The organism is Klebsiella planticola ATCC 33531, from assembly GCF_000735435.1.
Classification (GTDB): Bacteria; Pseudomonadota; Gammaproteobacteria; order Enterobacterales; family Enterobacteriaceae; genus Klebsiella; species Klebsiella planticola.
Map to the genome: position 1 here is coordinate 282185 of NZ_JMPP01000018.1, position 57085 is coordinate 339269.

At 55.3% G+C, this 57085-nt stretch carries 53 protein-coding genes and 1 pseudogene (1 of these 54 only partly in view); 31 read left to right on the forward strand and 23 right to left on the reverse strand.

Annotated elements, in window-relative coordinates; translation table 11 throughout:
* Nucleotides 1–13 precede the first annotated feature (13 nt).
* Nucleotides 14–886: an EamA family transporter gene (locus tag GRPL_RS16855; RefSeq protein ID WP_032690855.1), complete on the forward strand. Its 873-nt coding sequence runs from the start codon at nucleotides 14–16 to the stop codon at nucleotides 884–886.
* Nucleotides 887–981: 95 nt separating this feature from the next.
* On the opposite strand, the gene GRPL_RS16850 is transcribed toward GRPL_RS16855, so the two are convergent.
* Nucleotides 982–1194, reverse strand: a complete 213-nt coding sequence (locus GRPL_RS16850) for a YdgH/BhsA/McbA-like domain containing protein (RefSeq protein ID WP_015585822.1) — start codon at nucleotides 1192–1194, stop codon at nucleotides 982–984.
* Between the two features lie 384 nt (nucleotides 1195–1578).
* On the opposite strand from GRPL_RS16850, the gene GRPL_RS16845 reads away from it, so the two are divergent.
* The 8 genes from GRPL_RS16845 to GRPL_RS16810 all read left to right on the forward strand — a co-directional run bounded on the left by GRPL_RS16845 (nucleotide 1579) and on the right by GRPL_RS16810 (nucleotide 9025).
* Nucleotides 1579–1905 (forward strand): antibiotic biosynthesis monooxygenase family protein, encoded by a 327-nt coding sequence (locus GRPL_RS16845; RefSeq protein ID WP_032690856.1) that lies wholly within the window; start codon nucleotides 1579–1581, stop codon nucleotides 1903–1905.
* On the forward strand, nucleotides 1898–2287 hold the full coding sequence (locus tag GRPL_RS16840; protein ID WP_032698846.1) for an amino acid-binding protein: 390 nt from the start codon (nucleotides 1898–1900) through the stop codon (nucleotides 2285–2287). The genes GRPL_RS16845 and GRPL_RS16840 overlap by 8 nt, the downstream gene beginning before the upstream one ends.
* 6 nt (nucleotides 2288–2293) lie before the next feature.
* Entirely contained in the window at nucleotides 2294–2995 is a 702-nt protein-coding gene (locus GRPL_RS16835; RefSeq protein ID WP_032690858.1) for an ArsR/SmtB family transcription factor, read from the forward strand.
* 480 nt (nucleotides 2996–3475) lie between these two features.
* Nucleotides 3476–4084, forward strand: coding sequence for a fimbrial protein (locus GRPL_RS16830; RefSeq protein WP_004867230.1), 609 nt, complete (start codon nucleotides 3476–3478; stop codon nucleotides 4082–4084).
* A 93-nt stretch (nucleotides 4085–4177) separates the two neighbouring features.
* The gene (locus GRPL_RS16825) at nucleotides 4178–4879 is read left to right on the forward strand and encodes a fimbrial biogenesis chaperone (protein WP_032690859.1); all 702 of its coding nucleotides are present in this window, start codon (nucleotides 4178–4180) and stop codon (nucleotides 4877–4879) included.
* Nucleotides 4880–4890: 11 nt separating this feature from the next.
* Nucleotides 4891–7377, forward strand: a complete 2487-nt coding sequence (locus GRPL_RS16820) for a fimbria/pilus outer membrane usher protein (protein ID WP_032696713.1) — start codon at nucleotides 4891–4893, stop codon at nucleotides 7375–7377.
* A complete protein-coding gene (locus GRPL_RS16815; RefSeq protein ID WP_032698848.1) occupies nucleotides 7368–8360 on the forward strand; it encodes a fimbrial protein in 993 nt (330 codons plus the stop codon). The genes GRPL_RS16820 and GRPL_RS16815 overlap by 10 nt, the downstream gene beginning before the upstream one ends.
* A 77-nt stretch (nucleotides 8361–8437) precedes the next feature.
* Nucleotides 8438–9025, forward strand: a complete 588-nt coding sequence (locus GRPL_RS16810) for a fimbrial protein (protein ID WP_077267060.1) — start codon at nucleotides 8438–8440, stop codon at nucleotides 9023–9025.
* Between the two features lie 46 nt (nucleotides 9026–9071).
* On the opposite strand, the gene mrkJ is transcribed toward GRPL_RS16810, so the two are convergent.
* The 6 genes from mrkJ to GRPL_RS16780 form a co-directional block, all read right to left on the reverse strand.
* The gene (gene mrkJ / locus GRPL_RS16805) at nucleotides 9072–9788 is read right to left on the reverse strand and encodes a cyclic-di-GMP phosphodiesterase MrkJ (RefSeq protein ID WP_032698850.1); all 717 of its coding nucleotides are present in this window, start codon (nucleotides 9786–9788) and stop codon (nucleotides 9072–9074) included.
* Between the two features lie 135 nt (nucleotides 9789–9923).
* The gene (locus GRPL_RS16800) at nucleotides 9924–10499 is read right to left on the reverse strand and encodes a helix-turn-helix transcriptional regulator (RefSeq protein WP_032690862.1); all 576 of its coding nucleotides are present in this window, start codon (nucleotides 10497–10499) and stop codon (nucleotides 9924–9926) included.
* Nucleotides 10500–10503: 4 nt separating this feature from the next.
* Complete coding sequence (locus GRPL_RS16795; protein WP_032698851.1) at nucleotides 10504–11199, reverse strand: flagellar brake protein; 696 nt, start codon at nucleotides 11197–11199, stop codon at nucleotides 10504–10506.
* Between the two features lie 415 nt (nucleotides 11200–11614).
* Complete coding sequence (locus GRPL_RS16790) at nucleotides 11615–12481, reverse strand: aldo/keto reductase family oxidoreductase (RefSeq protein WP_032698852.1); 867 nt, start codon at nucleotides 12479–12481, stop codon at nucleotides 11615–11617.
* A gap of 116 nt (nucleotides 12482–12597) precedes the next feature.
* A complete protein-coding gene (locus GRPL_RS16785; protein WP_032690865.1) occupies nucleotides 12598–13827 on the reverse strand; it encodes an amino acid permease in 1230 nt (409 codons plus the stop codon).
* A 134-nt stretch (nucleotides 13828–13961) separates the two neighbouring features.
* A complete protein-coding gene (locus GRPL_RS16780; protein ID WP_032690866.1) occupies nucleotides 13962–14423 on the reverse strand; it encodes a multidrug/biocide efflux PACE transporter in 462 nt (153 codons plus the stop codon).
* Between the two features lie 140 nt (nucleotides 14424–14563).
* On the opposite strand from GRPL_RS16780, the gene GRPL_RS16775 reads away from it, so the two are divergent.
* The 3 genes from GRPL_RS16775 to GRPL_RS16765 all read left to right on the forward strand — a co-directional run bounded on the left by GRPL_RS16775 (nucleotide 14564) and on the right by GRPL_RS16765 (nucleotide 17678).
* Complete coding sequence (locus GRPL_RS16775; protein WP_032690867.1) at nucleotides 14564–15445, forward strand: LysR family transcriptional regulator; 882 nt, start codon at nucleotides 14564–14566, stop codon at nucleotides 15443–15445.
* Between the two features lie 105 nt (nucleotides 15446–15550).
* Nucleotides 15551–16729, forward strand: a complete 1179-nt coding sequence (locus tag GRPL_RS16770; RefSeq protein ID WP_004867193.1) for an acetyl-CoA C-acetyltransferase — start codon at nucleotides 15551–15553, stop codon at nucleotides 16727–16729.
* Nucleotides 16730–16982: 253 nt separating this feature from the next.
* Nucleotides 16983–17678 carry an oligogalacturonate-specific porin KdgM family protein gene (locus GRPL_RS16765; protein ID WP_032690868.1) on the forward strand — a complete coding sequence of 232 codons (696 nt, stop codon included), beginning with the start codon at nucleotides 16983–16985 and terminating at the stop codon, nucleotides 17676–17678.
* Between the two features lie 283 nt (nucleotides 17679–17961).
* On the opposite strand, the gene GRPL_RS16760 is transcribed toward GRPL_RS16765, so the two are convergent.
* A complete protein-coding gene (locus tag GRPL_RS16760; RefSeq protein WP_032698853.1) occupies nucleotides 17962–19137 on the reverse strand; it encodes an oligogalacturonate lyase family protein in 1176 nt (391 codons plus the stop codon).
* A gap of 537 nt (nucleotides 19138–19674) precedes the next feature.
* On the opposite strand from GRPL_RS16760, the gene kduD reads away from it, so the two are divergent.
* Both kduD and araE read left to right on the forward strand, forming a co-directional pair.
* Nucleotides 19675–20436, forward strand: coding sequence for a 2-dehydro-3-deoxy-D-gluconate 5-dehydrogenase KduD (kduD, locus tag GRPL_RS16755; RefSeq protein WP_004867185.1), 762 nt, complete (start codon nucleotides 19675–19677; stop codon nucleotides 20434–20436).
* Nucleotides 20437–20814: 378 nt separating this feature from the next.
* Nucleotides 20815–22233: an arabinose-proton symporter AraE gene (araE, locus tag GRPL_RS16750; RefSeq protein ID WP_032698854.1), complete on the forward strand. Its 1419-nt coding sequence runs from the start codon at nucleotides 20815–20817 to the stop codon at nucleotides 22231–22233.
* Here the strand turns inward: araE and GRPL_RS16745 are convergent, their stop codons facing one another.
* Complete coding sequence (locus tag GRPL_RS16745) at nucleotides 22234–23229, reverse strand: LacI family DNA-binding transcriptional regulator (protein ID WP_032698856.1); 996 nt, start codon at nucleotides 23227–23229, stop codon at nucleotides 22234–22236. It abuts the gene before it with no gap.
* Between the two features lie 244 nt (nucleotides 23230–23473).
* On the opposite strand from GRPL_RS16745, the gene GRPL_RS16740 reads away from it, so the two are divergent.
* The 3 genes from GRPL_RS16740 (at nucleotide 23474) to GRPL_RS16730 (ending at nucleotide 27635) form a co-directional block, all read left to right on the forward strand.
* The gene (locus tag GRPL_RS16740) at nucleotides 23474–24715 is read left to right on the forward strand and encodes an MFS transporter (protein ID WP_004867177.1); all 1242 of its coding nucleotides are present in this window, start codon (nucleotides 23474–23476) and stop codon (nucleotides 24713–24715) included.
* Nucleotides 24716–24733: 18 nt separating this feature from the next.
* Nucleotides 24734–26167, forward strand: coding sequence for a glycoside hydrolase family 32 protein (locus GRPL_RS16735; RefSeq protein WP_032698857.1), 1434 nt, complete (start codon nucleotides 24734–24736; stop codon nucleotides 26165–26167).
* A 124-nt stretch (nucleotides 26168–26291) separates the two neighbouring features.
* Complete coding sequence (locus tag GRPL_RS16730; RefSeq protein ID WP_032698858.1) at nucleotides 26292–27635, forward strand: carbohydrate porin; 1344 nt, start codon at nucleotides 26292–26294, stop codon at nucleotides 27633–27635.
* 273 nt (nucleotides 27636–27908) lie between these two features.
* Here GRPL_RS16730 and GRPL_RS16725 read toward each other — a convergent pair whose 3' ends face one another.
* The 6 genes from GRPL_RS16725 to GRPL_RS16700 form a co-directional block, all read right to left on the reverse strand.
* A complete protein-coding gene (locus GRPL_RS16725) occupies nucleotides 27909–29036 on the reverse strand; it encodes an oligogalacturonate lyase family protein (RefSeq protein ID WP_032690875.1) in 1128 nt (375 codons plus the stop codon).
* Between the two features lie 63 nt (nucleotides 29037–29099).
* On the reverse strand, nucleotides 29100–30386 hold the full coding sequence (locus GRPL_RS16720) for an ABC transporter substrate-binding protein (RefSeq protein ID WP_032690876.1): 1287 nt from the start codon (nucleotides 30384–30386) through the stop codon (nucleotides 29100–29102).
* Between the two features lie 16 nt (nucleotides 30387–30402).
* Complete coding sequence (locus GRPL_RS16715) at nucleotides 30403–31530, reverse strand: ABC transporter ATP-binding protein (protein WP_032698860.1); 1128 nt, start codon at nucleotides 31528–31530, stop codon at nucleotides 30403–30405.
* 12 nt (nucleotides 31531–31542) lie between these two features.
* A complete protein-coding gene (locus GRPL_RS16710) occupies nucleotides 31543–32445 on the reverse strand; it encodes a carbohydrate ABC transporter permease (protein WP_032690878.1) in 903 nt (300 codons plus the stop codon).
* A complete protein-coding gene (locus tag GRPL_RS16705) occupies nucleotides 32438–33328 on the reverse strand; it encodes a carbohydrate ABC transporter permease (RefSeq protein WP_004115132.1) in 891 nt (296 codons plus the stop codon). The genes GRPL_RS16710 and GRPL_RS16705 overlap by 8 nt, the downstream gene beginning before the upstream one ends.
* A 495-nt stretch (nucleotides 33329–33823) precedes the next feature.
* Entirely contained in the window at nucleotides 33824–34144 is a 321-nt protein-coding gene (locus GRPL_RS16700; RefSeq protein WP_032690879.1) for a cupin domain-containing protein, read from the reverse strand.
* A gap of 139 nt (nucleotides 34145–34283) precedes the next feature.
* Between GRPL_RS16700 and GRPL_RS16695 the strand changes: the two genes are divergently transcribed.
* Complete coding sequence (locus GRPL_RS16695; RefSeq protein ID WP_032690880.1) at nucleotides 34284–34976, forward strand: aspartate/glutamate racemase; 693 nt, start codon at nucleotides 34284–34286, stop codon at nucleotides 34974–34976.
* Here GRPL_RS16695 and GRPL_RS16690 read toward each other — a convergent pair.
* A complete protein-coding gene (locus GRPL_RS16690) occupies nucleotides 34963–35889 on the reverse strand; it encodes a LysR family transcriptional regulator (protein WP_032690881.1) in 927 nt (308 codons plus the stop codon). The two genes, GRPL_RS16695 and GRPL_RS16690, sit on opposite strands and share 14 nt — an antisense overlap.
* Before the next feature lie 135 nt (nucleotides 35890–36024).
* Here GRPL_RS16690 and lysA point away from each other — a divergent pair, with 135 nt between their 5' ends.
* Nucleotides 36025–37287, forward strand: a complete 1263-nt coding sequence (gene lysA / locus GRPL_RS16685; RefSeq protein WP_032690882.1) for a diaminopimelate decarboxylase — start codon at nucleotides 36025–36027, stop codon at nucleotides 37285–37287.
* Here lysA and GRPL_RS16680 read toward each other — a convergent pair.
* Nucleotides 37284–38282 (reverse strand): LacI family DNA-binding transcriptional regulator, encoded by a 999-nt coding sequence (locus GRPL_RS16680; protein ID WP_162180069.1) that lies wholly within the window; start codon nucleotides 38280–38282, stop codon nucleotides 37284–37286. The genes lysA and GRPL_RS16680 overlap by 4 nt on opposite strands.
* 218 nt (nucleotides 38283–38500) lie before the next feature.
* Here GRPL_RS16680 and GRPL_RS16675 point away from each other — a divergent pair, with 218 nt between their 5' ends.
* Complete coding sequence (locus GRPL_RS16675; RefSeq protein WP_032698861.1) at nucleotides 38501–38980, forward strand: GNAT family N-acetyltransferase; 480 nt, start codon at nucleotides 38501–38503, stop codon at nucleotides 38978–38980.
* On the opposite strand, the gene galR is transcribed toward GRPL_RS16675, so the two are convergent.
* Entirely contained in the window at nucleotides 38941–39957 is a 1017-nt protein-coding gene (gene galR / locus GRPL_RS16670) for an HTH-type transcriptional regulator GalR (protein ID WP_004867133.1), read from the reverse strand. The two genes, GRPL_RS16675 and galR, sit on opposite strands and share 40 nt — an antisense overlap.
* 705 nt (nucleotides 39958–40662) lie before the next feature.
* Between galR and aas the strand changes: the two genes are divergently transcribed.
* Both aas and lplT read left to right on the forward strand, forming a co-directional pair.
* Nucleotides 40663–42822: a bifunctional acyl-ACP--phospholipid O-acyltransferase/long-chain-fatty-acid--ACP ligase gene (gene aas, locus GRPL_RS16665; RefSeq protein WP_032690885.1), complete on the forward strand. Its 2160-nt coding sequence runs from the start codon at nucleotides 40663–40665 to the stop codon at nucleotides 42820–42822.
* Nucleotides 42815–44011, forward strand: coding sequence for a lysophospholipid transporter LplT (gene lplT, locus GRPL_RS16660; protein ID WP_032696725.1), 1197 nt, complete (start codon nucleotides 42815–42817; stop codon nucleotides 44009–44011). Before aas ends, lplT begins: the two co-directional genes overlap by 8 nt.
* A 124-nt stretch (nucleotides 44012–44135) precedes the next feature.
* On the opposite strand, the gene GRPL_RS16655 is transcribed toward lplT, so the two are convergent.
* The 5 genes and pseudogenes from GRPL_RS16655 to GRPL_RS28645 all read right to left on the reverse strand — a co-directional run.
* Nucleotides 44136–45176, reverse strand: a complete 1041-nt coding sequence (locus tag GRPL_RS16655) for an NADP(H)-dependent aldo-keto reductase (RefSeq protein WP_032690887.1) — start codon at nucleotides 45174–45176, stop codon at nucleotides 44136–44138.
* A 235-nt stretch (nucleotides 45177–45411) separates the two neighbouring features.
* The gene (locus GRPL_RS16650) at nucleotides 45412–45630 is read right to left on the reverse strand and encodes a YgdI/YgdR family lipoprotein (RefSeq protein ID WP_004867116.1); all 219 of its coding nucleotides are present in this window, start codon (nucleotides 45628–45630) and stop codon (nucleotides 45412–45414) included.
* Between the two features lie 123 nt (nucleotides 45631–45753).
* Nucleotides 45754–46467: a TerC family protein gene (locus GRPL_RS16645; protein ID WP_032690888.1), complete on the reverse strand. Its 714-nt coding sequence runs from the start codon at nucleotides 46465–46467 to the stop codon at nucleotides 45754–45756.
* A 63-nt stretch (nucleotides 46468–46530) separates the two neighbouring features.
* Complete coding sequence (mutH, locus tag GRPL_RS0125590; protein ID WP_032698877.1) at nucleotides 46531–47226, reverse strand: DNA mismatch repair endonuclease MutH; 696 nt, start codon at nucleotides 47224–47226, stop codon at nucleotides 46531–46533.
* A gap of 88 nt (nucleotides 47227–47314) precedes the next feature.
* Nucleotides 47315–47454 (reverse strand): annotated as a pseudogene (locus tag GRPL_RS28645) (hypothetical protein); the annotation flags it as partial.
* 453 nt (nucleotides 47455–47907) lie between these two features.
* On the opposite strand from GRPL_RS28645, the gene rppH reads away from it, so the two are divergent.
* From rppH to recC, 9 genes are all read left to right on the forward strand, one after another.
* On the forward strand, nucleotides 47908–48438 hold the full coding sequence (gene rppH, locus GRPL_RS16640; RefSeq protein ID WP_004867097.1) for an RNA pyrophosphohydrolase: 531 nt from the start codon (nucleotides 47908–47910) through the stop codon (nucleotides 48436–48438).
* Nucleotides 48439–48450: 12 nt separating this feature from the next.
* Nucleotides 48451–50697, forward strand: a complete 2247-nt coding sequence (gene ptsP / locus GRPL_RS16635; protein WP_004867094.1) for a phosphoenolpyruvate--protein phosphotransferase — start codon at nucleotides 48451–48453, stop codon at nucleotides 50695–50697.
* Between the two features lie 265 nt (nucleotides 50698–50962).
* Nucleotides 50963–51838, forward strand: a complete 876-nt coding sequence (gene lgt, locus GRPL_RS16630) for a prolipoprotein diacylglyceryl transferase (RefSeq protein WP_032696727.1) — start codon at nucleotides 50963–50965, stop codon at nucleotides 51836–51838.
* A 6-nt stretch (nucleotides 51839–51844) separates the two neighbouring features.
* A complete protein-coding gene (gene thyA, locus GRPL_RS16625; RefSeq protein ID WP_032690892.1) occupies nucleotides 51845–52639 on the forward strand; it encodes a thymidylate synthase in 795 nt (264 codons plus the stop codon).
* 186 nt (nucleotides 52640–52825) lie between these two features.
* The gene (locus GRPL_RS16620) at nucleotides 52826–53293 is read left to right on the forward strand and encodes a prepilin peptidase-dependent protein (protein WP_032690895.1); all 468 of its coding nucleotides are present in this window, start codon (nucleotides 52826–52828) and stop codon (nucleotides 53291–53293) included.
* Entirely contained in the window at nucleotides 53290–53847 is a 558-nt protein-coding gene (locus GRPL_RS16615; RefSeq protein WP_228304925.1) for a prepilin peptidase-dependent protein, read from the forward strand. The genes GRPL_RS16620 and GRPL_RS16615 overlap by 4 nt, the downstream gene beginning before the upstream one ends.
* Nucleotides 53844–54251, forward strand: coding sequence for a DUF2509 family protein (locus GRPL_RS16610; protein WP_032690897.1), 408 nt, complete (start codon nucleotides 53844–53846; stop codon nucleotides 54249–54251). The genes GRPL_RS16615 and GRPL_RS16610 overlap by 4 nt, the downstream gene beginning before the upstream one ends.
* Before the next feature lie 41 nt (nucleotides 54252–54292).
* Nucleotides 54293–54559, forward strand: coding sequence for a prepilin-type N-terminal cleavage/methylation domain-containing protein (locus GRPL_RS16605; RefSeq protein WP_249807876.1), 267 nt, complete (start codon nucleotides 54293–54295; stop codon nucleotides 54557–54559).
* 12 nt (nucleotides 54560–54571) lie between these two features.
* Nucleotides 54572–57085, forward strand: partial view of an exodeoxyribonuclease V subunit gamma gene (gene recC / locus GRPL_RS16600; protein ID WP_032698862.1) — the 5' portion only. 858 nt of this gene lie beyond the right edge of the window; 2514 of the gene's 3372 nt are visible here — the first part of the coding sequence; the start codon lies at nucleotides 54572–54574; the stop codon falls past the right edge of the window.

A 57085-nucleotide genomic window follows, 5' to 3' on the forward strand; every position in this document is an offset into this window, starting at 1 on the left:
TGAAGATAAAATCATGACCTTTTTCTCACGCTCTCCCGTTATTGATTTGCTGTTGACCGCCCTGGCTCCGGCCATCTGGGGGACGACCTACATTGTCACCTCCCAGTTTTTACCCCCGGACAGACCTTTTATTGCCGCGCTGCTACGGGTGCTGCCCGCAGGGATTGCGCTGCTTATCTGGTGCCGCCGTTTTCCTCTGCGCAATGAGTGGTGGAAGCTTATTGCTACCGGGATCCTCAATATTGGCGCTTTTCAGGCGCTGCTGTTTATTGCCGCTTACCGGTTACCTGGGGGGCTGGCGGCAGTGATTGGGGCAATTCAGCCGCTGCTGGTCATGATGCTGGCGTGGTGTGTCGACAGGCAGCGCTCGCCGTGGGTGGCGGTGCTCTCGGCAGTCACTGGCATTATCGGCATGGCGCTGCTGCTGCTGTCGCCGCATACGGTGTTGGATCCGCTGGGGATCATGGCGGCGTTTGCAGGCGCGGTCAGCATGGCGCTGGGGACCTGGCTGTCTCGCCGCTGGGCGATTTCGCTACCGGTGGTGGCGCTGACCGGCTGGCAATTGCTGATTGGCGGCGTGGTACTGGCTCCCGTTGCATGGCTGGTGGATCCGCCGCTACAGGGGGTGACGTTGACCCAGGCGGTTGGCTATCTGTGGCTCTGCGTGGCCGGTGCGATGCTGGCCTATGGGCTGTGGTTCCGCGGGATTAGCCGTCTCCCATCGGTCGCTGTCTCAGCACTCAGCCTGCTGAGTCCGGTGACGGCAGTGCTTCTGGGCTGGATCTTTCTTGGACAGAAGATAGAAGGGGGGGCGCTGGTGGGGTTAATCGTGGTGTTGCTGAGCGTACTGTCAATACAGCGCGCATTAACAAAAAAAGCCCCATAAAGGGGCCCGACATTGCAGCATGGTTATCGTGAAGCGGGAGCGAAACGAGCCGCCGTAAGGCGGCCTGTCCGGCAGCTCCCTCTGCAACCATTCTCTTATTTGGACAGCTCAGCGGTCATATGAACCTGGTTACCGGTATAGGCTTCGGTAATGTGGTAAGACGCGCCTTGATCTTTAGCGATGGTCGCAATTTTAGCTTCTGCGCTATCCAGGGTATCAGCCGTTACGCTGACCGGGTGCTGAGCGAAGCTGGCGAAAGAAACCAGAGAGAGCATACCGGCAGCGGCAAGTAATTTTACGTTTTTCATGGTGTTTTTCCTTTTAACTTTTTAGGTGGAAAGCGTTGTGCTTTCGATGGGTTTATAATAAGCCTGCTAACTATAACCAGCGTTGCAAAAAGTGCGATTTAGATCACACTTTTATGGCAGTAAGATGACGGATCTTTAAGGGTGTCTTTATTTTTTAATTAAAAAACAATGCGTTGATCGTTTTCTTGCGACCCTCATGAATTAAAAAAATATGGCTATTGCCATGCGTTTTTTTGAAAACCGTCGCAACGGACTGCCTGAGTGAAGGCGTGGGCGGGCCTTTTGCCCTGTTTTTGCGCAGGGCATACTTCGTTTAGCGGCGAAGTATCGGGCTTTATGGATACGATAAAGTGGCGTCACTGTTGATTGAGGAAGGACGACACGATGATTGCGGTACTCTTTGAAGCCGATGTCACCCCGGCAAAACAGGCCCGTTACCTGGCGCTGGCGGCGGAGCTGAAGCCGTTGCTTGCTACGCTCGACGGCTTTATTAGCATTGAACGTTTTCAAAGCCTGACCACGCCGGGCAAGATCCTGTCCCTGTCCTGGTGGCGCGATGAAGAGGCGGTGCGGGCCTGGAAAAACAATCTCTGCCATCAGGCGGCCCAGGAGGAGGGCAAGGCGACTATTTTTGCCTCTTACCAGATTCGCATTGTGCAGGTCATTCGCGCCTGGGGTTCAGAAATGCAGGAGGGGCACGGCGATGTATGATATTCATGTCATTCTGCCAAATCGTCCTGGCCAGTTGTCGCGATTAGGCCAAACGCTGGGGAAACATGGCGTGGGGCTTGAAGGAGGCGGGATTTTCACCGTCGGCAATCAATGCCACGCCCATTTTCTGGTCGCTGAAGGGGAGCGGGCCAGAACGGTGCTGGAGCAGGCGGGGATCCCGGTAGCGGGCGTCTACCTGCCGCTTATTCGCAGATTAAAACAGGAACAGCCCGGCGAGCTGGGCGCAATAGCTCACGCGCTGGCCGAACGCGGGGTGAATATCCTGACCCAGTACAGCGATCATGCTAACCGCCTGATTCTGGTGACCGATAACTTTCCACTGGCGCAGGAAGCCACGCGTTCCTGGGCCACCACCTTGTGAGGCGTTATGCTAAAACCCGCTCATGTTATTGAGGATGATGAGTCGTTGGCCGTGGCCATCACCGCGCTGGCGTCCGCCATGGCCGATGCTTCACGGGTGAAAATGCTCTGTGCATTAATGGACGGGCGCGCGTGGACCGCGACCGAGCTGGCGACGGTGGCCGAGGTCTCGGCCTCAACTGCCAGCGCCCATCTCAGCCGTCTGGTCAGCTCCCATTTGCTGGTTTGTCTGGCGCAGGGACGGCATCGCTATTACCGGCTGGCGAGTGCCGATGTTGCCGGACTGCTGGAAAATATGATGGCGATGGCCGGAAAAAGCGCCATCGTGCTGACCACCCGGACCCCGGTGGGTCTGCGTACGGCGCGAACCTGCTACGATCACCTTGCCGGTGAAGTGGCGGTGGCGATTTATGCTTTTCTCTTGCGTGAGGCGTGGATTGTACCGGACGGTAGCGCGCTGACGGCGAGCGGCGAGGCGCAGTTTGCCCGTTTGGGCATTACCTTGCCGGCCGGGAACCGGCGCAGGGTATGCTGCGCCTGTCTGGACTGGAGCGAGCGGCGTTTCCATCCCGGCGGTGCCGTCGGGGCCGCATTGTTAGAGCATGGTCAGCGCAAAGGCTGGTTCACTCTGACGCCGGGATTTCGTGAAGTGAGTATCACCCGAACAGGCAGGCTCGCGCTGCGCCAGCACTTTCATCTGCAGCTGTAGCAGGCAGCTACACGTCAGATAGCAGGGGGAAATTTTTTAACCGGTTTATGTTATTTCAGCAACCCGCCTCTCAGTATTATTCAGAATGTTCGCTATAGTCATGGAATCGTATTGTTTGCCATGATAATCCCTCTGCAAAATATATTGCCTGCGCCTTGTCCCTTCTGATGTAAATAACTTAATGTTTGTTTTTGTCTATTGTTTATTTGTTATCAATAGCTGAAATCTATCGTAAGCCCGATGTAACAAGTTATAAGCAAATGTATATTTGTTGGCGAAAAATAGCATTCTTTGACGCCGACAGCATTAACGAATTCTTTAAACAGAGTTCGCGTCCTGACGCCTTAAATATTGCGGCTTCCGGTCAGTCGAAGTTTCTATTCACAGTTGCACAAGTGAGCATCGCATAACGCTTCTGACTTTTGTGCAGGTTTACTGTTGGTTTATTGATATAAAACTCACTCTGACAAGGAAATGGCAATGAAAAAGGTTCTTCTCTCTGCAGCTATGGCAACAGCATTTTTCGGTATGACTGCAGCGAACGCAGCTGATACGAATGTTGGCGGTGGCCAGGTTAATTTCTTCGGTAAAGTTACCGATGTATCCTGTACTGTTTCCGTTAACGGCCAGGGCAGCGATGCTAACGTTTACCTGTCACCGGTTACCCTGACCGAAGTTAAAGCAGCGGCGGCTAATACCTACCTGAAGCCTAAATCTTTCACCATTGACGTCTCTGATTGCCAGGCTGCTAACGGCGACAAACAAGACGACGTGAGCAAACTGGGTGTGAACTGGACCGGTGGTAACCTGCTGGCTGGCGCAACGACTGAGCAGCAGGGCTACCTGGCAAACACCGAAGCTTCTGGCGCGAAAGATATTCAGCTGGTTCTGTCCACCGATAGCGCGACTGCGCTGACCAACAAAATCATCCCAGGCGTGAGCACTCAGCCGAAAGCGAAAGGCGACGCAACCGCAGTTCAGGATGGCGCACGCTTCACTTACTACGTTGGCTATGCAACCAACACCCCGGCTTCTGTTACCACCGGTGTGGTTAACAGCTACGCGACCTACGAAATTACTTACCAGTAATTATCGCCAGAAAATAAAACCGCCGCGAACGGCGGTTTAAAACAACGATAAAGCGGCAGTTGCTGCCGCTTATTTTTTTCTTCTGAGGTCAGCATGAAGCATATTGTCCTTTTTTTCTGTTTCATTTTTAGTGTTGCCGCCAACGCCAACAATATTATCGTCAACGGCACCCGCTTTATTTATCCTGGAAATGAAAAAGAAATAACGGTACAGCTTTCTAATACCGCAGACCGTCCGGCGCTGGCACAAGCCTGGCTGGATAACGGCAATGCCGATGCGACGCCGGATACCATTACCACGCCGTTTATTATTACGCCCCCGATTTCACGTGTCGATGCAAAGAGCGGCCAGACTTTACGTATTAAACTGGGTAGCGCCGCCGGACTGGCACAAAATAAAGAGACGCTGTGGTGGCTGAATCTTCTGGAAATCCCGCCGGTGGTGGCCAACCAGAAAAATGAAGGGCAGAACGTCCTCCAGCTGGCGATCCGTTCGCGCTTTAAGTTTATCTACCGTCCTGCCGGACTGGGTAACCGCGACGCGGCGCCGGAGAAATTAGCGCTTTCAGCCAGCGGTAGCAGCCTGTCAATCAGCAACCCTACGCCATTTTATCTCACCGTCAGCCGTATTTCCCGCGATGGCGGTAAAGCCCTGAACAGCAAAACGGTGATGCTGGCTCCGCAGTCCAGTCAGACCGTGTCCCTCTCTTCCTCCGTGAGCCGAGGCGAGACCCTGACCATCAATAATATCAATGACTATGGCGCAGATGTGGCAGTGAAAGTAGCCGTTAAATAAGGGACACGATCATGAAGCAGAGGTCTATCTGCCCGGGAAGATTAAGTACAGCGGTAGCGATGGCGCTGTTCTGCTTTCCGCCAGTTTCCAGCGGACAGGAAAGCCCGGGAACGGTATACCAGTTTAATGATGGTTTTATCGTTGGTAGCCGGGAAAAGGTCGATCTGTCTCGCTTCTCCGCCAGTGCTATCACGGAAGGGACCTATTCGCTTGATGTGTATACCAACAATGAGTGGAAAGGGCGCTATGAACTGAACGTCACCCGCGATAAAGACGGCAACATGGGGATCTGCTACACCCGTGAAATGCTTGAGCGCTATGGTATTGCGGCGGAAAAACTCAATCCTCAGCTGAGTCAGCAGGCAGGTTACTGTGGACGTCTGAAGGAGTGGCGTAACGAAGAAAACGTTAAAGATAACCTGATACAGTCCTCGCTGCGGCTGGAAGTTTCTGTACCGCAAATCTACGAAGATCAGCGCCTGAAAAATTTTGTCAGCCCGGAGTTCTGGGATAAAGGCATTGCGGCGCTGAATCTTGGCTGGATGGCGAACACCTGGACCAGCCATACCTCTGCCGCCAACGGCTCCGACAACAGCAGCGCCTATCTCGGCGTTAACGCCGGCTTCTCCTGGGACGGCTGGCTCCTCAAGCACATCGGTAACCTCGACTGGCAGCAGCAGCAGGGGAAGGCGCACTGGAACAGTAACCAAACCTATCTTCAGCGTCCGATCCCGCAAATCAACTCGATTGTCAGCGGCGGGCAGATATTTACCAACGGCGAATTCTTCGACACCATCGGTCTGCGTGGGGTCAACCTGGCGACCGATGACAACATGTTCCCGGACGGAATGCGCTCCTATGCCCCGGAAATTCGCGGCGTGGCGCAGAGCAATGCCCTGGTGACGGTGCGTCAGGGCAACAATATTATTTATCAGACCTCGGTACCGCCGGGGCCGTTTACTTTGCAGGATGTTTACCCGTCCGGGTACGGTAACGACCTTGAGGTGTCGGTAAAAGAGGCCGATGGATCGGTGCAGGTCTTCAGCGTGCCGTATGCGTCGGTGGCACAGCTGCTGCGTCCTGGCATGACCCGCTATGCGCTGTCGGCCGGTAAAGTCGATGACAATTCGCTGCGCAATAAGCCCATGCTCTACCAGGCCACCTGGCAGCGTGGCCTGAGCAACATGTTTACCGGCTATACCGGCGTGACCGGTTTTGATGATTATCAGGCGTTTCTGCTGGGGGCCGGGATGAATACCGGTATTGGCGCCCTGTCATTTGACATTACCCAGTCGCGACTGAAGAGCGATACCCTGGATGAAAAGGGGCAGAGCTATCGCGCCACCTTTAACCGGATGTTTACCGATACCCAGACCAGCATCGTGCTGGCGGCATACCGCTACTCCACGAAAGGCTACTATAACCTGAACGACGCGCTGTACGCCGTCGATCAGGAGAAGAACCGCAATAACAACTATACCCTGTGGCGGCAGAAAAACGGCATGACCTTCACCGTTAACCAGAACCTGCCGGACGGCTGGGGCGGTTTTTATCTGAGTGGCCAGATTGCCGATTACTGGAACCGTTCGGGTACCGAGAAGCAGTACCAGCTTAGCTACAACAATATGTTCGGCCGCCTCTCATGGTCAGCCAGCGCGCAGCGCGTGTATACGCCGGATAACTCCGGCCATCGTCGTGACGATCGCATCTCGCTGAACTTCAGCTATCCGCTGTGGTTTGGCGAGAACCGCACCGCCAACCTGACGTCGAACACCACCTTCAACAATTCGCATTTCGGCAGCTCGCAGATTGGGGTTAACGGTTCGCTGGATAGCGAGAACAACCTCAACTACGGCATTTCAACGACCGCAGCGACCGGTGGTCAGCATGATGTCGCCTTAAACGGCAGCTACCGTACGCCATGGACCACGCTTAACGGCAGCTACAGCCAGGGCGAAGGCTACCGGCAGAGCGGGCTGGGCGCCAGCGGGACGCTGATCGCCCATCGTCATGGCGTGGTGTTCTCACCGGAGAGCGGCAATACCATGGCGCTGATTGAAGCCAAAGATGCGGCGGGCGCCATGTTGCCGGGTTCACCTGGGACCCGAGTCGACAGTAACGGCTACGCCATCCTGCCCTATCTGCGACCTTACCGGATCAACGCCGTCGAGATCGATCCGAAAGGCAGCCAGGAGGATATCGCCTTTGAGCGGACTGTGGCTCAGGTCGTTCCGTGGGAAGGCAGCGTGGTGAAAGTCTCGTTTGATACCACGGTACAGAACACCCTCACGCTTCAGGCGCGCCAGGCTAATGGCCAACCGCTGCCGTTTGCCGCTACCATTCTGGATCCGTCTGGTAAGGATATTGGGGTTGTTGGTCAGGGAAGCATGATGTTTATCAGCGATGCCGGGGTTAAGCAGGCGATCGTCAAGTGGAGCGGCGGACAATGTGCGGTGGATCTGGGCCAGGCAAAATTAAAGGAAACGGTATGTCGCTGAGTAAACGATTGATGATGGCGGTTGGCCTGCTGGCCCTTGGAACTTCGACGGTCTGGGCGGACTGTTCGCGTAGAGCGGCAAGCACGGTCAGGCTGGATATGGCCATGGGACGGGTAGTGGTATCACCGGATCTGCCGGTAGGTGCGGTTATCGCGAAGCAGGACTGGACCATGCCGGCGGGAAATGGCGTCAGCTATTACTGTACCAACAGCAACACTTTTAAGGCCGATATTATCGCCACTGGCGTTCGGGATCTGGGTAATAAGGTCTATTCCACTAGCGTTCCAGGGATTGGCATGCGTTTTAGCCGCGGCGGTGCCACGGTTAATATTATTTATCCAGGCACCTTTACATCGAACGGCGGCAGAGGGACCAACTACTCTCTGGAAGGCTCGCGCTTTACTCTTGAGCTGATCAAAACCGCGGCGGTGACCGGCAGCGGTACGCTGGCAACGGGGAAATATACCTCCTATGACTGGGAAAGGGGGAATAACCCAATTCTGGAAACCTACCTGAGCGCCAATGCGATCACCGTTGTCTCACCTTCCTGTACGGTACTGAGCGGGAAGAATATGAACGTTGATGTGGGCAGCATTAAGCGTAGCGATCTGAAGGGGGTCGGAACAACGGCAGGCGGTCGGGATTTTAATATTGAGCTGCAGTGCAGCGGCGGATTAAGCGAGTCGGGATATGCCAATATCCAGACCTCTTTTTCCGGAACTCTGGCAACCAGCACCACGCTTAAGCAAGGGGCATTGCTCAATGAAAAAGCCGGGAGTTCCGCCGCCAAAGGGGTCGGGATTCAGGTACTGAAGGATGGCGTACCGCTGGAATTTAACAAGAAGTACAGCGTAGGCACGTTGCGTTCTCAGGAGACGCGTTACTTTACGCAACCTTATCATGCGCGATTTTATCAATACCTGCCGACAACCAGTACCGGCGAGGTGGAATCGCACATGATCTTTAACCTGACGTACGATTAATTCAGGAGGCGGGCATGAAGCAATATGGATGTGGCACATATGGCCGGCAATGCATCAGACTGGCCGTTGCTGGCGCGATGCTGGCCGCCTCGTCGGCCTACGGTTTTATGACCAATTATGATAACGGACGCGTTGATTTTGTCGGCCGGGTGACGGATATCTCCTGCAGCGTTGCGCTTAACGGCGCGAATAATGCCGGGAGCGGCAATGTCTGGCTGGCGCCGGTGAGTCTGGCGGAAGTCCACGGCCGCGGGGCCGGCGCATTTATGAAGCCGCAGTCCTTCACTCTTGAGTTGTCGAATTGTCAGCTCCGCCATGATGGCGGCGCGGCGGATAAAAATGAGATTCGCGCGGTGAATGTGCGCTGGATTGATGGATTTATGATCGATGCTGTCGCGAACGAAAATGCGGGCTATCTGGCGAATACGCTACCGGATGGGGCGCGTAATATCTATCTGGCGCTGTCAACCAATGATAATAATACGCTGGATAAGAGTAATAAAATTGTCCCCGCCGATCCGCAACAAAATCGGGTACCGCTTGTTGAAAAATCGGTTAATGGCGGTGTATTTACTTATTATATCGGCTATGTCACGCCGTCCCCGGAAAAAGCGACAACCGGCCCGCTGACCAGCTGGGCAACCTGGGAACTCGTGTATAATTAAGCGCGTGTTATTTAGCGTATAAAAATACCGCATGATTGCGATATTTTTATGCGCTAACCCTTTCCTGCACCAGTTGTTCAATGCTGACTTCTTTCCAGTAATGACCCTGAATAGCAAACCACTCCATTCCCTTAAGCCAGTTTTTATGCGCTTCGCTCTCGACACCTTCAATAATGACATTGTGGTTATTACGTGACAGGAATGTCACCAGGGCATCCATCAGCGGCCGCCCGGATTCTTTCTGCATGAGATGCCAGAAAAAATCTTTGTCAATTTTGACATAATCAAAATGGTATCCACGAATAGCATTAATACCGGCATAACCAGAACCAAAGTCATCGAGCCACAGTGTCGACATCTGGGGAGTTTTCCAGCTGGCTAAGGCGTTATTAAGCAGGCTGTTGGCATTTTCCGTAACCTCAAAATGTACACACTTCAGATGGTTAATGTAGGTTTCGAGTTGCGGCTGGCGCAACATCCCGAGAATATGATCGTCAACATTGATTGTCGCGGAAATACCATTATCAATAAACCATGTCTGATGTTTTTCAATCAATGCCAGTTGTTCCATGAAAATACTTTCACGAAGTGCCGCATTGGCATGGCGAAAGAAAAATTCCGGCGCCACAGGAATAGAATCGAAGCGGCTTAAACACTCCACTGCCACGAGAGTGTCCCGCGGTGAGAACATTTTTTGAAAAACATAACGAACAGAGATATCGCCACGGGATAAGTTATAGTCAGAAAATAGGTTAGCGTTCATTTTCTCGTGTCAGGCACTTTACAGAACATCGCTGCAGGGTGAAATTATTATAAGTGACCTTTCTGCAGTTTGGAATGTTTATTAAAAGTAACTTTTCAATTAATTATCCGGTTTCGATTGGGGGCGGTTTTTTTTCTAGCATTGATACATATCGACTATTTTATTGTGCATTGCTCGCGAATTATGCATGCCAAGTTTTTGCATGATATGAATCCGGTGGCTGTGTACGGTTTTATGGTCAATATTCAGCAGGGTGGCAATTTTTTTGTTGTTGTGACAGGTCAGGGTCAGCTCCAGCACCTGGCGCTCTCTGGCGGAGAGCTTCTTCGGTAGTGAAAAATCGCCGTCGTCTGCCGGCGCGCTGACGGCGCGATAAAAATCGTGTAGTGGTGTTTTTTCTGTAAGAATCATTGTGTTATCTATGTTTATTAGTTCTCTGAACAGGCTGGCAATATCGCTCCTGACCACCAGAATTAGCCGGGCGCAGTGCAGAAGACGCCAGCGCATATCGTTGAGCAATAACATCGTGTCGGCAGCAGAAAAGTCCTTATGAATGGCGTTGAAAATAACGATCCCAGACAGGGGGGCGATCGCCCCCCGAGTGATATCCTGATAACGGAAGATGGTGATATTTTTATTGTTATCAACCAGATACCGATGAATTGATTGACCGATTAAATTATCATCGGTATACAGAAATATCCTGTCCAAGGGGTCAGACTCTCTTTTTTCGCTTAGCTTCCAGAATCAAATCGAGCAGCATTTTCTCTATTCTGGTCTTATCTTCGCGGTTGCGGAATTTAAACTGACAGGAAACCTGGTGATAGCTTTCACTGTCTTCATCAAATGTCACTTCAACAACATTTTTTATTGCTAAATCAATAGTGATTTCACCATGCTCAGCCAGAGACAGAACTGAATTTTTGAGGATTGAATTATGCGTGAGAAACTTCAGATTCGGGTTTTTCGCGATCAGCGCACAGCCGCCATCTGAAATGTCTTTAATATCGAAAAGATAGTTTTCGCCATTTCTGTGTCGACCACGACAAAAAAAGTCATAACGGTGATGCAAACGAAAGCGAGGGTCGCGACGTCGTTGTACCACATGAATGCATTCGGGTAAGGCAAAAGAGACTTTATTGCCATGTTCCGCGTCGGAGTTATAACTTTTCTTTAACGATGAACAGAACTCAATCTTTCCTGAATCACTATGCAGGATGAATTTATATTTATGCCCAGGGGGGATTTTGCTATGGGTGACGATATGGAACTCAGCAAAATCGACCCGGGTAAGTCGGGTCATGATGTTTTTGTTATTAAAGAAAATTTCTATCTCGGATTGCTTTCGAAGTTCCTCCCTGAAAATAGCAATGATTTCATACCTGCTGGTCTTTATTGTTCCCTCTGTCATGTAAAATCCTTGTTGATTATTTATTGTGTGTAGTTAATTTTTCTTATGGCAATGCCAACATTCTGATTGCATTAACCAGATGTTTTTATGAGCATTTGATGTTATTAGCTATCTTTGTCGCTAAATTGATTTGTATAAACGTCGAATCAGATGTTGTTTTTCCTGTAATCAAGAGTTGTAAAGAATTTTGGGGAAGGCAAAAACGACAGAAGTCCCCAATAAGGAGACTTGTCAAATTAGTATAAATCAATGCTGTATATAGGGTTGTTTCGTGCAGATTAGTGCAAGCATATACCCATTTGTAGGATATATAGTGCCAGCAGCGTTGGGCTAATTCCAGCCAAATAATAGGAGGGGAAAAGGGCGCCCGGCAAGGACCTGTGCGGAAGGAAACGCACAGGTGTACCGAAGACCGTCAGCTCTGCAATTTCGATAATGTAGCGATGGCTTCAGGAGGCAGGGTTAATGCGCCAGCGGCCAGGTTTTCCTGCAGATGCTGGAGCGAAGAGGTGCCCGGGATCAGCAGAATATTAGGCGAACGTTGCAGCAGCCAGGCGAGCGCAACCTGCATCGGTGTCGCCTCCAGCGCGGCGGCAACATCATTCAGTTCCTGTGCCTGCAGCGGAGTAAATCCCCCAAGCGGGAAGAAAGGGACGTAGGCAATATTTTGTGCGGCAAGCTCATCAATCAGCGCATCGTCTCCGCGATTGGCGACGTTATATTGGTTTTGCACGCAAACAACCGGCGTCAGTTTTTGCGCATCGGCCACCTGCTTCGCCGTGACGTTACTGAGGCCGATGTGGCGAATAAGCCCACGTTCTTTAAGTTCAAGCAGCGTGGTCAGCGGCGCTTCCAGTGAGCCTTCTACCGGACCGTGGGTGCCGAGCATGCTGCGCAGATTGACGATCTCCAGAACATCGAGCCCCAGATTACGCAGGTTGTCTTCCACCGCCTGGGTGAGCTCTTCCGGCGACATCGCCGGCAGCCAGTTGCCCTTTTCATCACGACGAGCGCTGACTTTCGTCACGATGCAGAGATCGTCTGCATAAGGGTAGAGCGCTTTGCGAATCAGCTGGTTAGTAATATGCGGACCGTAAAAATCGGAGGTATCAATATGATTGACCCCCGCCTCTACCGCTGCGCGCAGGACACGGATAGCGGCGTCCGGATCGGCAGGCGGACCAAATACGCCGGGGCCGGCTAACTGCATGGCCCCGTAACCCAGGCGATAGACCTGGCGATGACCTAATGTTCCGTTTCCGGATAGTTTTACGCTGGACATGGCGACTCCCCACTGGTGTGCAAACCCTAAGTGTAAACCTGGCGAGGAAGTCCGGATGGCAGGAATATTGGCAGAACGTGCGGCGGCGGTGATAACCGCCGCCGCAGAGGGGAAAATTAGCTAAAGAACATGACCGAAACGCACAGCAGGCCGACCACCAGGGTGATGAAATTACCCACTGAACGGTAGGGTTTGAGTGCGGGAATAATGTAGGTCGACAGCGTCGGCATGATGAACAGGATCATGGCGATCAGCGGACCGCTGATGGCATAGATCATGGAAATGGCGTTTGGATTGATGAAGCAAACTATGAACGTCAGCGTTGAGACCAGCAGAATCGACATCGCGCGGTTAAAGGCGCGGCTTTTACGAATGCCGACCTGATTCAGCGACGTTTTCACGATTTCGCTGGCGCCTTCAATCACGCCAAAATAGGTGCCGAGAAATGACTTCGACATGGCCACTACGGCGACCACGATACCTGTTATCGCCAGCCACGCCGGGGAGCCTGGCATCATCGACAGCGCGGAGAGAATGGTCACCCCTTCGTTGCGTGCGCTTTCAATATAGGAGACCGGTATCGCCAGCAGGCAGCTGAAGACAAAAAACAGCACGCTGGCGCAGATGATGGTATAGGCCACCTTCATGATTTTTTTGCATTTACCCATAGCCAGATCACCATATTTCTCCTGCTGATCGATAGCAAAAGTTGAAATGATTGGCGTATGGCTAAAAGCGAAAACCATCACAGGGATCGAGATCCAGACCTGGTGGAACGTATGTGAGGTCAGCTGCAACTGACTGGTGAGGTGCTCAGGTTGCCAGTCGCCGATTAAATAGATCGACAAGAACAGGAAGCAGGCAATCAGCGGGAACACCAAAAAACCCATCACCTTAATTGTGATATGGCGGCCCATCAAAAAGATCAGGTTCAACACCATGACCACGGCCAGACTTAGCATGGCGCGAACGGCGGGCGTAATCGGCATGTGCCTTGCCAGCTGCTCGGCGAGCGAGTTGGTGATTGCCACGGCGTAAATCAGAACTACCACGAAGAAGGCGAGGAAATAGAGCGCGGTGATCAGATTACCCACTTTCTTGCCGTAGTAATGGTTAACCGCCCCGGTGATCCCGACGCCGGGCGCAACTTTCGCGGAGAGAATGAACTGACTCAGTGCTTTATGCGGCCAGTAGGTTAACGGCCAGGCGACCAGCGCGGTGATGAACAGAACAATGGCGCCAGCAGACCCCAGCTGGATCGGCAAAAACAGAGTGCCAGCGCCTACGGCAGTGCCATATAAGGCAAAACTCCAAAGAGTTTCTTCTTTAGACCAAATTTTAGACATTGTGTGAATTTATCAACCGTAAGACCAAAAAAAGGAGTGTAATTTACCACAACAATGAATGCGCCGTTGCGATACTTTCGGATGACAAATAAGGCAGGGGATCGCCGGGCATCCTCCCCGGCGATGAAGTGTAGTTAGCTGCGTGCCAGGATCCGCTGCTGGCGATATTTCAGTACCCGTTCGCGCAGGGTATCCCATCCCCAGTTAAACAGCATGGTGTAGGGCAGGAAGAACAGCATAAAGCCGATTTCCAGCATAAACGCCTGGATCACCGGGATCCCGAGAATCAGTGCCACGGCGGTGACCCCGATAAGAATAAACCCGGACTCAAAGCCGATGGCGTGCAGCGCGCGGACTTTCAGGGTTCGCACCACGCGAGATACCGGCCACAGGCGGTCAAAAGCGGCGTTATAAATCAGGTTCCACACCATGGCCAGCGTCGCGAGCAGCACGCTCAGCCCACCCATTTCAAGAACCGAACGCTGCATCAGCCAGGCGGCGGTCGGGGCAAGAATTAATGTGGCGAGTCCTTCAAAACTGACCGCATGGATAACGCGCTCTGTCAGCGTCTTACGCTGAAATTGGTTCTGTTGCATGGCTTGCTACCTCCGAAAAAGCCGTTGCTCTGACCGGTTCCTCTGCGACAGGGAGGGAACAGATTCTGAGAAATTACTCCGCATTTTATGGATAAATATGATAAACAAAAGATAGATTCCATCGATAAAGTAGATAGTTCATGCGCTATTCTCCCGAAGCTCTCACCGCATTTGTTGAAGCCGTGGCCTGCGGGTCTTTTTCTGCCGCCGCCCGCCGGCTGCGCAAAAGCCAGTCCACCATCAGCACCGCCATTTCAAACCTTGAAGCCGATCTGGGCGTCGCGCTGTTTGACCGCGCGACCCGCCATCCCACGCTGACGCCGCAGGGTGAACAGGTGCTGAGTTACGTCAAAGCGATTCTGGCGGCCAGCGATCGGCTGGATGAGCTGGCTATTTCACTGTCTGATGAAACGGAAGCGCGCCTGACGTTTGTTCTCTCCGACACGTTGCACCCGGATGTGCTGGAGGATCTGCTGCAGCAGTTCGATCGTCGTTTTCCCCACACCGAGTTTGAATGCCTGATAGGGGAAGATGAGGATGTCATTGACCTGTTGCAGAAGGAGCGCGCGCAGGTGGGGCTGATTGAGGCCCGGGATAGCTATCCGACGGAGATTGGCAGCACCCGGCTGCCGTTACAAACGGCGATGGCTATCTACGTGGCCCCCGCGCATCCGCTGGCGGCACAGGGGCGGGTCACCTGGGATGAGCTGCATAGCTGGCGAGAACTGCGCCTGAGCACTTTTCTGGCCAGCTCGCTGGAGCCTGCGAAAGGCCAGGTCTGGTCGGCGCCGAACTATTTACTGCTGCTCAGCATGACGGTACAGGGGCTGGGATGGTGCATTTTACCCTGTGCGCTGGTTGAAGAGTTTGCCGGGTCAGGCACGCTGGTGGCGCTGAACATTCCCGGCTGGCCGCGGGCGATTTCCGTTGATTTACTGTGGAATAAGAAGGCGCCACCGGGGAAAGCCGGGAGCTGGCTGCGTCAGCATTTACAGCGCCAGGAACCCGCAACGCGGGGCTAATCTTTGTGATTTGCCTCACTTTTTTTAAACAATTGCGAAATTTTTTGATAACAATTCTCTACTATGTTGCTGTTTCTTTGCGCACAGGCAGGGCAGAGGTAGAGGATGAAAGATGTCGTGATCGTTGGTGCGTTGCGCACCCCGATAGGGTGTTTTCAGGGAACGTTGTCGCGCCACTCCGCGGTAGAGTTGGGGAGTCTCGTGGTCAAGGCTCTGGTGGAACGTACCGGTATCGACCCGCAAAGTGTTGATGAAGTGATCCTCGGGCAGGTGCTGACTGCGGGGACCGGGCAAAACCCGGCCCGTCAATCGGCGATCCGCGGCGGTCTGCCGAATACCGTTTCTGCCATTACGATTAACGACGTGTGTGGTTCCGGACTGAAGGCGCTGCATCTGGCGACGCAGGCAATCCAGTGCGGTGAAGCCGACGTGGTGATTGCCGGCGGTCAGGAAAATATGAGCCGGGCGCCGCACGTTCTCACCGATAGCCGCACCGGCGCTCAGCTGGGTAACAGCCAGCTGATTGACAGCCTGGTTCACGATGGTTTGTGGGATGCTTTCAACGACTATCACATGGGAGTCACGGCGGAAAACCTGGCGCGTGAATATGGTATCAGCCGCGAGCTGCAGGATGCCTGGGCGCTGAGTTCGCAGCAAAAGGCCCGGCGGGCGATTGATTCAGGGCGCTTTCGTGATGAGATTGTGCCGGTGACCACCGAGCTGAACGGGGCGCCGCGCACCGTTGATACCGATGAGCAGCCGCGGGTCGATGCCAGCGCCGAAGGGCTGGCCAGTCTGCTACCCACCTTCGATCGGCTGGGTTCAGTGACCGCAGGCAACGCTTCCAGCATCAATGACGGCGCGGCGGCGGTAATGATGATGAGCGAATCGAAAGCGCAGGAGCTCGGTCTGCCGATCCTTGCGCGGATCCGCGCTTTTGCCAGCGTCGGCGTCGATCCGGCCCTGATGGGGATCGCGCCGGTACACGCGACGCGCCGCTGTCTGGAAAGAGCAGGCTGGCGGCTGGATGAGGTCGATCTTATCGAGGCCAATGAGGCATTTGCCGCCCAGGCGATTTCTGTGGGACGAGTGCTGGAATGGGATGAGCGGCGGGTCAATGTCAACGGCGGGGCGATTGCGCTGGGCCATCCTATTGGGGCATCCGGCTGCCGTATTCTGGTTTCTCTGGTGCACGAGATGATTAAACGCGATGCCCGCAAAGGGTTGGCTACGCTCTGTATCGGCGGTGGTCAGGGCGTTGCGCTGGCGGTAGAACGCGCATAGTCCCGCTTTGCTTTACCTGCTTCTCAAGCCTCCTTGCGGAGGCTTTTTTATTGGCTTTTCTCCCCGCAGATCCCGGCAAAATTCAGCGAAACAGGGGTGATAAAGGCCTTTTTTGTTGAGCTTTGTCACGTCCTGCTGTGCCATGTTTTTTGAAACAAATAATTACGATCTCGATCACTAAAACATACGTCCTTAAAAAATAAAATGCAGTTTCATAAAATAGAAACATAATTTTAATTTTGAGGGGTACCCTATGTTTGCAAGATCTCTGGCCCTTGCTTCTCTCTGTGCCGCAGCGTTTTCCGCTTCCGCTGTCACCGTTGATTTGCGTCATGAATTCATTGATGGAGGTAAAACAGATAAAACCAACGCCGACCGCGTCTCGGTCTCCCATCGCTTTGCCAACGGATTCGGCTTCTCCGTTGAGGCAAAGTGGAAGTCAGGCGGCGATAATACCTCGCAACCGTATTCAGATTTTGTCGGCAACGGCCACGAAGAGACCATTAGCTGGCAGTGGAAGGCGAATCAGAACTTCTCCGTGACGCCGGGGTTTAATATTGAGAGCAACGATAGCCGCTCAATCTACAAACCCAATCTGCGGGTGCAATACAGCTTCGATAATGGTTTCTACGTGGCGGCCCGTTACCGCTACGACTATACCCGCTACCCGGCGAGCGCCGGCAAAGAAGACGATAAAGTGAACCGTGGCGATGCGTGGGCCGGTTTTGTGATGGGCAACTGGCGTACCGAGCTGAACTATGTTTATGCCCGCAGCTCCGAGGGGGTGAACCGCAACGACAACAAGCCTTACTCCCAGGAGTACAACGTGAAGCTGGCCTATAAGCTGGACAAAAACTGGGCGCCGTATGGTGAAGTGGGCAACGTTGGGGTGAATGACCGCAGCGATCGCCAGACCCGTTTCCGCGTCGGGGTGGCTTACAGCTTCTGATAAAACCCTCTTCCGTCATGACCCCGGAGCCGTTAGCCGGGGTTTTCTGTTGCTGTCGTCCGGCAGCGCGTCCTTTAGCACTGATTCTGGCGAAAGCAGGTTTGCCGCCCGCGCTGTCGAGAGGAGCCGCGGAAAATTTCACCGGCACGGGTGCAACAGAAGGTGGGCAGAAAACGGCTTTTGCCTGCCTCAGATACCCCGCCGGGCGGTAATGAAACAAAAAAGCCCTCCGCAAAGGAGGGCAAGGCCAGTTACAGAAACACACTCAAAAACGATACGGATATTACGCCTGCAGCATCTCCGGATGCGCTGGCAGTTTCGCGATGTAGATAGCCGGTTTTCCGTCTTTATCCGAGCTGAACAAGATTGCGCCATCGTCCGGCGTAAACGAAGGATGCGGATGGGTGACCTGACGGCTATTGGCGACCGTCGCCCAGGAGGTATCATGCCGGGCAACGCGGAAGTAAGCCTGTTTCGCGACATCAAAGACATAGAGATAAGGGTCATTATCAATGGTGTAACCGCTGGTATCTTTCACATCCACCGGCGTACCAGAGCCATCCCCGACTAACAGCGTGCCGTCGAAATTGCTCATCAGATGCGAGCAGGCGGGCATCGGCATCAGCGCGGTATTGATGCCGGTATCCGGATCGAAGCGATAAATCGTCCGTCCCTGTTGACCTTTCAGATAAGAGACATAAATCAGCGCAGAACCGTTCGGGACCCAGAATTCGTGGGTACAGCTTTCACCCTCGGCATGCTCTTTGACTTTCCGTACGTGGCTGCCATCTTCGTTGACCATCCACATCCGGGCGTCGACCAGATCGTGCGGCCCTTCATGGCAGAAGGCGACGGTGTCGTCGTCGAACGGACGGTAGATAGGATGGCCCAGCCATTTTTTCTCTTCATGAATAACGCGGCTCTCGCCGCTTTGCAGGTCGACGCGCAGCAGACGGCAGTGCGGACCTTTATGGAAGAAGTCGTGGAAAATCTGCCAGTCGTTGAGCGGCGTCCAGTCGCTTTTCGCAATCTCAATACCGACCAGTTTGCTGCAGTCGCTGTTGGCGACCCAGGTACCGTATCCGACCCACTCATCCGGGACGCGGTAGACCTGACGTTCCTGGAGGGTTGAAAGGTTGACTTCCAGCAGCGTACGGTCGTTTTTAACGTAATAGAGCGCGGAGTCATCCGGTGAGAGAAAACCGCCGAAGGTATTATCGCCGGCGCCTTCGGTGAGCTGAACGGCCTCGGCTGTCGCGATATTTAACAGATAGTAGTTCCAGTGGCCATCAAACTCGCCGGCGAACAGCAGGTGGCTGCCATCATTAAAAAAACACTTCTGATAGAAATAGTTACGATGACAGGTTACTTCCGGAGGGGTTAAGCGGGTGATCTCCGCGCCGGTATCCGGATCGCGACTGACTGCATAATTCAATTTTACCCGCATGCCTTTAGCCATGATGTACTCCTTTTCCTTCCCGCGATGTCGCCTGTCTGCAGGGGACGTGTAGCCAGGTGAGGTTGATTTAAAAGATGAGTGTTAATTTATCAAAACATCGTTTCATTATTTGTGATGACGAGCGCAATTCGCCATAAAATGTTGCTCTGGATCGCGGTTTTACCGCTCTGTCACCTGGCATCTCGGGGCGATCTTTGTTTTCATGCCCACTTTTTGCGTTTTGCCGTCCTTTTTCAAAGTTAAATTAACTCATTGTATTTTATTATTTTTATATCTTTTATTGCGCATCGCTCCGTGATCGGTTTTGCATTTTTGATAAATAGATGGTGAAAATATGAAACGTTGTTTTAATAAAAATTGAAAACACCTTTCCTCGGGGGTAAGATGTCGACACCAGTAAAACGAAACTGTGTTTTATTTTTAAGGTGGGTAATACCCAGAGCGTTTTCCCTGGCGTAAGCAACCGTGAGGGATGCGGATCGGACAAATAGAACCTTGCCTGTGTTGTACGGGCTCTGAAAGATTAAGGAACAAAGTATGATACTTGATGCATTCTCTCTACAGGGTAAAGTGGCTGTTGTCACCGGCTGCGATACCGGTCTGGGTCAGGGTATGGCGCTCGGTCTGGCCGAAGCGGGCTGCGATATTGTCGGCATTAATATTGTTGAGCCGGTGGAAACGATTGAGCGTGTTACCGCGCTGGGACGTCGTTTCCTGAGCCTGACCGCCGATTTGCGGCAGATTGACGGTATTCCTCAACTGCTTGAGCGTGCGGTTGCCGAATTCGGTCATATCGATATTCTGGTCAACAACGCCGGTCTGATTCGTCGTCAGGATGCCCTTGAATTCAGTGAGAAAGACTGGGATGACGTGATGGATCTGAACATCAAGACCGTGTTCTTTATGTCTCAGGCGGCGGCGAAGCACTTTATTGCCCAGGGTAACGGCGGCAAGATCATTAACATCGCGTCGATGCTCTCTTTCCAGGGCGGTATTCGCGTACCGTCCTACACCGCATCAAAAAGCGGCGTGATGGGGGTGACCCGTCTGCTGGCGAACGAGTGGGCGAAGTACAACATCAACGTCAATGCGATTGCGCCGGGCTATATGGCGACCAACAACACCCAGCAGCTGCGCTCCGATGAACAGCGTAGCGCGGAAATTCTTGACCGCATTCCGGCAGGGCGCTGGGGCTTACCGGACGATCTGAAAGGGCCGGTGGTCTTTCTCTCCTCCAGCGCATCGGATTACATTAACGGCTACACCGTGGCGGTCGATGGCGGCTGGCTGGCGCGCTAAGCTCGCGCGGCGACAGGCGATAAACCCTGCTGTGACGGCAGGGTTTTTTTATGCCTGGCGGCGGTGGGCCAGGTCACTTCACCATGCGGCAACCGGCGCAACAGCGATAAAAAATGAACATTAATTATCCATATTTAGATGGCTCTTAATTTGAAGATCGTCCATATCATTTCGTCATGCTTTCAGCTATATACCAATAAATAAAGGGGGTTAATAAACAGTGATTGATGAAACGGCAATAATAGAAAGTTTAATGTCCATCACAAAACAACTCCTTCCAGCTATTTAATCCATATCTTTGACGTCTCCTCCCTGACACTTTGTCGCGTCGATCGCGTACTTTCACTGAACGTCTTACTTTGCTCAGGCAGGAAAAAAATGACCTCAATCAGTGACGGCACGACGGTCCTGGCGCGTAGCCAGCGTGATACCCGACGCATGAACCAGTTTGTCTCTATTGCCGCTGCGGTGGCTGGATTGCTATTTGGCCTCGATATAGGGGTGATTGCCGGGGCGCTGCCCTTTATTACCGACCATTTTGTCTTATCCAGCCGGCTGCAGGAGTGGGTGGTCAGCAGCATGATGCTCGGGGCGGCGGTTGGCGCGCTGTTCAACGGCTGGCTCTCCTTCCGACTGGGACGTAAATACAGTCTGATGGCGGGGGCGGTACTGTTTGTGGCCGGGTCGGTCGGATCGGCGTTTGCCGCGAGTGTCGAAATGCTGCTGGCGGCAAGGATCATTCTCGGTATCGCCGTGGGGATCGCCTCGTATACCGCGCCGCTGTATCTTTCTGAAATGGCGAGTGAAAATGTGCGCGGTAAGATGATCAGTATGTATCAGCTGATGGTGACGCTGGGGATCGTCATGGCCTTCCTGTCCGACACCGCATTCAGCTACAGCGGTAACTGGCGGGCGATGCTGGGCGTTCTGGCGCTGCCGGCGCTCCTGCTGATGGTTCTGGTGATTTTCCTGCCGAATAGCCCGCGCTGGCTGGCTGAAAAGGGGCGCCACGTCGAAGCGGAAGAGGTGCTGCGTATGCTGCGCGATACTTCGGAAAAAGCCCGTGATGAGCTCAATGAAATCCGCGAAAGCCTGAAGCTTAAGCAAGGCGGCTGGGCGCTGTTTAAGATCAATCGCAACGTCCGCCGCGCGGTCTTCCTTGGCATGCTGTTACAGGCGATGCAGCAATTTACCGGCATGAATATCATCATGTACTACGCGCCGCGTATTTTTAAAATGGCCGGCTTCACCACCACCGAGCAGCAGATGGTTGCCACGCTGGTAGTGGGCCTGACCTTTATGTTTGCGACCTTTATCGCGGTCTTTACCGTCGATAAAGCGGGGCGTAAACCGGCGCTGAAAATCGGCTTTAGCGTGATGGCTATCGGAACGCTGGTGCTGGGCTACTGCCTGATGCAGTTTGATAACGGTACCGCCTCCAGCGGGCTGTCCTGGCTTTCCGTCGGCATGACCATGATGTGCATTGCAGGCTATGCGATGAGCGCCGCGCCGGTGGTGTGGATCCTGTGTTCGGAAATTCAGCCGCTGAAATGCCGCGACTTTGGCATCACCTGTTCGACCACCACCAACTGGGTGTCGAACATGGTTATCGGCGCCACCTTCCTGACGCTGCTGGATACGATTGGCGCAGCGGGGACCTTCTGGCTCTACACCGCGCTGAACGTGGCGTTTATCGGCGTGACGTTCTGGCTGATTCCGGAAACCAAAAACGTCACGCTCGAACATATTGAGCGCCGACTGATGTCCGGCGAAAAGCTGCGCAATATCGGTAATTAATCACAAGGATGCTCTGGGCAGCCACGGACTGGCTACGCGTACCGTTTCCCGATGGTTATCACCGTGAATAATATGCAGGGCGCTCAGGCGCCCGATGTCATAGTGCGGCAGCTGCACCGTCGATAGCGGCGGTAAAAACAGATCGCCAATGCCGACCATATTATCGTAGCCCAGCACCGCAACGTCCTGCGGAATCCGCAATCCTTGCGCCAGCAGCGTCTGATAGACCATAAAGGCGATACGATCGTTGCCGCAGATAATCGAATCGAACGACGGTTTCCCCCGGCGGAGATGGGCCTGCACCACGGCGGGAATATCTTGATAGTGCTGATCGCCCCAGGTCATATAGCTGTGCACCAACGTATCCGGATCGATACCGGCTTCGCGGCAGGCGCGCTCCAGCCCGTGGCGGCGGCGCACGGTGGCAAGATGGTTGGCCGGGAGATGTAAACAGAGCGGGTTACGGTAGCCTGCGGCGAGCAGCGCTTTTACCGCAGCGTACTGACCCTGCTCATCATCAGGAATATAGCTGGCGACCGGGTCGTTAAGACTTTCGCAGTTGGCGAGGACGCAGGGGAGCGTCAGCAGCTTGGCCGGGACGGGGACCTGGCGCAGCCCCATGGTGGTGTAGATGATACCGTCAGGACGGTGGGAGAGCAGCAGATCGACGATGGTTTCCGGACTATCATCGGAAAACATATTCACTACGAAGCTGTTCCAGCCATGCGCGCGGGCGCTCTCTTCGATAGATAACGTGATCTCAACCGAAAACGGCGTGGTGACGGTATCCAGTGCCAGTACGCCAATGGTATTCGGCGTGGCGCGCGCGCCGCGGATTTTCTTGGCTGACAGGTCGGGGACATAGTTGGTCTGTTCGATAGCCGCCTGAACGCGAGCCAACGTCTCGGGTTTCAGACGTTCCGGGTTGTTCAGCGCCCGTGAAACCGTCATCAGAGATACGTTTGCCAGTTTTGCCACATCTTTCAAGGATGCCATATTTCACACTCCACCGTTGCCGCATGCAACAGGCTATACAACTAAGTTGCTGATGTAAAAGGATCATACGATATTCTACCGTATGCCGTGTTCTCTCCGTGGGCCGGATTATTTGATCGCGATCGCACCCTTGTTATGTTAACGTTAACTTTTGTGATTAACATCATGTATCTCAGTAAAACGGCATGATATATGTTTTTTGTTAACGTTACCATTGCATGCATTACCCCTACACGAGAATGTCATGATGAAAGCCCATCACTCTCACAGCTATCCGCTCCTCAGCGCCTTACTGTTTTTCTTTTTTGTTACCTGGTCCTCTTCCGGCTCATTGCTCTCTATCTGGTTGCACCAGGAAGTCGGGCTCAAGGCGGGGGACACCGGGATCATCTACGCCGTGCTTTCCGTATCAGCGCTGTTTGCCCAGGTGTGTTACGGCTTTATTCAGGACAAGCTCGGGCTGCGTAAAAACCTGCTGTGGTATATCACCGTGCTACTGATTCTCTCCGGGCCGGCCTATCTGCTGTTTGGTTATCTGCTGAAAATAAACGTGCTGCTCGGCAGTATTTTTGGCGGGATCTATATCGGCTTAACCTTTAACGGCGGCATCGGGGTTCTCGAATCCTATACCGAACGCGTGGCGCGCCAGAGCCAGTTTGAATTTGGTCGGGCGCGTATGTGGGGATCGCTGGGTTGGGCGGTGGCGACCTTTTTTGCCGGATTGCTGTTTAACATCAATCCGAAACTTAACTTTGCGGTCGCCAGCTGTTCCGGCCTGGTATTCTTTGTTCTGCTGGCGCGGCTGCGGGTCTCCTCCGCACCGCAGGCCATGCAGGAAGCGATCTCGGGCGGCAAAGTGACGCTGGAGGATGCGCTGCGTCTGCTGACGCTGCCGCGTTTCTGGGCGCTGGTCTTTTTTGTCGTCGGGACCTGCATTTACGGCGTCTACGACCAACAGTTCCCGGTCTACTTTTCCTCGCAGTTCGCAACCTTGCAGGAAGGGAACGCGATGTACGGCTACCTGAATTCTTTCCAGGTGTTCCTCGAAGCGGCCGGGATGTTCTGCGCGCCGTGGCTGGTTAACCGTATTGGCGCGAAAAACGGCCTGATTTTCGCCGGGATGGTCATGGCATTACGTATGGTGGCCTCCGGGCTGGTGGAAGGGCCGCTGCTGATTTCCATCACCAAACTGCTCCATGCGGTGGAGCTGCCGGTACTGCTGGTCGCCATCTTTAAATACAACAGCTTAAACTTTGATAAACGCCTCTCTTCCACGCTGTACCTGGTGGGCTTTGCCTGCACCAGCTCGGTCATTGCCACGGTGCTGTCGCCGCTGGCGGGCTACAGCTACGAGAAATACGGCTTCGCCCAGTCCTATCTGATTATGGGACTGCTGGTGTTCTGCACCACCTTTATCTCCATTTTCTTGTTGCGATCCAGTCGCTCATCTTCGGATCCGATGATGTCGCAACCCTCCGCTATCTGAATGAAAAGAGTGAAGAATATGATGTATACCGTTGCTAACGCTGAACAGGAACTGCAGGCGAAACGCGAGGCGTTAAACCTGCGCTGGTACCCACGCTACCATCTCGCCGCCCGTGCGGGCTGGATCAACGATCCCAATGGTCTGGTCTGGTTTGACGGCTGGTATCACGCCTTTTATCAGCATCATCCTTACTCCACGCAGTGGGGGCCGATGCACTGGGGTCATGCGCGCAGCAAGGATTTAGTCCATTGGGAACACCTGCCGGTGGCGCTGGCGCCGGAAGGGCCGGAGGATAAAGATGGCTGCTTCTCCGGTTCGGCGGTGGTGGACGGCGATACGCTGGCGTTGATCTATACCGGGCATAAATTCCACGGCGATCCCAGCGACGAAGAGAATCTTTATCAGGTGCAGTGTCTGGCCACCAGTCGCGACGGCATTCACTTTGAGCGTCAGGGGATGGTACTGGATACGCCGCCGGGACTGCATCACTTCCGCGACCCGAAGGTGTGGCGCGTCGGCGACAGCTGGTACATGATCGTCGGCGCCCGCGTCGGCGATACCGGTCAGGTGCGCCTGTACCGCTCGGACGATCTGCATCAGTGGCATGAGGAAGGGGTCCTCGACGAAGCGGAAGAGAAGATGGGCTATATGTGGGAATGCCCGGACTTCTTCACCCTCGGCGATAAGCACGTGCTGATGTTCTCTCCGCAGGGGCTGGCGGCGCAGGGCTACGAGAACCGTAATTTATTCCAGAGCGGCTACCTGCTCGGCGACTGGCAGTCCGGACAGCGCTTTGCGCGTGAAGGTCAGTTTGTTGAAATGGACCACGGGCATGACTTTTACGCTCCGCAAAGCTTCGAAACGCCCGACGGCCGTCGTATCGTCATCGGCTGGCTGGATATGTGGGAATCACCGATGCCGGAACAGCAGGACGGCTGGGCAGGAATGCTCTCTCTCCCGCGTGAGCTGAGCCTGAGTGAGGACAACCGTCTGCAGATGCGTCCGGCGAAAGAGGTGGAGTGTTTGCGTCGCGCCTGGTTCCCGTGGCCGGTCAGCACCGTGAAGAATCAGCAGTTGCTGATGGTGGAAAACTGCGACGCGATGGAGGTTATCCTGCACTGGGACTGCGCCAACAGCACCGCCGAACAATATGGACTGAGCTTTGGCGACGGTCTACGCGTCTACGTTGACGCGCAGATGCAGCGTCTGGTGCTCGAACGCCACTATCCGCAGTACGGCCTGTGCGGCGTACGCAGCGTACCGCTCACCGCCGCTGCGCCGCTGAAACTGCGCCTGTTCTTTGATAGCTCCTCGGTTGAGGTCTTTGTCAATGATGGCGAGGCCTGCCTGAGTAGCCGTATTTATCCGGACGCTTCCCGCCGGGAATTATCATTATTTGCCTGGAGCGGTACCGCTTTATTATCTGAGGGCGGCGCCTGGCAGTTAGAATAAATAAACTCAATGTTGTTAATAACCCGTTCGCGGCGACGGGCGGGTTATTATTGTCATCGTCGTCGCCGGTTTTATCCATAAATAAAAAATTTCATTTGATTAAATAATAAAAAAGGGTTTACCGATGAGAAAGATCTGGGTCGGATGTATTGTGACGTCTTTATTTACCCCTCTGGCTAATGCGCAGGCGCCGTTATCTCTTGAGGAGCGGCTGGCGCAAATGGAGCAGCGGCTCAAGGCGACCGAACAGCGGGCGGCCAGCGCGGAGGCGGAAATTAAGACGCTTAAAGGCCAGCAGACGCCAGCGACGGTGGCCAGCGTTGCACCGGCTAAACCGGCTTTACAGCTTAATGATTATGGCGAATTAAAATTCTATGGCGACGTTGAATTTAATATGGATGGCGCCAGCCGCACCGGTAGCCTGACGTCGGTGAAAACCAGTGCTAATAAAAACTGGGCGCCGGGAGATAAAGAACGCTGGGATATTAACGGCCGTATTCTGCTGGGCTTTGATGGCTTGCGTAAAGGCGCTGACGGGAAATATGCTGGCTTCAGCGTGCAGCCGCTGGCGGATATGACCGGGAAAATGAATCTCGATGATGCGGTATTCTTCTTTGGCCGCCAGGATGACTGGAAAATTAAAGTGGGGCGTTTTGAAGCCTATGATATGTTCCCGCTGAATCAGGATACCTTTATTGAGTATTCCGGTAATACGGCCAACGATCTGTACAGCGACGGCTACGGCTATATCTATATGATGAAAGAGGGACGCGGGCGTAGCAGCAGCGGCGGCAACTTTCTGCTCAGCAAAACGCTGGATAACTGGTACTTTGAGCTGAATACGCTGGTGGAGGACGGCAGCTCGCTGTTCGTCAACCGCAGCTATCACGGCAACGCGCTGGATAATCGCAAAAACGTCGCCTATGTTCGCCCGGTGGTGGCCTGGCAGTCCGGCGCCTGGTCGGTGGCGGCTGCGGCGGAGAGCAACCTGGTGAATAACGCCTACGGTTATGACAAGCAAAATGGCGGCTGGGTCGACCAGTCAAATCGTACCGGTTACGGGATGACCATGAGCTGGAACACGCTGAAAACCGATGCCGAAAATGGCGCGGTGGTGAATCTGAGTACCGCCTATCTTGACGCGGCGGATGAGAAAGATTTCAGCGCCGGTATCAACGCATTATGGCATCGTGTAGAGCTGGGCTATATCTATGCGCATAACAAAATCGACCAGTTCAATATGTCCGGGGTGAGCGGGGAATGTGACGGCGACTGCGCGATTCTGGCGCCGGGACGTTATGACATTCACACCATTCATACCTCATGGCAACTGCCGAATATTATGGATATGCCGAACTTTAATATCTATCTCGGGGCCTATGCCTCCTGGCTGGACTCTTCGGCGGCGAAAACCGGCAGTACGGATGACCGCTACGGTGCCCGCGTTCGCTTCAAATATTTCTTCTGACAGGGCTCCCGGGTCGCGGCATAAACGCCGCGCCCGGGCTACCGGCCCGCGGACGGCGGTGAAATTGTAGCCTCGCTAAGGCGTCAGCCGCCGCCGGGGAGATCGCCAGAGGCTGGCCTGGATGAGGTTTCCAGGAGGCGGTGCCGCACATCTGTTCGGGCTACCGGCCCGCGGACGGCGGTGAACTCGTAGCCCCGCTAAGGCGTCAGCCGCCAGCGGGGAGATCGCCAGAGGCTGGTCTGGATGGGGTTTCCCGGAGGCGATGCCGCATGACTACACCTCCGCCAGATACAGCGCCGGCATCCCTTCTTTATCGGAAGTGAATAGCACCCAGCGATTATCCGGCGAAAATGACGGATGCGGATGAGTAACCTGACGATCGCCGTCGAGCACTTTCCAGCTGGAGTCGTGGCGACAGATGGCCTGCTGCGTACCGGACTGCACATCAAATACCCAGATAAACGGATCGTTTAGCTGAATATCGCCGGTATGATGCGGTGCGCCATCGCCGACGACCAGTGAGCCGTCGTGGTTGCTCATCAGGTGCGAGCAGGGGGGAATGGTCAACAGCCGACGATTATCCAGCGTGGTCGGATCGGCACGGTAGAGATAGCGCTGCGGATCGTTTTCCCGGTGGGCGACGTAATAGAGCGCGGAGCCGTCCGGCACCCAGAACTCATGGGTGAAACTCTCTCCCGGCTGGTGCTGGCGAACGTTGCGCATATTGCTGCCGTCAGCATTGATAAGCCACATCCTGGCGTCGATAGCATCGCGCGGTCCTTCGTGGCAGAACGCGATGGTCTGGTCATCAAATGGCCGGTAAATCGGATGACCCAGCCAGCGTTTCTCCTGCAGGATAACGCGGCGCTCGCCGCTATGCAGGTCGATATTGATCAGGCGGCATTCGGGATGGGTAAAATAAAAGGCGCGGAATTTACTCCAGTCGGTGAGCGGCTGCCAGTCGCTTTTTTTGATCTCGATGCCGACCAGTTTGTTGCAATCGCTGTTTGCCACCCAGGTACCATAGGCGACCCAGTCGTCATCCACTTCGTAAACCACCTGCTCTTCCCGCGTAGCCAGATCCACGCGGCGCAACTGCTGATTGTTTTTCACGTACCACAGCGTGCGGTCATCGTCGGATAAAAAACCACCGAAGGTATTGTCTCCCGGCCCGTCGGTCAGTTGAATGGCCTGTTGCGCGGCAATATCGAGTAAATAGTAGTTCCAGTGGCCCTCGAATCCGCCGCCGAAAATAAGTTTGCTGCCATCCCGGGTAAAGCATTTTTGATAGAAGTAGTTACGGTGGCAGATAACGTGCGGCGGCGTCATCCGAATCACCCGATGTCCGGTTTCGCTGTCTTCCGTGGTGCGGAAATCCAACGGGATAATCTTGCCCTTCATGGTTCACTCCTGACAAAAAATACCCCGCAGCGGGCGCTGCGGGGCAGGGGAGGTGGCAAACACTTAGCGCATGGCGCGCCGTAAAATGCGGTCAGACTGGCGCTGGAAGTCCACCGCCGTCTCTTCGACGCTTTTCTGCCCGTAGTCGATGTACTGCAGCGACGTGCCAAACTGGGCAACGATCTGCGGGTCATCAAAGTAAGGCGATACCGAAAGTTTTGTCGGCAGCGACTGCGCCAGCTTCAGCCCGGATACGGCCGGATCGTCGGTTTTGATCGTGCCGTCTTCGGTCAGGTATTTCACCGCCACTTTGCTTAACGGCACGCCGCGCTCCAGGCCCAGCGTATCCACGCCCTCTTTGCTGTTCAGCAGGAAGTTAATCACTTTCGCCGCCGCTTCCGGGTTTTTCGTCGATTTGCCGATGGAGAGCATCTGCGCCGGTTTAAAGAACAGGCCGGCATCGGTGGCGCCCGGTAGCATCGGGTAGTCGCCCAGCGCCAGCTTCGCCGGCGGCTTCAGGTTGTCGGAGTATTTGTTGATGGTGGAGTTCCACATGTATGTCCCCGCCCATTCCCCCTGAATCCACGGTTTCATCTCATACATGTTGCTCTTGCCGAACGAGGCATAGTATTTGGTGTCCGGCATCACGTGGCTGTCGATGAGCTTTTTGTACATCTGGAAGAATTCGACCCACTGTTCTTTGCTGTAGGAGAATTTCTTCGTTTTCTCGTCGATAGCCGGCTGGTTGTACTTCTGAATCATGTAGGAGTTCAGCAGCGCCAGGGTATCCTGGTGCTCCAGCACCACCGGGAAATACTGCTTACCCAGTTTGCTCTCAAAGGTTTTGCCCGCCGCCATCAGCTCATCCCAGGTTTTCGGGAAGGCGACGCCGGCTTTTTTCCAGGTTTCGTCGTTAAAGTAGAATACCCTGGCGGTAACGGAAATCGGGATACCGTTGAGTTTGCCATTGACCGTGGTGGACTGCAGCTCTTTGGCGTCGAACTGGCTGAGGTCGATGACATCCTTCATTTTGTTCAGATCGTAGAAACCTTCCCCGTTCTTCGAGAAGATAGGCAGCCAGTTCCAGTTTGTCTGCATCACGTCCGGTTCGGTTCCCCCGGCGATTTGGGTGGTCAGGCGCGAAAGATGGCCGTCCCAGCCGGTGTATTCGGCTTTAACGTTGATGTCCGGATTCTGTTTATGAAACTCCTCCAGCGCTTTCAGGGTGACCTGATGGCGGCCGTTGCCGCCCCACCATGACATACGCAGATCGACATCCTTTGCCAGAGACGGTAACGCGGTAAGGCCCAGAGTGGCGGAGATTACGGCGCTTAAAAGCACTTTTTTCATTTTAATACTCCAGTGATTACAGAGAGATGTTCTGTTCGGTGGCGGCATCAAACAGATGGCACTTATTCATGTCGAATTTGAACCACACCTTGCGATGCAGCCCTTTATCAATCATCGGCTTCGCTTCGTCAGAAGGGACGCGGGCGGTCAGTTCATAGTCGGCGACTTTCAGGTAGACGAAAAACTCGTGCCCCATGTTTTCGACCCGCACCATTTCGCCCGAGCAGCCGCCTTCGGCGAACGGCTCATCGGCGATGGAGACAAACTCCGGGCGGACGCCGTAGAACAGCGGCTGGTTTTTATGGCTGCCGACTTTATCCTGCAGGGCCGCGCTTAACGGCAGCAGCTCATCGCCGATAGTCAGGTGCAGGCGACCGGCCTGTTCAACCAGCTTGCTGGGGCGAATGTTCATCTCCGGGGCACCGATAAAGCCGGCAACGAACATGTTTTTCGGTTTGTGGTACAGGTTGTCCGGAGTATCGACCTGCATGATATGTCCGAGCTTCATGACGCAGATACGGTCGCCCATGGTCATCGCTTCGGTCTGGTCGTGGGTGACGTACACGGTGGTCGCCGGCTTGCCGGATTTCTTCAGCTGCTTGTGCAGATCGGAAATACGGATACGCATCGAGGCGCGCAGCTTGGCGTCAAGGTTAGAGAGCGGCTCATCAAACAGGAACACATCCGGTTTTTTGACAATCGCGCGGCCAACCGCCACGCGCTGGGCCTGGCCGCCGGAAAGCTGGCGCGGCAGACGGTCGAGCAGCTCTTCCAGCTCGAGGATTTTGGCCGCTTCGTTAACCTGGGCATCAATCTGGTCTTTCGGCAGCTTGCTCAGCTTGAGACCAAAGGCGAGATTCTCACGCACCGTCATGTGCGGGTAGAGCGCATAGTTCTGGAACACCATCGCAATACCGCGCGCTTTTGGCGCAAGGTTGTTGACGATCTTCTCGCCGATACGCACTTCGCCGCCGCTGATGGTTTCCAGTCCCGCCAGCATACGCAGGGTGGTGGATTTCGCACAGCCGGATGGACCGACGATCACCATAAACTCGCCGTCCGCGATTTTCAGGTCGATAGCATGTACCGCTTTGAAGCCGTTGGAGTAAACTTTTTCCAGTTTGTTGAAAATAACTTCAGCCATGATATTTCCCTCTTAACCTTTGATTCCGCTGCTGGTAACGCCCTGTACGAAGTAGCGTTGTGCCAGGAAGAACACGATGATGGATGGCAGAATGGAGATACTCGCCATTGCCAGAATTTCGTTCCACGGAGCGCCTTCCGTGACGTCGATGGACATTTTCAGCGCCAGTGCGATCGGATATTTATCCACGCTGTAGACGTAAATCAGCGGACCGATAAAGTCGTTCATCGACCACATAAACTGGAACAGCGCCACCGAGATAATCGCCGGTTTCAGGATTGGCACCACCACGTACCACAGCACCTGAATGGAGTTACAACCGTCGATCTGCGCCGCCTCTTCCATGTCGCGCGGTACGCCGCGCAGGAACTGGATCAGCATGAAGACGAAGAATCCCTGGGTGGCGAAAGCCAACGGCAGATACAGCGGCAGATAGCTGTTCAGCATGCCCATTTCACGGAACATCAGGTACTGCGGGATCAGCAGGACGGTGCTCGGCAGCAGCATGGTGGTGATGAGCGTGGCGAACCAGAATTTCTTCCACGGGATTTCGAAGCGGGCAAAGCCGTAGGCCACGATGGTCGAGGAGATAATGGTCAGCAGGACTTTCGGGATCACATACTTAAAGGTGTTCAGCATGTAGTGACCGAAGTTGTACTCGGTACCGGTTTTCCAGCCGTTAATAAAGCCGTCCCAGGTCGCGTGGGCCGGCCACAGGCTCAGGGTGGTGAAAATCTCATGGTTCGGTTTGAACGACGCCGAGAACATCCACACCAGCGGGTAGAGCATCAGCAGGCCGACGAACAGCAGGATGACATAACGGATGGTCCGGCTGACTTTTTCGCGGCGCAGGGTGCGGGCAACTTCACGCTCCGCAATTTCCGTTGCCGGGGTGATTTGTTGAATATCAGCCATTTTTGCCTCCTTTATCGGCGGAGTAGAACACCCAATATTTCGATGACTTAAAGGCGATGGCGGCAAAGACCGCAACCACCAGGAACAGCACCCATGCCAGCGCCGCGCCGTACCCCATATCGAAGTACTTAAAGGCGGTGTCGTAGATATAGAGCGAGAACAGATAGGTGGAGTAGGTTGGGCCGCCGCCGGTGATGACGTACGGACCGGTAAACTCCTGGAACGCCTGGGTGGTCTGCATAATAAAGTTGAAGAAGATGACCGGCGTAATCAGCGGCACGGTGACCTTCATAAACATCTGCCACTTAGACGCGCCGTCGATCATCGCCGCTTCATACTGTGACTGCGGGACGTTTTGCAGCGCGGCGAGGAAGATGACCATCGCCGAACCAAACTGCCAGACGCGCAGCAGGGTGACGGACATCAGCGCCAGCGACGGCTCACCGAGCCAGTTCACCGGGTCGAATCCCAGCACGCCGATAAAGCTGTTCAGCAGGCCGTCGATAGCAAACAGCGCGCGCCACAGGACGGCAATCGCTACCGAGCTACCGAGAATGGACGGAATGTAATAAGCGGTACGGAAAAAGCCGATACCGCGCAGCTTAAAGTTGAGGACAAACGCTATACCCAGTGCGAAGGCCAGTTTTAACGGTATCGTTAAAAAGACGTAGGCAAAGGTCACGCCCATGGATTTCCAGAAGAGGCCATCTTCGGTCAACATGTAGCGATAGTTTTCAATGCCGTTAAACACCGGCGGGCTCATCAAATCGTACTCAGTGAAACTGAGGAAGAAAGATGAAACAAAGGGAAAAGCGGTAAAGACTATCAGCCCGATGATATAGGGCGATATCCATGCCAATCCCAGCATCTTGTTTTCATTCATACATACCTACCTGGCTTACGAGTTTGTAAAACGGATTCGGTGTCGTGGTTTTCTGCGCCCAGTCGCGGCCAGAAAGTGAATCGGTATCGGGTGTCTCAGCTGGCGTTGGCTTCCTTTTTAACCTTGTGTTTGTTATGGGTTTTTGCTCGCAGCGTCCCTGCTGAGCCTGAATGTTTCGGTTTTTACTTGTCCGGTGCATCAGTTTTATAAAACGCCGTTTTAATTTTATTTTATTGCGATTTATTACAGAGTCATTCGATTCATAGCGGAAGTGTGATCGAAGTCGAAACGATGTTTCAAAAAATGAGATGGCGAGCATTTTCCAGGATTGATAGGGGTTTGTAGAAAGTGCTGAAGATGAGATCTTATGCAGGGATGAGCAAGATGAGTGGCAGGCTAATCATTTTACTTTTACATATTTTTTAACAAATTATTCTGGCGGCAAGCAAGAATGGATAAAAGGGGCATGACGAATATGCCCCTGGGAAGCGCGGTTTACAGGAAATCCTCACGAACGGGAGTAAAGGTATCCAGCAGGGTGCCAGCTTTCAGACAGATGCAGCCGTGCATAATATGCGGCTTTTTGTAGAGCGTATCTCCGGCGCGCACCACCCGTTTCTCTTCACCGATGGTGAACTCAAATTCGCCGGATAGCACATAGGTCAGCTGTTCGTGGGGGTGGTTGTGCATTGGACCGATGGCCCCGCTGTCGAAATTGACCTCCACGGCCATCATGTTGCCACCGTGCGCAAGAATACGACGGGTCACGCCATTGCCCAGATCTTCAAGGGTGGTCTCGTTATGAAAAATAAACATCCGGCAGTCCTGTTGTTAAGTGAAACAATGTTTCATTTAATTTATCGCAGAATCGTCGGGAAAGAAACGATCGACAAGAGAAGTGGAAAGTTGATCACAAGTTTGTTTCACTGGAGCAAAGCATAATCAGGAGCGGATGATGAAAACGATTGGCCTGTTGGGCGGCATGAGCTGGGAATCCACCATTCCCTATTACCGTTTGATCAACGAAGGTATCAAAGCGCATTTAGGCGGCCTGCATTCAGCGAGTCTGCTGCTGCACAGCGTCGATTTCCATGAGATCGAAGCCTGCCAGTCCGCAGGGGACTGGGATCGCGCCGGCGAGATTCTGGCGCAGGCGGCAGTTGGCCTGCAGCAGGCGGGCGCGGAAGGGATTGTTCTGTGTACCAACACGATGCATAAAGTGGCGCAGGCCATCGAAACGCGCTGTGAGGTGCCGTTCCTGCATATTGCCGATGCCACCGGGCGAGCCATTACCGCCAAAGGCCAAAAGCGGGTTGCCCTGCTGGGAACGCGCTATACCATGGAGCAGGATTTTTATCGTGGGCGCCTGCAGGCGCAGTTCGCTATCGAGACGCTGATTCCGGACGCTGACGATCGTGAACGTATTAACCGGATTATTTTTGATGAGCTGTGCCTGGGCGCGTTTAACGACGACTCCCGCGATTATTACCTGCAGGTGATTGAAGCGCTGGCGGAGCAGGGCGCAGAAGGGGTCATTTTCGGCTGTACCGAGATTGGCCTGCTGGTGCCCGTGGAGAGCAGCCCGCTGCCGGTGTTCGATACCGCTGCGATTCACGCCGCGGACGCGGTGACGTTTATGCTCTCTTGAGCACCGCGTCCAGCGGGCCTTGAATCCGCGGCAGGCTCCCTTGCAGGTGCTGAATGAAGGTCTCGACCAGCGCCGATCCCGGGCGGTGTAGCGGGCGGATCAGGCTGACGGTAAACGGCACCTCGACGCTAAAGCGGCGCACCGCCACGCCGCTTTCGCCATAGTCGAGGGCGGTCAGCGGGTTGACGACTGAGATCCCGACGCCCGCCCGTACCATCGCGCAAACCGAGGACGCGCTGTGGGTCTCCACCACCATCCGGCGCTTCACCTGATGATCCGCAAACAGGGCATCAAGCAGCTGACGATAGCTGTCAGTGCGCGACAGGCTGATATAGTTTTCACCGTGGAAATCGGCCGGAGTAAGCTCCTGCTTACTGGCAAGCGGGTGGCTCTGCGGCAGCACGCAAACCTCGTTAAGCGTTAACAGCGGCGTTCGTTCCGTCCCGGCGGGCGTGTGCAGGGTTTCCGTCAGGCCGAGATCGTGACGTTGGGCGGAGAGCCACTCCTCCAGCAGGGGAGACTCCTGCGGCACAATCTGCAGGCTGACCTCGGGATAGCGCGCCAGAAAGGGCTGCAGCAGCAGCGGCAAAAACGACTGAGAAAATACCGGCAGACAGGCGACGGACAGTTCGCCCTGGCGGAACTCGCGCAGACTCTCGGCGGCGCTGACGATGCGGTCCAGTCCGTACCAGGAGCGCTGAACCTCTTCAAACAGCCGCAACCCTTGCACCGTCGGCTGCAAACGTCCGCGGGTGCGTTCAAACAGCTTCAGCCCAATCACCTTTTCAAAGCGTGCCAGCTCGCGGCTGACGGTCGGCTGAGAGGTATTCAGCAGACGAGCCGCCTCGGTGAGATTGCCGGTGGTCATCACCGCATGGAAGATTTCAATATGGCGTAAATTGACGGCAGGCATGGCGGCTCTCGACGGATTGGCAGTATCCATATCATTTTTGCATAGAGTCACGATAAAACGATATTTTTTATTCTCTTCAGGCTATGGCGTAATCATAAAAAAACGCGCACAACACAGATAACGCCGGAGTTCATTATGCCACGCTCGCTTTACGCCACCGATACTGACCTGACTGCCGAGAACCTGCTTCGCCTGCCTGCCGAATTTGGCTGCCCGGTGTGGGTCTATGACGCGCAGATTATCCGCCGCCAGATAGCTCAGCTCAGCCAGTTCGACGTGGTGCGTTTTGCCCAGAAGGCCTGCTCCAATATCCATATTTTGCGCCTGATGCGTGAACAGGGCGTTAAGGTGGACTCCGTCTCCCTCGGGGAGATTGAACGTGCGCTGGCGGCAGGTTATGACCCGCAGCAGCATCCGGAAGATATCGTTTTTACCGCCGATCTGATTGACGAGGCGACGCTGGAGCGCGTCAAGGCCCTGCAGATTCCGGTGAATGCCGGTTCAGTCGATATGCTGAGCCAGCTGGGGGAAGTCTCTCCAGGCCATCGCGTCTGGCTGCGCGTCAACCCGGGCTTTGGTCACGGCCACAGCCAAAAAACCAACACCGGTGGCGAAAACAGCAAACACGGGATCTGGTACAGCCATCTGCCGGCGGCGCTGGAAGTGATGCGTCGCTATCAGCTCCAGCTGGTGGGGATCCACATGCACATTGGCTCCGGAGTTGATTATGGCCACCTGGAACAGGTTTGCGGCGCGATGGTGCGTCAGGTGGTGGAGTTTGGGCAGGATCTGCAGGCGATCTCTGCCGGCGGCGGGCTGTCGATCCCGTATCGCGAAGGTGAAGAGGCGATCGATACCGATCACTACTACGGCTTGTGGAACGCCGCGCGCGAGCAGATCGCCCGACATCTCGGCCATCCGGTGAAACTGGAAATCGAGCCGGGTCGCTTCCTGGTGGCCGAATCCGGGGTGCTGGTCTCTCAGGTACGTAGCGTTAAAGAGATGGGAAGCCGCCACTTTGTCCTGATTGATGCCGGTTTTAACGATCTGATGCGCCCGTCAATGTACGGCAGCTATCACCATATTACCGCCCTGGCGGCGGATGGCCGCAACCTGAGCGCCGCGCCGCTTATCGACACCGTCGTGGCCGGGCCGCTGTGTGAATCGGGCGACGTCTTCACTCAGCAGGAAGGGGGCAAGGTGGAGACGCGTTTGCTGCCTGAAGTCGCGCCGGGAGATTATCTGGTGCTGCATGATACGGGGGCTTATGGCGCGTCGATGTCCTCAAACTACAACAGTCGTCCGCTGCTGCCGGAAGTGCTGTTCGACAACGGCAGCGCACGGCTGATCCGTCGTCGGCAGACGATTCAGGAGCTGCTGGCCTTAGAGCTGTTCTAAAAATAGGGCCCCGTCGTAACCGACTCGCGCAAGACCAGCGTGCCGGTAAACGGCGGGATCGTTTCGATCGGCTGGTCGTTGGCGAGCTTGATCGCCTGATCGATCGCGGTGGTGATCATGTTATCGATCGGCAGATAGACCGTCGACAGGCCGGGTTCCAGCCATTTTGCGCTCGGGGCATCGTCGAAGCCGAACAGAGAAACGTCCTGCGGGATCCGCAGCCCCGCCTGATGCAGCGCTTTTGAGGCGCCCAGCGCCATATCATCGTTACAGGAAAACAGCGCGCTGAACGTTGTTTTCTCATCAAGCAGCTCGCGGCACAGTTCATAGCCGCGGGTCATCGTCGAATCGCCGTATTTCACTTTCGCCGCATCCCAAGCGATACCATGCTTTTTCAGGGCCTTGCGGTATCCCTGCAGACGGGCTTTGCCCGTAGGGGTATGCATCGGTACGGTCATGCAGGCGATATCCCGGTGCCCTTGCGTAATCAGATAATTGACCGCCTGAAAGGCCGCATCTTCCTGCTCGAAGAACACGCAGCGTTCCCGCGCCAGGCTGACGTCGCGGTTAATCACGACCAGCGGCATATCGATGGATTCGATCAGCGACATGATCTTCTTTTCGCTCATGTGGCGGGTATAGAGGATGATTGCGTCGCACTGGCGGTCAGCGAGCATCTGCACCGCTTCTTCTTCGCGTTCCGGGGCATCGTGGCCGTCGGTGACGATCAGCTGTTTTCCCCAGGCTTCCGTCTGGCGCGAAGCCTGTTGTAGCAGGCGGCCAAAATAGAAACCATCAAAGGTTGAAACCACCAGTCCGATACTGTTGCTGGTACGGTTCGCCAGCGAACGGGCGAGAAAGTTTGGCCGGTATCCCAGCTCTTCCATCGCTTTGAATACCTGTTGGCGGGTGCTCTCTTTTACCTGACCTGTGCCGTTCAACACGCGGGAAACCGTCGCTTTAGAGACGCCTGCGCGAATTGAGACATCCAGCATTGTAGCCATTCATCGATTCCTGATTTCACGTGATAAGCCGCAGTTTATCACAGACATTCAGAGGGATATGCGCTCAACCGGACGCAAAGAACTATCGCGATCACGCTTTTTGCAGGAAGTGTCCGCAAAATGGCTCTTCTACGCCTTGACGTCCTCGCCACCGGCCGCTGCGGGCGCGGTATACTGGCAGCCAGAGGATTTTCAGCAGGGGATCGGTTATGCATATTCAGCCATTATACGCCGCGCCGCAGCACGCCGAACAGGTGGCGACGTGGCTCTGGCAGGCCTTTGGCGGCGAAACGCTGCCGCTGCCTTTTTTTGCCACTCTCATTGCCCACAGCCAGACGCCGGAGGCGCTGCCGCTCACCTTTATCGCCGTCGAGGGCGAGACGCTTGTCGGGACGGTGGGGCTGTGGCGCTGCGACTTAATCAGCCGTCAGGATCTGTTCCCGTGGATGGCGGCGCTGTACGTCTCCCCGGACGCGCGCGGACGGGGCATCGCGGGACAGCTGCAGCAACATGTGATCGACTATGCCCGCCGGCTTGGGCACTCGCAGCTGTATCTTTACTCCGCCTGCCGCGATTTTTATGAGCGTTTTGGCTGGCAGTATATTGGTGAAGGGCTGGATTACCCGGCCACCGCCGTCAGCCTGTATCGTTACGACTTATCGCTTTCCGACGGCGCCATTACCGAGTGACGGCGAACCAGCGTCGGGCTGAATAAATGGGTGATTTCAGGCGCCGGGCGCTGATCCGCCAGCGCCAGCGCCAGTTCGGCGGCCTGCGTTGCCATGGTCACGATGGGGTAACGCACCGTCGTCAGGCGCGGGCGAACATAGCGAGAGATCAGCACATCATCGAAGCCAATCAGCGAAATCTCGCGCGGAACGTCGATACCATTATCATTCAGCACCCCCATCGCGCCGGCGGCCATCGAGTCGTTATAGCAGGCGACAGCGGTAAAATTCCTGCCGCGTCCCAGGAGTTCGGTGATGGCCTGTTCGCCGCCGCTTTCATCAGGTTCGGCAAATGTCACCAGCCGATCGTTACAGGGCAGACCGCTCTCCGTTAACGCCGCGTAATAGCCTTGCAGACGATCTTCAGCATCAGAAATCGCGTGGTTGGAACAGAGGTAGCCGATACGGGTATGCCCCTGTTGGATCAGGTGACGGGTCGCCAGCCAGGCGCCGTAGCGGTCATCCAGGGCGACGCAACGCTGCTCAAAACCCGCCAGAATACGGTTGATCAGCACCATGCCAGGGATCTGTTTCATCAGCCCGGCGAGCTCGTCGTCAGGGATCATTTTCGCGTGTACGACCAGCGCAGCGCAGCGATGGCGGATAAGCTGCTCAATGGCCTGGCGCTCTTTTTTAATGCTGTGATACCCATTGCCGATCAGCAAAAAGTTACCGGTGTTGTAGGCCACCTGCTCGACGGCTTTGACCATTGCGCCGAAGAAAGGATCGGACACGTCACCCACCACCAGACCGACGGTCTCCGTCGACTGCTGCGCCAGCGCGCGCGCGTTAGCATTGGGATGATAATTGAGCGTTTCCATCGCCGCAGTCACCGACTGGCGCGAGGTTTCACTGGCTTTGGGGGAGTTGTTGATCACGCGGGATACGGTAGCGACGGACACTCCAGCGAGTCGGGCTACATCCTTAATTGTCGCCATACCAGACCTTTTATAGGGTAAGCGTTTACATACCGTTATGTTACGGGAAAGTGTGGCAGATTCAAGGCTGGAGGCGCCTGGCTTCGCGCAAATGTGATGCAGATTAGCCTTCATGGTGAAAAAGTTACACAACGACAAGCGCAGGGGCGGAGACGAATGAAACGGCGGTGGGAACATTCACACCTTTGCTTACACTTTGCGATTAGCTGTTGCGAATGTTCGCTGGTTTATCCATTCATTGCATTGATATTCTGGCTATCCCAGAGGTATTGATAGGTGGAGCTAACGTTACGTTGGCCACTCTAATTACACCAGCCTGCGCAGATGCGCAGGTTTTTTTTTGCCCGCAGGCGGAACATGCCGCGACCCGCTCCCGCGAAATGCCCTCGCTACCCGCATCGGATAAGCCTCTTCCTGTTCACCGCTCGCCGCTGTTACAGATAGCGAAAATGGCAATAACTGGTTGCACTTAGGCTTATTCCCTTGCGTTTTATCGCTGGTGCGGCAGGGGCAAAAAACCTGACAATCAGGGTCCCAGAGGTATTGATAGGTGAGTTTTTAAGTACGCGTTTCGTACTGATTATCTTGCACCGGCCTGCGCAGATGCGCAGGTTTTTTTTACGCCAAACATTCTTCCCCGCACTGCTTTCAAACGCCTTCTCGTGTAACCTGCAATGACTTAATAACCGGTCAAATGGAGTTGTTATGCTGTTGGCATTTTTCAGGCTGTTGTTCAAAGGGTTGTATCGGGTCAGACTGACCGGCGACACGCAGCCCTTGCAACAACAAAAGGTCTTGATCACCCCGAATCACGTCTCTTTCCTCGATGGGATCCTGCTAGCCTTATTCCTGCCCGTCCGACCGGTCTTTGCGGTGTACAGTTCTATCAGCCAGCGCTGGTTTATGCGCGTGCTGACGCCGCTGATCGACTTTGTCCCGCTCGACCCGACGAAACCGATGTCGATAAAACACCTGGTGCGGTTGATTGAGCAGGGGCGTCCGGTGGTTATCTTCCCGGAAGGGCGTATCTCGGTCAGCGGTTCGCTGATGAAAATCTATGACGGCGCCGCGTTTGTGGCCGCAAAGTCGCAGGCCACTATTATCCCACTGCGTATCGAAGGCGCGGAGCTGACCCCGTTTAGTCGTCTCAAGGGGCTGGTCAAACGTCGCCTGTTCCCTCGGATCCAGCTGCATTTGCTGCCGCCAACCCGCATTGAAATGCCTCAGGCTCCCCGCGCCCGCGATCGCCGCAAAATTGCCGGGGAAATGCTGCACCAGATTATGATGGAAGCGCGCATGGCGGTGCGTCCACGGGAAACGCTGTATGAATCGCTGCTGGCGGCGCAGGATCGGTTCGGCGCGCGCAAAAACTGCGTGGAAGACATTAACTTTCAACCCGATACCTATCGCAAGCTGCTGACCAAAACCCTCTTTGTGGCGCGCATCCTGGAAAAATACAGCGCTCAGGGTGAAAGAATCGGCCTGATGTTACCCAACGCCGGCATCAGCGCGGCGGTCATTTTTGGCGCTATTGCCCGCGGGCGTATTCCGGCGATGATGAACTACACCGCCGGGATTAAAGGGCTGAGTAGCGCGATTACCGCCGCAGAAATCAAGACGATCTTTACCTCCCGTACCTTCCTTGATAAAGGCAAACTCTGGCATTTGCCGGAGCAGCTTACTCAGGTACGTTGGGTCTTCCTTGAAGACCTGAAAGGCGACGTTACGACCGGCGATAAGTTGTGGATCTTCGGCCATCTGCTGGCGCCGAAACTGGCGCAGGTCAAACAGCAGCCGGAAGATGCGGCGATTATCCTCTTCACCTCCGGTTCCGAAGGCAACCCGAAAGGGGTGGTGCATAGTCATAAAAGTATTCTGGCCAACGTCGAGCAGATTAAAACCATTGCCGACTTTACTGCCAACGATCGCTTTATGTCGGCGCTGCCGCTGTTCCACTCCTTTGGGCTGACGGTCGGTCTGTTTACCCCGCTGTTTACCGGCGCAGAAGTGTTCCTCTATCCCAGCCCGCTGCATTACCGCGTGGTGCCGGAACTGGTTTACGACCGCAACTGTACGGTGCTATTCGGGACGTCGACCTTCCTCGCGAACTACGCGCGCTTTGCTAACCCGTACGATTTCTATCGTCTTCGCTACGTGGTCGCCGGGGCGGAAAAGCTGCAGGAGAGCACGAAGCAACTGTGGCAGGACAAATTTGGCCTGCGCATTCTCGAAGGCTATGGCGTCACCGAATGTGCGCCGGTGGTATCGATTAACGTCCCGATGGCGGCGAAGGTGGGAACCGTCGGGCGTATTTTGCCGGGGATGGATGCGCGCCTGCTGGCGATGCCGGGTATTGAAGAGGGCGGCCGCCTGCAGTTAAAAGGGCCGAACATCATGAACGGCTATCTGCGGGTGGAGAACCCGGGCGTGCTGGAAACACCGACGGCGGAAAATCAGCATGGCGAAATGGAGAGCGGCTGGTATGACACCGGGGATATCGTCACCTTTGACGAGCAGGGCTATGTGCGCATTCAGGGGCGTGCTAAGCGCTTCGCGAAAATCGCCGGCGAAATGGTGTCACTGGAAATGGTTGAGCAGGTGGCTCTGGGCGTCTCACCTGACAAGATGCATGCCACGGCGATTAAACAAGATGCCGGTAAAGGCGAGGCGCTGGTGCTCTTTACCACCGATAATGAACTGAACCGTGAAAAACTGCTGCGCTACGCCCGTGAACATGGGGTGCCGGAGCTGGCGGTACCGCGCGACATTCGCTGGTTGAAGCAGCTGCCGGTTCTCGGCAGCGGCAAGCCGGACTTTGTCACCCTGAAAGGTATGGTTGAGCAGACGGAAGATTCTGATGAGTGAGTCAGTACACACTAACACTTCGCTGTACTCAAAAGGGATGATGGCGGTCATCTGCGCCCAGTTCCTCTCGGCATTTGGCGATAATGCGCTGCTGTTTGCCACGCTGGCGCTGATGAAGCAGCAGTTTTACCCGGACTGGAGCCAGCCGGTGATGCAGATGCTGTTTGTAGGTGCTTACATACTGTTTGCGCCGTTTGTCGGCCAGTTTGCCGACAGCTTTGCCAAAGGGCGAGTGATGATGGTCGCCAACGGCATGAAGCTGGTTGGCGCTGGCTGCATCTGTTTTGGTCTGAACCCGTTTATCGGCTATACCCTGGTGGGGGTGGGCGCGGCGGCCTATTCGCCGGCCAAATACGGCATTCTTGGCGAGCTGACCACCGGGGATAAGTTAGTGAAAGCTAACGGTTTGATGGAGTCGTCTACCATTGCGGCGATTTTACTGGGCTCGATGGCCGGCGGCATTCTGGCCGACTGGCATGTGCTGGCCGCGCTGGCCATCTGTGCGCTGGTGTATGGCGGGGCGGTGATCGCCAACCTGTGGATCCCGAAGCTGCCGGCGGCGCGTCCCGGCCAGTCGTGGCGTTTTACCCCGATGACTCACAGCTTCTTTAGCGCCTGTAAGACACTATGGCGTAATGGCGAAACGCGTTTCTCCCTGATGGGAACCAGCCTGTTCTGGGGCGCCGGCGTGACGCTGCGTTTCCTGCTGGTGCTGTGGGTACCGGCGGCGCTTGGCATCACCAGTAACGCCATGCCGACCTATCTCAATGCGATGGTGGCCGTCGGGATCGTGTTGGGCGCCGGCGCGGCGGCGAAGCTGGTCACCCTACAAACCGTCTCGCGCTGCATGCCTGCCGGGGTTTTAATCGGCGTCGCGGTGATCCTTTTCACCTTACAGCAGGCGCTTTTACCGGCATTTGCTCTGCTGCTGCTGCTTGGTATCTTTGGCGGCTTCTTTATTGTGCCGCTCAATGCGCTGCTGCAGGAACGCGGTAAGCATACCGTTGGTGCAGGTAACGCGATTGCGGTACAAAATCTCGGCGAAAACGTGGCCATGCTGCTGATGCTGGGGCTCTATTCGCTGGCGGTGAGAATCGGTATTCCGGTGGTGGGCGTCGGGATTGGCTTTGGCGCGGTGTTTGCGCTGGCTATCGCCGCGCTGTGGCTGTGGGGCCGACGTCAGTCGTAGCCCGGGTAAGCCGTTTACGGCGTCACCCGGGAATCCCCGGCTCGCAGTAGGCTAGCCGGGCTACTGTTTAGTCTTTGCGGTAGCCCGGATAAGGCGTCAGCCGCTATCCGGGAGGGTTTGACGCTTACGGTGCCGGGTAGGTATAGACCTGATGCACCGCTTCAATTTCCGCTAATACCGCTTCACTCAGCTCAAGATGCAGGCTCTCAACGTTGGTTTTAAGCTGCTCCAGCGTGGTGGCGCCCAGCAGGGTGCTGGCGACGAACGGCTGACGACGGACAAAGGCCAGCGCCATCTGCGCCGGGTCGAGGTTATGCCGTCTGGCGATATCGACATAGGCCGCTACCGCTTTCTGCGACTGCTCACTGCTATAGCGCGTGAAGCGGCTGAAAAGCGTATTACGCGCGCCGGCCGGTTTTGCACCGTTAAGATACTTGCCGGTCAGGGTGCCAAATGCCAGACAGGAGTAGGCCAGCAGCTCAACGCCTTCATACTGGCTGACTTCCGCCAGACCCACTTCGTAGCTGCGGTTCAGCAGGCTGTAGGGATTCTGGATGGTGACGATGCGCGGCAGGTCGTGTTTATCCGCCAGGTGCAGATAACGCATGACGCCAAAGGCCGTTTCGTTGGAGACGCCGATATAGCGGATTTTACCGGCACGCTGGAATTCGGTGAGCGCTTCAAGTGTATCCAGCAGGGTGACGACCGGCGTGGTGTCGGTCCAGCTATAGCCCAGTTTGCCAAAGCAGTTGGTCGGGCGCTGTGGCCAGTGAACCTGGTAGAGATCGAGATAATCGGTTTGCAGGCGCTTCAGGCTGTCGTGCAGCGCGTCACGGATATTTTTACGATCCAGCGCATGGTTCGGACGAATGCTGCTGTCGTTATTACGCGCAGGGCCGCTGACTTTGGAGGCGATAATCAGCTTTTCGCGATTGCCGCGTTTCGCCAGCCAGTTGCCGACGTAGGTTTCCGTCAGCCCCTGGGTCTCCGGGCGCGGCGGTACGGGATACATTTCAGCGACATCAATCAGGTTAATGCCCTGGCTGACAGCGTAGTCGAGCTGTTGGTGCGCGTCGGCCTCGCTATTCTGCTCACCAAAAGTCATAGTGCCCAGCCCGAGCGTGCTGATTTCAAGAGAACTGTGTGGGATACGGTGATACTGCATAGCCGGCTTCCTTTTTTATTAACAAGGTCAGGAGTTCCCCGACAAAGGAGTATCAAAATGGCAGAGGGGGAGAAAAAGAGGAAGTAAAAAAATCAAAAAAGCCGGGGGTTCAGAATCCGAAGACGCGATGCTGCGGAGGTTTCAGAGGATCCCGACTCTTTATTAAGAGGGTCCGCTGTCGGGGAAGGCGGCCTCGCCAGGCGAGTGCTGGCAGGCGGCTGGCCGACGAAAAGTCTTAACGTTTAATAATCTGCGAAACATCGTCGCGGTTGATCTGCATTTTATTGCCCTGCTGATCTTCGTAACTGATGAGGCCGGTATCATCATCAACGGCTGGCTTACCATCGGTCAGGATCATGCGTCCGTCTTTTGTCGCCATCACGTAATCGCTGCTGCAACCGGAAACCGAGAACGCCAGTCCCACGGCGGAAATCAATACTGCCCATTTTTTCATCGTCATTACCTCTTGAATGGTCGCACCTCACACCAGTGTATTAATAGCCTGATTTGTGAGACATAAAAAGCAGTAAAGTCTTAAAAAAGTTTGCAGCCCAGGTTTGGGCTGCATTTTTGTGGCTTACAGCGGATTTTTTTTATTACGCAGCAGGTTAAGGCTTTCGACGGCAATCGAGAAGAACATCGCGAAGTAGATGTAGCCTTTCGGAATATGGATCTCGAAGCTTTCCAGCATCAGGGTAAAGCCGACAAGAATCAGAAACGACAGGGCCAGCATTTTCACCGACGGATGACGGTCAACAAAGTCGCCAATCGGTCGGGCGGCGAACATCATTACGCCGACGGCAATGACCACCGCAGCCATCATGATGAACAGATGATCCGACAGCCCAACGGCGGTAATGACCGAGTCGAGGCTGAAAATGATATCCAGTATCATGATCTGCACGATGGCGCCCATAAATGAATGGACGTTGGTTTTCAGCCCTTCCTCTTCGCCCTCGATCGACTCGTGGATCTCTTTACTCGCCTTCCAGATCAGGAACAGACCGCCGAGCAGTAAGATCAAATCGCGAAACGAGATTGCCTGGTCGAAAACGGTAAACAGCGGATTGGTCAGCTTCACGACCCAGGCGATAGAGGCCAGCAGCCCCAGACGCATCAGCATCGCGCCCATCAACCCGATACGTCTTGCGTGAGCACGCTGGGCGGTGGGCAGTTTGGCAACAACCAGAGAGAGAAAAATAATATTATCGATCCCCAGCACGATCTCCAGCAGCGTCAGTGTACCGAGCGCCAGCCAGGCGTTGGGATCGGTTATCCATGCAAATAACATTGTTCAAAGTCCTGCAAAAAAGAAAGTCGCAATTATATGCAACCTGGCAGGCAGAACAAAAAATTAATCGTGGCCAAGGAGAAAATGACGGGCCAGCAGGGCGGCGGTGAAATTTTTCTTCAGGTAGAAGCCGCGCGGCAGCGTGAGAATCGGCTCACCGCGGGCGCCAATCGCCTCGGTTAACGCTTTGCTGTTGGCGGCTTTCGGGCGCAACTGCAGTACCTCGCCATGACGGGCGGTGATGCGCTCCACCTGGCCGAGCACAATCAGATCCATCAGCTCCTCCCAGTCCATTCGCAGCTGGCGATCCTCTTCTTCACTGGGGCTCCACAGCAGCGGAGCGCCGACGCGGCGTTCCGCCAGCGGAATGGCGCGATCCCCTTCCACCGGCACCCACAGAACGCGTTTGAGCTTATGGCGCACGTGACTGCTCTCCCAGGTCACGCCGCTGTTACCAGTGAGCGGGGCGACGCAAACGAAGGTGGTTTCCAGCGGACGGCCCTGGCTATCGACAGGAATGGTCTTCAGTTCGACGCCCAGCGCGGCGAAATCCTGCTCGGGTTTACTCCCGGCGCTGGCGCCCAGCCAAATCTCCAGCAGAATACCGATCCAGCCTTTATCGCGCTTTAAATCGCGTGGAATGGGAATCCCTGCCAGCGCCGCCAGTTCGCCCAGCGAGTAGCCTGCCAGCCCCTGCGCCTGGGCCAGGAGCTGCTGCTGGGTTTGCGGTGGGGACGTTAACGGCGCGATGGCGGGCATACGGCAAAACCTCTGGTTAAAAAATGAACGGTATTTCAGTGCGTTGTGGATAGAGTTTACCTTTTCCTGGGTAACTATGACAATTTGATGATTCGTATGGTTTTTTTTCATTTTTTTGTCGTTGTGAAAAGAGTGGTAGCGGGTTTTCCAGAACTGGTCACTGGCAATGAACAGGATCTTACACCATGTTATCCACAGAAAAGTGGGATAACTGGGGAAAAGCGGCACTACTGTTTCCATTTACAGCCTTGACGTGCGACGAAAATCGAATTTTTAGACAAAATGTGCCCAGTGGACTCGGATAATCTGTGGATAAAATCGACATTGTTCGATCTTTCATCAGTTCCAGGATCGCATATGTGATGATCATCACGTTTAACTGTAATTACTGAAAGATATATGTGATAACATCATGAATATAATGCCATTATTAAATTATGCTATTCGTAAGCACTTCGGACTACTCTGGGTTTTCCCTGGGTAATTCCATACTTCTTCACAACTCTATCCACAGAAAAAGTGAATAAAATGGGCTCTCGATCGCTTTCGTTGTTTATAACTCTGCTGATTACTGTGAGTTATTCAAATGTTATTCGATCGCACAGTGACAACAGAGTGGTTTACCGTTTACAGCGAGTGTGAAACAATCATTCACATTGAAGATTATTTTGAGGTAGTCCGGTGATTGATGACGATGGCTACCGCCCAAATGTCGGTATTGTAATCTGTAATCGCCAGGGCCAGGTTATGTGGGCCAGGCGCTATGGTCAGCACTCGTGGCAGTTCCCGCAAGGGGGCATTAATCCAGGGGAATCAGCCGAGCAGGCAATGTATCGGGAATTGTTCGAAGAGGTTGGGTTAAGTCGTAAAGATGTGCGAATCCTGGCCTCAACCCGTAACTGGCTGCGTTACAAGTTGCCTAAACGTTTGGTGCGTTGGGACACAAAGCCGGTTTGTATCGGCCAGAAACAGAAGTGGTTTCTCCTGCAGTTGATCGGCAGCGATGCAGAAATCAATATGCAAACCAGTAGTACACCTGAGTTTGATGGTTGGCGCTGGGTAAGTTACTGGTACCCGGTTCGTCAGGTGGTGTCGTTTAAGCGCGACGTGTACCGCCGGGTGATGAAAGAGTTTGCCAGCGTGACCATGTCGCTGGCGGAAAGTGCACCTAAACCGCAAAGCGCGCCTGCTTATCGACGTAAAAGAGGTTAAGCCACGCATATTATGCTCACTCGGTTACGAGAAATCGTCGAGAAGGTCGCGAGTGCGCCGCGTTTAAACGAGGCGCTGGATATCCTGGTCACCGATATCTGCAAAGCGATGGAAACGGAAGTTTGTTCGGTTTACCTGGCCGATCACGACCGACGATGTTATTACCTTATGGCCACTCGCGGGCTGAAAAAACCTCGCGGGCGTACCGTTGCGCTCGCGTTTGACGAAGGCCTCGTTGGCCTGGTCGGGCGCCTTGCGGAGCCTATCAACCTTGCTGATGCGCAAAAACATCCCAGCTTTAAATATATTCCTGCCGTCAAAGAGGATCGCTTCCGCGCTTTTCTTGGCGTCCCGATTATCCAGCGGCGTCAGCTGCTGGGTGTGCTGGTGGTGCAGCAGCGTGAGCTGCGTCAGTTTGATGAAAGCGAAGAGTCGTTTCTCGTCACCCTGGCGACGCAAATGGCCGCCATTCTTTCCCAGTCTCAGCTGACCGCGCTGTTTGGCCAGTATCGACAGACGCGTATTCGCGCGCTGCCCGCCTCCTCCGGGGTGGCCATTGCCGAAGGCTGGATGGACATCAGTCTGCCGCTCATGGAACAGGTGTATGAGGCATCGACTCTTGATACCGCTTCCGAACGCGAACGATTGACCGGTGCGCTGGAAGAGGCGGCGAACGAGTTTCGTCGCTACAGCAAGCGTTATGCCGCCGGGGCGCAAAAAGAGACTTCGGCGATCTTCGATCTCTATTCACACCTCCTGTCCGACGCGCGTCTGCGTCGCGAGCTGTTTGCGGAAGTCGATAAAGGCGCGGTGGCAGAATGGGCGGTGAAGAAGATCATCGAGAAGTTCGCCGAACAGTTTGCCGCGCTGAGCGACGGGTATCTGAAAGAGCGGGCCGGCGATTTGCGTACGCTGGGTCAGCGCCTGCTTTTCCATCTCGATGATACGATTCAGGGGCCTAATACCTGGCCGGCGCGTATTGTGCTGGTGGCCGACGAGCTGTCAGCGACGACGCTGGCGGAAGTTCCGCAGGATCGGCTGGCGGGCGTCGTCGTCCGCGATGGCGCAGCCAACTCCCACGCCGCCATTATGGTGCGGGCGCTGGGGATCCCGACGGTTATGGGGGCTGATATCCAGCCTTCGCTGCTCCACGGCCACATGCTGGTGGTGGATGGCTACCGCGGCGAACTGCTGGTCGACCCGGAACCGGCGCTGCTGCAAGAATATCAGCGTCTGGTCAGCGAAGAGAACGAACTCAGCCGGCTGGCGGAAGACGATCTGGAACACACTTCCGAGCTGAAAAGCGGCGAGCGGGTGAAGGTCATGCTGAACGCTGGCCTGAGCCTGGAACATGAAGAAAAGCTTGGCAACTTTATCGACGGCATCGGCCTGTACCGGACCGAAATCCCGTTTATGCTGCAAAGCGGTTTCCCGTCGGAAGAGGAGCAGGTCGCCCAGTATCAGGGCATGCTGCAGATGTTTAATGAAAAGCCCGTGACCCTGCGTACGCTGGATATCGGCGCCGATAAACAGCTGCCGTATATGCCGATTAGCGAAGAGAACCCGTGCCTCGGCTGGCGCGGCATCCGCATTACTCTCGATCAGCCGGAAATATTTCTCATCCAGGTGCGCGCGATGCTGCGTGCCAATGCCGCCACCGGCAACCTGAGTATTTTGCTGCCGATGGTGACCAGTCTTGATGAGGTGGATGAGGCGCGCCGTCTGATCGATCGCGCCAGCCGTGAAGTCGAAGAGATGATTGGCTACGCTATTCCTCGCCCGCGTCTTGGCGTAATGCTGGAAGTGCCTTCGATGGTCTTTATGCTGCCGAATCTTGCCAGCCGCGTGGATTTTATCTCGGTAGGGACCAATGACCTGACTCAGTATATCCTCGCCGTCGATCGCAACAACACCCGGGTTGCCAGCATGTATGACAGCCTGCATCCCGCGGTGCTGCGGGCGCTGGCGATGATTGCGCATGATGCCGAACGCTTCGGCATTGACCTGCGGCTGTGCGGTGAAATGGCGGGCGATCCGATGTGCGTGACGATCCTGATTGGTCTTGGCTATCGCCACCTGTCCATGAACGGTCGTTCGGTGGCGAGGGTCAAATACCTGCTGCGACGTATCGATATTGCCGAAGCTCAGGAACTGTCGCGTCGGAGCCTTGAAGCGCAGATGGCCACCGAGGTTCGCCATCAGGTGGCGGCCTTCATGGAGCGACGCGGTCTGGGCGGCTTGATCCGCGGCGGCCGTTAGCCGTTAGAGAGCGGTAGGCCGGGTAAGCGTAGCGCCACCCGGCAAAATAACGGCTCAGTCAGGTAACCCGGACAGGTGATCGGCACCGCCTCCGGGAAAACTCCCGTGTGCCGTTAGCATCCGTATACATATCTTTTACAACAACGGCACGGCCAGCGAATTAACCTTATGCTATTATTCGCCCCCTTGGAGCACCCGTATAGGTCGGGCGTGTATGATCACCGCTGTCCACTTTCGGCGGAATAACAAGTCTTTATGGTGACAGATGAATAGTGGCTACCTGCATTTTCCGGATTTTGATCCGGTCATATTTTCCCTTGGGCCGGTCTCCCTCCACTGGTACGGGATGATGTATCTGGTCGGCTTTGTTTTTGCGATGTGGCTAGCCACCCGTCGGGCCAACCGTCCGGGCAGCGGCTGGACCAAAAACGAAGTCGAAAACCTGCTGTATGCCGGGTTCCTTGGCGTTTTCCTCGGTGGCCGTATCGGCTATGTCCTGTTCTATAATCTGCCGGTTTTCCTGCAGGACCCGCTGTATCTGTTCCGCGTCTGGGACGGCGGCATGTCGTTCCACGGCGGCCTGATTGGTGTCATCCTCGTGATGATCATTTTTGCCAGACGCACTAAACGCACTTTCTTCCAGGTCGCCGATTTTATCGCGCCGCTGATCCCCTTTGGCCTCGGGGCGGGGCGTCTGGGCAACTTTATCAACGGTGAACTGTGGGGCCGCGTCGATCCGAGCTTCCATTATTCGATGATTTTCCCCGGCTCGCGCGCGGAAGATCTGGCGCTGCTGCCGTCTCATCCGGAATGGCAATCGCTGTTTGATACCTACGGCGCGCTGCCGCGTCACGCTTCGCAGCTGTACGAGCTGGCGCTGGAAGGGGTCGTCCTGTTCCTGATTCTGAACCTGTTTATCCGTAAACCGCGTCCGACCGGGTCGGTATCCGGTCTGTTCCTGATTGGCTACGGCCTGTTCCGCATTATCGTGGAGTTCTTCCGCCAGCCAGACCAGCAGTTCACCGGTGAATGGGTACAGTACATCAGCATGGGGCAGATTCTTTCGATCCCAATGGTGCTTGCGGGTATCATTATGATGGTCTGGGCGTACCGTCGTCGTCCGCAGCAACAAACTTCTTGAGGAACCATGAAACAGTATCTTGATTTGATGCAGAAAGTGCTCGCCGAGGGCACGCAAAAAAATGACCGCACCGGTACCGGCACTCTCTCCATCTTCGGCCATCAGATGCGTTTTAACCTGCAGGAAGGCTTCCCGCTGGTGACGACCAAGCGCTGTCATTTACGCTCCATCATCCATGAACTGCTGTGGTTCCTCCAGGGTGACACCAACATCGCGTATCTGCATGAAAACAACGTCACTATCTGGGACGAGTGGGCGGATGAAAATGGCGATCTGGGGCCGGTTTACGGCAAACAGTGGCGTTCCTGGCCTGCGCCGGACGGCCGCCATATCGACCAGATCAGCACGGTGATGGAACAGCTGAAAAACGATCCGGATTCACGTCGCATCATCGTTTCTGCGTGGAACGTCGGCGAGCTGGATAAAATGGCGCTGGCGCCGTGCCACGCGTTTTTCCAGTTCTACGTCGCGGACGGCAAACTCTCTTGCCAGCTGTATCAGCGTTCCTGCGATGTGTTCCTCGGCCTGCCGTTTAACATCGCCAGCTATGCGCTGCTGGTGCACATGGTCGCCCAGCAGTGCGATCTGCAAGTCGGTGATTTTGTCTGGACCGGTGGGGATACTCACCTCTACAGCAACCACCTTGAACAGACGGATCTGCAGCTGAGCCGCGAACCTCGTCCATTGCCGAAGCTGATCATCAAACGGAAACCAGCGTCGATTTTCGACTACCGTTTTGAAGACTTCGACATCGAAGGCTATGACCCGCATCCGGGAATTAAAGCGCCGGTGGCGATTTAATTCGCCCGGCACAGGATGTCGTAAAGAGATAAAAACCGGTGCCTGAGGCGCCGGTTTTTTTGCCTGCGCAAACTCGCTTCCTGATTTTCTGTAATCGTCTGCAAACCTGATGCCTGGCTTCGGCACGCCTCGCGAAAGGCTATTTTGCCCGTCGTCTCCGCGCCGTTTTTTCCCCATACTCGCGCCATGAACAGACAACGTGGCTACACCCTGATTGAAACCCTGATAACGCTGACGCTGGTGCTTATTCTCAGCGCAGGAGGGCTGTACGGCTGGCAGAGCTGGCAGCAACAACAGCGCTTATGGCAAACCGCCAGCCAGGTGCGCGACTACCTGGTGCTGCTACGCGACGACGCGAACTGGCATAACCGCAACCGACTGGTGAGCGTGGGGCAAAGCGGCGGCGTCTGGTGTCTGAGCGCCGAGGATACGCTGGCGGAGTGTGCGGCAGTAACGCCGTTTACGCTGCTGCCGCGTTGGCCGGAAGTGGCGCTCAGCCACATCACGCCGGGATTAGGTTTTTACGGGTTGCGTAACAGCGCCTGGGCCGGACATATCCGGCTGCAAAGCGCGGGGGGGAGCTGGAATATTATCGTATCTGGCTGGGGGCGAATTCGCCTGTGCCGCAACGAGGAGAACGCATCGTGCCTCTGATTCCCCGAGGTTTTTCGCTGGCCGAGACGCTTATCTCAATGGCCATCAGCGCGATTTTACTGATGGGCGCATCGCGTTTTCTGCCTGCTCTGCAACGGCAGACACTGCGGCAGACGCAGCAGCAGTCTCTGGATAACGAACTCTGGCAGCGCGTGTATACGGTAGCAAAACATCTGCAGCGTGCGGGCTATTGCGCCGGGGAGTGCGTGGGACAACCGTTGCTTATCGCCAGCGATGGTCGCTGTGCGATCGTCCGCTGGGATAGTAATAGCAACGGCGCGTGGGATGCCACGCCGGAAGCAATGTCTGATGCGACAGGATTTCGTTTGAACAACGGGGCGCTGGAAACGCGGCGCGGTGTGACCAGCTGCAGCGACGGGGGATGGGAAAAAATGACGAATCCCGGAGCACTCAACGTGACTCATTTTCAGGTTACCCGCCAGGATATCGCCGGATTTGCTCCGGAGCTTACCGTCATGCTGGCGGCGCATGCGGTTGCGGATCCCCATATTTCGGCTCAGGCGGAATACCGCGTGACCGGGTATAACTTATGAACCGCCAGCGGGGAGCCTCCTCGTTGCTGATGGTGCTTTTGCTGCTGGCGCTTGGCAGTATGTTATTGCAAGGGCTGAACCAGCAGCAGCGCTCCTTGCTGGCGCAAACCGCGGGTGAAACTCAGGCGATCCGCGAAACGGCCGGTGCGCACTCCGCGCTGCAGTGGGGAAAAACTCTGGCGTGGACGGTACACGATGCCAACGCCTGCCGTGATTCTGCTGCCGGGGGCTGGCGCGCCTGCCTGCGCATTTTTGACGATGCATCCGCCCTGTTAATCGCCAGCGGCGGTCGCATTTTGCTGTGGCAATCTGGTCGGGTTGAAGAGGGCGTGGTGCGCTTTTCTCCCCACGGCTGGAGCGACTTTTGTCCACTAACGGAGGCGAATCTGTGTCGGATGCCGTGAACCATGAGCAAGGTTTTAGCCTGCCGGAAACGCTGCTGGCGATGACGTTACTGGTTATGGTGGTGACCGCCCTTGGCGGCTACCAGCGTGGGCTGGCCAATGGTTTTATCCAGTTAAATCAATATCGCCAGCTGTGGCGCGACGCGTGGCGCTATGGTCAGATGAACCCTCCGGAGATCCCACCCGGTGGGTCCGTTACCCGCTTGCAGACATCGGCGGCCAGATGTGTCAGCATCACGGTAACGATCACCATGCCCGTGGATAAACGGGTGCAGATGACCCGGCTGCATTGCCCGGTCAGTCAGTAGTCAGGAGCGAATATGTTAAGGGTGTACCACTCAAACCGTCTGGATGTTCTTGAAGCGTTGATGGAATTTATCGTCGAGCGCCAGCGGCTGGATGACCCTTTCATGCCGGAAATGGTGCTGGTGCAAAGTACCGGGATGGCGCAGTGGCTACAGATGACGCTGGCAAAACGGTTTGGCATTGCCGCCAATATCGACTTCCCGCTGCCGGCGAGCTTTATCTGGGACATGTTTGTCCGCGTACTGTCGGATATACCCGGGGAAAGCGCCTTCAGTAAGCAGAGCATGAGCTGGAAACTGATGACCCTCCTGCCGCAACATCTTGACGATGAGGCTTTTACGCTGTTATGCCACTATCTCAGCGACGATAGCGACAAGCGTAAACTGTTTCAGCTGGCAGCCCGGGTCGCCGACCTCTATGACCAGTATCTGGTTTATCGCCCGGAATGGCTGATGCGCTGGGAGGCAAATGAGCGCGTCGATGGCCTCGGCGACGCCCAGCAGTGGCAGGCGCCGTTATGGAAGGCGCTGGTCGACCATACCGCTGCGCTGGGGCAGCCGCTCTGGCATCGTGCCAATCTGTACCAGCGCTTTATCAGCACGCTGGAAGCGGCGGATGAACCTCCGGCCGGTCTACCTTCGCGAGTTTTTATTTGCGGAATTTCGGCGCTGCCGCCGGTTTACCTGCAGGCGCTTCAGGCGCTGGGCAAGCACGTCGATGTGTATGTGTTGTTCACCAACCCCTGTCGTTACTACTGGGGCGATATTAAAGACCCGGCTTTTCTGGCGAAACTGCTGTCACGCCAGCGCCGTCATCATCGTGAACCGCGCGAACTCCCGCTGTTTCGCGATACCGGGCAGGCGCCAGCATTGTTTAACGATGCGGGGGAACAGGACGTCGGTAATCCGCTGCTCGCTTCCTGGGGGAAGCTGGGTCGCGACTACATCTATCTGCTGGCCGGGCTGGATCGTTATGAAGAGCTGGATGCCTTTGTCGATATTACGCCGGATAATCTGCTGCACAATTTGCAGGCGGATATCCTCGAACTGCGCAATACCGCAGTGGCCGGAAGAAGCGCCGAAGAGTTTGCCCACAGTCACGGCAAACGCCCGCTGGCACTCGACGATCGTAGCCTGACCCTCCACGTCTGCCATAGTCCGCAGCGTGAGGTCGAGGTGCTGCATGACCGGCTGCTGGCGATGCTGGAGGCGAATCCTGAACTGACGCCGCGCGATATTATCGTGATGGTGGCGGATATCGACAGCTACAGCCCTTACATTCAGGCGGTATTCGGCAGCGCCAGCGGCGAACGCTGGCTACCGTGGGCGATTTCCGACCGGCGCGCCACAGAATCGCATCCGGCTCTGCAGGCATTTATTACGCTGCTTGCTCTGCCCGGCAGCCGCTTTGCCAGCGAAGATGTCCTGGCTCTGCTGGATGTTCCGGTGCTCGCCGCGCGCTTTAACATTGACGAAGAGGGGCTGCGCTATCTGCGTCAGTGGGTTAATGAATCCGGCGTGCGCTGGGGAATGGATGACGATAATGTGCGCGAACTGGATCTGCCTGCCACCGGGCAACACACCTGGCGCTTTGGCCTGACGCGGATGCTGCTGGGCTATGCGATGGACAGCAGCCAGGGCGAATGGCAGTCGGTCCTGCCCTATGATGAATCCAGCGGGCTGATCGCTGAACTGGTGGGTAATCTGGCTTCGTTGCTGATGCAGCTCAACCTCTGGCGCCGGAAGCTGGCGCAGGAACGTCCGCTGGCGGAATGGTTGCCGCTTTGTCGCGAACTGCTCAATGACTTTTTCTTGCCCGACGGCGACACCGAAGCGGCGCTGGCGCTGATTGAACAGCAATGGCAGACGGTGATTGGCGAAGGTGCCCAGGCACAATATGAGCAGTCCGTTCCTCTGTCTTTATTGCGCGATGAGCTGGCGCAGCGGCTGGACCAGCAGCGTATCAGCCAGCGCTTCCTCGCCGGGCCGATCAACATCTGTACTCTGATGCCGATGCGCTCTATACCGTTCAAAGTGGTGTGCCTGCTCGGGATGAACGACGGCGTTTATCCGCGGACGCTGGCGCCGCTGGGCTTCGATTTAATGAGTCAGAAACCGCAGCGCGGCGACCGCAGCCGTCGTGATGATGACCGCTATTTGTTCCTGGAGGCGCTGATGTCCGCCGAACAGACATTGTATATCAGCTACATCGGCCGCTCGATTCAGGACAATAGCGAACGCTATCCTTCGGTGCTGGTGCAAGAACTGGCGGACTATATTGGCCAGAGCCACTGCCTGGCCGGGGATGAGGCGCTGGATTGTGACGCCAGCGAGCGACGCGTCAAAGCACATATCACCCATCTGCATACGCGCATGCCCTTTGATGCGGCCAATTTCCGTGATGATGAATATCAGAGCTACGCCCGGGAGTGGCTGGCGGCTGCCAGCCAGCAGGGAGAGGCGCATGGCGACTTTATCCAGCCGTTGCCGGCGCCGGTTATCGAAACGCTGTCATTTGAACAGCTGCTG

What these genes read in the sequence shown, in the direction of transcription:
- GRPL_RS16855 (WP_032690855.1), top strand. Translation starts at nt 14, where the DNA reads ATGACCTTTTTCTCACGCTCTCCCGTTATTGATTTGCTGTTGACCGCC.
- GRPL_RS16850 (WP_015585822.1), bottom strand. Translation starts at nt 1,194, where the DNA reads ATGAAAAACGTAAAATTACTTGCCGCTGCCGGTATGCTCTCTCTGGTT.
- GRPL_RS16845 (WP_032690856.1), top strand. Translation starts at nt 1,579, where the DNA reads ATGATTGCGGTACTCTTTGAAGCCGATGTCACCCCGGCAAAACAGGCC.
- GRPL_RS16840 (WP_032698846.1), top strand. Translation starts at nt 1,898, where the DNA reads ATGTATGATATTCATGTCATTCTGCCAAATCGTCCTGGCCAGTTGTCG.
- GRPL_RS16835 (WP_032690858.1), top strand. Translation starts at nt 2,294, where the DNA reads ATGCTAAAACCCGCTCATGTTATTGAGGATGATGAGTCGTTGGCCGTG.
- GRPL_RS16830 (WP_004867230.1), top strand. Translation starts at nt 3,476, where the DNA reads ATGAAAAAGGTTCTTCTCTCTGCAGCTATGGCAACAGCATTTTTCGGT.
- GRPL_RS16825 (WP_032690859.1), top strand. Translation starts at nt 4,178, where the DNA reads ATGAAGCATATTGTCCTTTTTTTCTGTTTCATTTTTAGTGTTGCCGCC.
- GRPL_RS16820 (WP_032696713.1), top strand. Translation starts at nt 4,891, where the DNA reads ATGAAGCAGAGGTCTATCTGCCCGGGAAGATTAAGTACAGCGGTAGCG.
- GRPL_RS16815 (WP_032698848.1), top strand. Translation starts at nt 7,368, where the DNA reads ATGTCGCTGAGTAAACGATTGATGATGGCGGTTGGCCTGCTGGCCCTT.
- GRPL_RS16810 (WP_077267060.1), top strand. Translation starts at nt 8,438, where the DNA reads ATGCTGGCCGCCTCGTCGGCCTACGGTTTTATGACCAATTATGATAAC.
- mrkJ (WP_032698850.1), bottom strand. Translation starts at nt 9,788, where the DNA reads ATGAACGCTAACCTATTTTCTGACTATAACTTATCCCGTGGCGATATC.
- GRPL_RS16795 (WP_032698851.1), bottom strand. Translation starts at nt 11,199, where the DNA reads ATGACAGAGGGAACAATAAAGACCAGCAGGTATGAAATCATTGCTATT.
- GRPL_RS16790 (WP_032698852.1), bottom strand. Translation starts at nt 12,481, where the DNA reads ATGTCCAGCGTAAAACTATCCGGAAACGGAACATTAGGTCATCGCCAG.
- GRPL_RS16785 (WP_032690865.1), bottom strand. Translation starts at nt 13,827, where the DNA reads ATGTCTAAAATTTGGTCTAAAGAAGAAACTCTTTGGAGTTTTGCCTTA.
- GRPL_RS16780 (WP_032690866.1), bottom strand. Translation starts at nt 14,423, where the DNA reads ATGCAACAGAACCAATTTCAGCGTAAGACGCTGACAGAGCGCGTTATC.
- GRPL_RS16775 (WP_032690867.1), top strand. Translation starts at nt 14,564, where the DNA reads ATGCGCTATTCTCCCGAAGCTCTCACCGCATTTGTTGAAGCCGTGGCC.
- GRPL_RS16770 (WP_004867193.1), top strand. Translation starts at nt 15,551, where the DNA reads ATGAAAGATGTCGTGATCGTTGGTGCGTTGCGCACCCCGATAGGGTGT.
- GRPL_RS16765 (WP_032690868.1), top strand. Translation starts at nt 16,983, where the DNA reads ATGTTTGCAAGATCTCTGGCCCTTGCTTCTCTCTGTGCCGCAGCGTTT.
- GRPL_RS16760 (WP_032698853.1), bottom strand. Translation starts at nt 19,137, where the DNA reads ATGGCTAAAGGCATGCGGGTAAAATTGAATTATGCAGTCAGTCGCGAT.
- kduD (WP_004867185.1), top strand. Translation starts at nt 19,675, where the DNA reads ATGATACTTGATGCATTCTCTCTACAGGGTAAAGTGGCTGTTGTCACC.
- araE (WP_032698854.1), top strand. Translation starts at nt 20,815, where the DNA reads ATGACCTCAATCAGTGACGGCACGACGGTCCTGGCGCGTAGCCAGCGT.
- GRPL_RS16745 (WP_032698856.1), bottom strand. Translation starts at nt 23,229, where the DNA reads ATGGCATCCTTGAAAGATGTGGCAAAACTGGCAAACGTATCTCTGATG.
- GRPL_RS16740 (WP_004867177.1), top strand. Translation starts at nt 23,474, where the DNA reads ATGATGAAAGCCCATCACTCTCACAGCTATCCGCTCCTCAGCGCCTTA.
- GRPL_RS16735 (WP_032698857.1), top strand. Translation starts at nt 24,734, where the DNA reads ATGATGTATACCGTTGCTAACGCTGAACAGGAACTGCAGGCGAAACGC.
- GRPL_RS16730 (WP_032698858.1), top strand. Translation starts at nt 26,292, where the DNA reads ATGAGAAAGATCTGGGTCGGATGTATTGTGACGTCTTTATTTACCCCT.
- GRPL_RS16725 (WP_032690875.1), bottom strand. Translation starts at nt 29,036, where the DNA reads ATGAAGGGCAAGATTATCCCGTTGGATTTCCGCACCACGGAAGACAGC.
- GRPL_RS16720 (WP_032690876.1), bottom strand. Translation starts at nt 30,386, where the DNA reads ATGAAAAAAGTGCTTTTAAGCGCCGTAATCTCCGCCACTCTGGGCCTT.
- GRPL_RS16715 (WP_032698860.1), bottom strand. Translation starts at nt 31,530, where the DNA reads ATGGCTGAAGTTATTTTCAACAAACTGGAAAAAGTTTACTCCAACGGC.
- GRPL_RS16710 (WP_032690878.1), bottom strand. Translation starts at nt 32,445, where the DNA reads ATGGCTGATATTCAACAAATCACCCCGGCAACGGAAATTGCGGAGCGT.
- GRPL_RS16705 (WP_004115132.1), bottom strand. Translation starts at nt 33,328, where the DNA reads ATGAATGAAAACAAGATGCTGGGATTGGCATGGATATCGCCCTATATC.
- GRPL_RS16700 (WP_032690879.1), bottom strand. Translation starts at nt 34,144, where the DNA reads ATGTTTATTTTTCATAACGAGACCACCCTTGAAGATCTGGGCAATGGC.
- GRPL_RS16695 (WP_032690880.1), top strand. Translation starts at nt 34,284, where the DNA reads ATGAAAACGATTGGCCTGTTGGGCGGCATGAGCTGGGAATCCACCATT.
- GRPL_RS16690 (WP_032690881.1), bottom strand. Translation starts at nt 35,889, where the DNA reads ATGCCTGCCGTCAATTTACGCCATATTGAAATCTTCCATGCGGTGATG.
- lysA (WP_032690882.1), top strand. Translation starts at nt 36,025, where the DNA reads ATGCCACGCTCGCTTTACGCCACCGATACTGACCTGACTGCCGAGAAC.
- GRPL_RS16680 (WP_162180069.1), bottom strand. Translation starts at nt 38,282, where the DNA reads ATGCTGGATGTCTCAATTCGCGCAGGCGTCTCTAAAGCGACGGTTTCC.
- GRPL_RS16675 (WP_032698861.1), top strand. Translation starts at nt 38,501, where the DNA reads ATGCATATTCAGCCATTATACGCCGCGCCGCAGCACGCCGAACAGGTG.
- galR (WP_004867133.1), bottom strand. Translation starts at nt 39,957, where the DNA reads ATGGCGACAATTAAGGATGTAGCCCGACTCGCTGGAGTGTCCGTCGCT.
- aas (WP_032690885.1), top strand. Translation starts at nt 40,663, where the DNA reads ATGCTGTTGGCATTTTTCAGGCTGTTGTTCAAAGGGTTGTATCGGGTC.
- lplT (WP_032696725.1), top strand. Translation starts at nt 42,815, where the DNA reads ATGAGTGAGTCAGTACACACTAACACTTCGCTGTACTCAAAAGGGATG.
- GRPL_RS16655 (WP_032690887.1), bottom strand. Translation starts at nt 45,176, where the DNA reads ATGCAGTATCACCGTATCCCACACAGTTCTCTTGAAATCAGCACGCTC.
- GRPL_RS16650 (WP_004867116.1), bottom strand. Translation starts at nt 45,630, where the DNA reads ATGAAAAAATGGGCAGTATTGATTTCCGCCGTGGGACTGGCGTTCTCG.
- GRPL_RS16645 (WP_032690888.1), bottom strand. Translation starts at nt 46,467, where the DNA reads ATGTTATTTGCATGGATAACCGATCCCAACGCCTGGCTGGCGCTCGGT.
- mutH (WP_032698877.1), bottom strand. Translation starts at nt 47,226, where the DNA reads ATGCCCGCCATCGCGCCGTTAACGTCCCCACCGCAAACCCAGCAGCAG.
- ptsP (WP_004867094.1), top strand. Translation starts at nt 48,451, where the DNA reads ATGCTCACTCGGTTACGAGAAATCGTCGAGAAGGTCGCGAGTGCGCCG.
- lgt (WP_032696727.1), top strand. Translation starts at nt 50,963, where the DNA reads ATGAATAGTGGCTACCTGCATTTTCCGGATTTTGATCCGGTCATATTT.
- thyA (WP_032690892.1), top strand. Translation starts at nt 51,845, where the DNA reads ATGAAACAGTATCTTGATTTGATGCAGAAAGTGCTCGCCGAGGGCACG.
- GRPL_RS16620 (WP_032690895.1), top strand. Translation starts at nt 52,826, where the DNA reads ATGAACAGACAACGTGGCTACACCCTGATTGAAACCCTGATAACGCTG.
- GRPL_RS16610 (WP_032690897.1), top strand. Translation starts at nt 53,844, where the DNA reads ATGAACCGCCAGCGGGGAGCCTCCTCGTTGCTGATGGTGCTTTTGCTG.
- GRPL_RS16605 (WP_249807876.1), top strand. Translation starts at nt 54,293, where the DNA reads ATGACGTTACTGGTTATGGTGGTGACCGCCCTTGGCGGCTACCAGCGT.